The following is a 55,790-nucleotide window of genomic DNA, read 5'->3' on the forward strand; positions in this document are numbered from 1 at the left end:
GCCCCCCCGCAATTTGCAGCCGTTGCCGACAGCCTAGCCCTACCCCGCCCGGCCAGTGATCGCATCAACCTTGAATTGGCCTGTAAGGCCAGTGTTCGGAGGCAAGACACTGTTTCACAATATTCATGCGATTTATGCGATAAACGGTTACCTGACAGAGATTCCACAGCCATGAACACACGCTCCGGCAAGGGCCTTTCATTCGCCAAGCGCATCTACCTGCCGCGTGTTTTTGGCATGGGCATCGGTTTATTGTGCGTGATGGCAGGCACGGCGCCGCTCTCGCCCCCTCCATGGGTGTGGGCTTTCATGCTGTTCAATGGCCTGGTATGGCCCCACCTTGCCTACCAGTGGGCTGCACGCTCCGAGGCGCCCTACCAGGCAGAACAGCGCAACCTTGTGCTCGACTCGCTGATGGGCGGGTTCTGGGCCGCAGCCATGCATTTCAACCCACTGCCGACAGTTACCGTGCTGTCGATGATGACCATGAACAACGTGTCGGCCGGCGGGAAACGCCTGGTGCTGCGCGGCGCACTGGCGCAATTGGGCGGCATGGCCGTTGCTGTGCTATTGCTCGGCCCCGGGCTGCAGCTTGAGGCCACCACGCTGCAAGTCTACGCCAGCCTGCCCATGCTCACCCTCTATCCAATGGCGCTGGGCTGGGTCTGCTATCAGTTGGCAATCAAGCTTGCCGAGCACAAGCGAAGGCTTGGCGCGCTGAGCCTTACCGACAGCCTGACCGGGCTGCTCAACCATGGCGCCTGGAAGGACCTGCTGATGCTGAATTTTCAGAAATGCAGGAAACACCGCAGCGACGCAGTCATTGCACTGATCGACATCGACCACTTCAAGGCAATCAACGATACCTTTGGCCACGTCATCGGCGACTGCGTGCTGCGTCAATTGAGCGCCGAGCTGCGTCGCACCCTGCGCGAGGGCGACCAGGCCGGGCGTTACGGGGGCGATGAGTTCTGCGTGATCCTGCCAGACACCAGCGAGGCGCAGGCCTGCCAGGCGATGGAACGCTTGCGCGAGCGGGTTGGCAGCTACCGCAACCCGCAGCTGCCCACCTTGCGCATCAGCCTCAGCATTGGCCTGTGCCCGTTCGGCGCCCACCTCGATACCTCCGACACCTGGCTGGAACAGGCAGACCGGGCGCTGTATACGGCCAAAGGCGCCGGCCGCGATCAAGTCATGGTCGCGCACCGGTTGCATGCTGGCACGCAAGGGCTGCACGAAATGCCAGACCTCATGTCCCTTGCCCGCTGACCTGGGCAGCCGCCTGCAACTTGCGCTCAGCCACGATCTCGGGCAAGTCACTGCGGCGCAGGTAGGCCCGTAGCGGCTCACTGATATTCAGGCGGTCATCCACATGCTGCGCCAACAGCAAGGCAAGCCGTTCACGGCAAAGCGCCATGCGCTGCCCCTGCTCGTGGCGCCAGACGAACTCGTTGCACGGCGTGATACTGGCGTCGGCGACATCCATGCCGAACGAATCCTCGGAAAAGCGCACAATGTGGCAGCCGCGCTTGCCATGAAACCCGACAAAACCTTTGAGCTGTTCGGCAGCGCTGCAGATGTCCTGCGATGTGATGGCCATCACCTAACCTCCCGATGAAGTTGAAAGACACGTACGCCAAGCGACGCTGAGCGCGCACTCGCACTCTTGAATACAAAGCGTCCAGGCAAAAAAAATGGGCGACCGAAGTCGCCCTAAATGCCTTGCGTGCTCGTGTACCTGAAAGGTCAGCGCCCTTTGCGCTTGTTCGAGTCCTTCCAGATGAAAATGCCCAGACCGGCAAAGAAAGCCACCATCAACCCAACCGTTACCACGCCTGCGATAACCACGTTGTCGAAGAACATGCTGGCCTCCATTCGTGTGCCGTTGTCCGATGGGGCTAAGTTAACCAATCTGCGGGCGGGGAAAATTGACCGGTGTCAATGGGTATGGAGGGTGCCCGGGGGCGGGCACAGGAGGCAGGCGCAGGCTTGACCTGCGTCAAGTTTCAGCGCTTCTTGGGCTTGCGCTTGGGCTTCTTCTTGGAGGCATTCAACGGCAAGGCCTGCTCGAACGCGTTGCGCATCTCGTTCAGGCGCTTTTCCTTGAGGTCATGCACGCGCTTGGCGCGCTCGGCATCGAAATCGATGAGGTTGTCTTGGCTCATGCTCGGGCTCGACGATCTACGGGGATTGCATGATGACGCCAGGGGCAGGCGCTGACCAGCCCTGCCTCAGACTTCGATATCAACCAGCAGGCCCTGACGCACGGGCTCCCCCATCAACGGTGCTACAGGCACCGTGTTGTCGGCATTGACCTCGTCACCCGGCAGCGCACTGAAACGCTGCTGATCGCCCTGACGCTGGCGCTGTTGCTGCCGGCGCTGCTCTTCACGCAGCAGTAGCTCCTGCTCCTGGGGGTCGCGCTGCTGCTTGAGATCGATGGCGCTTTCGCCGGAAGCCGGCTGCGCCGGCACCACCGGCTTGATATCCGGGGTAGGTTTTACCGGGTCCTGTTGCGAGGTCACCGGTACGGCACTGAGCGGGATGATCGGTGGCAGCATGGACGTTCTCCTATGCTCCTGTATCGGCAGGCGCGAATTGACCTTGATGTCATGGACAACAATTATTCGGCTTCGTCATCCGGGTCGTCGTCGGCTGGCGGGCTGACTTCGCTCCAGGGCCGCTTGTACACCTGCTGCCACACCGCATCCATATGGGCTCGAACCTGCGCCGATGCGGCTTTGAGCGAAGCGCTGTCCACGCGTTCGCCGCCTATCGGCTCCTCGCCGGCCGGGGTAATCAGCGACTGCCCAGTGATGGTGTACACGGCCTGCCCCTCGCGCATCTCGATGGCGATGTCATGGGGGTCGATCCCCCCGCCGCAGTATGCATGGCTGGCGACGGTCACTTCGGCAACGCCATCGCCATTGAGGTCGCCGACATCGCTGACGTCGGCGTAGAAGTCCACATCCAGGTCGAGGCCTGGGCAGGTGGTTTCCTGTTCGATCTGCCAGCGGGGCTTGAATGCCTCACGCTCTGCACTGCGCCCGTACAGGGTGGCTTTCAGCACCACCTTGTCAACTTCCTGTTCGCTGTCCGGGTCGCTGGCCTGGCCATCGCTGCGGCTCAGCACCAGCAAGCCTTCGCCATCACGGTCGCGAAAGTGCACGCTCTTGATCGGCGCCTGCACCCCCAACACCTCCAACTGCTCGACGGGGATGGCAGGCAGTGTCTCGAAGTTCTTCTGCTGGCACGCGGCCAACAACAGGCAGCCAGCCACCAGGCCAGTGCTTGTCCAGTGATGCTTGGCAGACATGTTGATGAACGACCCTCGAGCAGCACGGCATGAGGCGATGAAACGGCTAGAATGACGCATTTGCCATCACCGTTCGGCGCCAGAAGGTGCACTCGGCACTTTGGTCTGGCCGGCCGATCCGTTAACATAATCGGCTTTTTCATCGCGGGAGTTCAGGCAGTATGGCGCAGCAGTATCAACCGGGGCAACGCTGGATCAGCGACAGCGAAGCAGAGCTCGGCCTGGGTACCATCCTGGCGCAGGATGGCCGCCTCTTGACCGTGCTCTACCCGGCCACTGGCGATACCCGTCAGTACTCCCTGCGCAACGCGCCGCTGACCCGCGTGCGCTTTTCCCCGGGCGACCAGATCACCCATTTCGAAGGCTGGAAGCTGACCGTACGGGAAGTGGAGGACATCGACGGCCTGATGGTCTACCACGGCCTGGACGGCCAGAACCAGCCGCGGACACTGCCAGAAACCCAGCTGTCCAACTTCATCCAGTTCCGCCTGGCCAGCGACCGCCTGTTCGCCGGGCAGATCGACCCGCTGCCCTGGTTCAGCCTGCGCTACAACACGCTGCACCACACCAGCAAGCAGATGCAGTCAGCGTTGTGGGGCCTGGGCGGTTGCCGCGCGCAGCCTATTGCGCACCAATTGCACATTGCCCGCGAGGTCGCCGACCGCAGCGCCCCTCGGGTACTGCTGGCCGACGAAGTGGGCTTGGGTAAAACCATCGAGGCCGGCCTGGTGATTCATCGCCAGTTGCTGTCTGGCCGTGCCAGCCGGGTGCTCATCTTGGTGCCGGAAAACCTCCAGCACCAGTGGCTGGTGGAAATGCGCCGCCGCTTCAACCTGCAGGTCGCCCTGTTCGATGCCGAGCGCTTCATTGAAAGCGATGCCAGCAACCCCTTCGAGGACGCGCAGCTGGCACTGGTTGCCTTGGAATGGCTGGTGGAGGATGAAAAGGCCCAGGATGCGATGTTCGCTGCCGGCTGGGACCTGATGGTAGTCGACGAGGCTCACCACCTGGTCTGGCACGAAGAACAGGCCAGTGCCGAATATGCCCTGGTCGAACAACTGTCCCAGGTGATCCCGGGTGTGTTGCTGCTCACTGCCACGCCGGAGCAGCTGGGCCAGGACAGCCACTTTGCCCGCCTGCGCCTGCTGGACCCTAACCGCTTCCATGACCTGGCCGCCTTCCGCGCCGAAAGCGAGCACTATCGGCCCGTGGCCGAGGCCGTGCAGGAATTGCTCGACGAAGGCCGCCTGTCGCCCAAGGCCCATGCCACCATCCAGGGCTTTCTCGGGGCCGAAGGCGAAGCGTTGCTGGCTGCCGTCAGCGATGGCGACACCCAGGCCAGCGCCCGCCTGATCCGCGAACTGCTGGACCGCCACGGCACCGGTCGTGTCCTGTTCCGCAACACCCGTGCGGCAATCCAGGGCTTCCCGGAGCGGCAGTTGCATGCCTACCCGCTGCCCGCCCCGGAACAGTACGGCAACCTGCCGGTCGGCGAGCATGCCGAGCTGTACCCCGAAGTGGCCTTCCAGGCCCAGGGAGAGGTGGCAGACGATGAGCGCTGGTGGCGCTTCGACCCGCGGGTCGACTGGCTGATCGACACCCTGAAAATGCTCAAGCGCACCAAGGTGCTGGTGATCTGCGCCCACGCCGAAACCGCGATGGACCTGGAAGACGCCCTGCGCGTGCGCTCTGGCATACCGGCATCGGTGTTCCACGAAGGCATGAGTATCCTTGAGCGTGACCGCGCCGCTGCGTACTTCGCCGACGAAGAGTTCGGCGCACAGGTGCTGGTATGTTCGGAAATCGGCAGCGAGGGGCGCAACTTCCAGTTTGCCCATCACCTGGTGATGTTCGACCTGCCAGCGCACCCCGACTTGCTGGAGCAGCGCATCGGGCGCCTGGACCGGATCGGCCAGAAACACACCATTGAGCTGCATATTCCCTACCTGCTGGGCACGCCGCAGGAGCGCCTGTTCCAGTGGTACCACGAAGGCCTCAATGCCTTCCTCAACACCTGCCCCACTGGCAACGCCCTGCAACACCAGTTTGGCCCGCGGCTGTTGCCGTTGCTGCAAGGCCAGGACAACAAGCCCTGGGATGCCCTGGTGGCAGAAGCGAGCGCAGAGCGCCAGCGCCTGGAAGCCGAACTGCACACCGGGCGTGACCGCCTGCTGGAACTCAACTCCGGGGGTGCCGGCGAAGGCGAAGCACTGGTCGAAGCAATTCTGGAACAGGACGACCAGTTCGCCCTGCCTATCTACATGGAAACCTTGTTCGATGCGTTCGGCATCGACAGCGAAGACCACTCCGAGAACGCACTGATCCTCAAGCCGAGCGAAAAAATGCTCGACGCCAGCTTCCCGCTGGGGGACGACGAGGGTGTCACCATCACCTACGACCGCGCCCAGGCCCTGTCGCGCGAAGACATGCAGTTCCTTACCTGGGAGCACCCGATGGTACAGGGCGGCATGGACCTGGTGCTGTCCGGCTCGATGGGCAACACCGCCGTGGCGCTGATCAAGAACAAGGCCCTCAAGCCCGGCACGGTGCTGCTCGAACTGCTGTTCGTCAGCGAAGTGGTGGCCCCGCGCAGCCTGCAGTTGGGCCGCTACCTGCCACCCGCCGCCCTGCGCTGCCTGCTGGACGCCAATGGCAACGACCTGGCCACCCGCGTGGCCTTCGAAACCCTGAACGATCAGCTCGAGAGCGTGCCGCGCGCCAGCGCCAACAAGTTCGTGCAAGCGCAACGTGACGTACTGGCCAAACGCATCAGCAGCGGTGAAGAGAAAGTGGTGCCTACCCACGTTGAGCGCGTGGCCGAGGCCCAACGCCGTCTGGCGGCTGAGGCAGACGAGGAACTGGCGCGCCTGGTAGCACTGCAGGCGGTCAACCCGAGCGTGCGTGAAAGCGAAGTCGAAGCCCTTCGCAAGCAACGTGAACAAGGCCTGGCCATGCTGGAAAAGGCGGCCTTGCGTCTTGAAGCAATTCGCGTACTGGTAGCCGGCTAGCCTAAGTTGAAACAGGAGCGGCCCTTGGCTGGCCGCTCCTGAACCTTCCCCACCCCGCATATTCCCGCCTGCTATACCTCCGATATCCAAATCGTTGAAGTCAATGTGCCATTACCCGATGATGGCCTGAGCCCCATTCCCTATACTCCCCCGGATGGTCTGCACCGATCGTGCGTGCGGATACACGATAACGGGGCGTTCCATGGAGTGGATTGAGCTACGACTGTTCGCTGACCTTCCAGCCACTGGCCATGTGGTGATGGACTGCCGACACGAACCCGTTCTGGTGCTACTGGCATACCTGGTGGCCTGGGCCGGCTGCTTTGCCACCCTACACATGGCCGAACGCCAGTGCAGCAGCGAAAACACCGCAGCCTATCGACGTTGGGCGTTACTGGGCGCCTGTTGCCTGGCAGGCGGTATCTGGGCCATGCACTTCATCAGCATGCTCGCCTTCCAGGTGCCGCTGGAAGTTCATTACGACGTGACCCTCACCGCGCTTTCGTTGCTGATTGCGCTGATAGTTGCCTGCTGGGCGATGTACAGCTTTGGCCGGCACCAAATGCACACCCGGCACTACCTGCAAAGCGCAGCGCTGATCGGCCTGGGCATCGTGATCATGCATTTTGTAGGCATGGCGGCCATGCAAACCGGCGCAGTTCAGTATTACCGCACCGACCTGCTGCTGGTATGCGCCGTGATCGCGTTGTTCACAAGCCTGTCGGCCTTGTGGCTGGCCCGCTACTTCCGCAAAGGCAGCGGCAGGCTGCACCAGTCGATGAAATACGCTGCCAGCCTGGTGATGGCGGGGGGCATCGTTGCCACCCATTTCACCGCCATGTCGGCCATGACACTGGTGATCCCAACGGACATGGCAATCCGCCTGCCGTCTGCTGACAACAGCCTGCAACTGGGGCTGGGCGTGGGCTTCATTACCCTGCTGATCAGCGGCGCCAGCATCAGTGCGGCGCTGGCTGACAAAAAGCTGCAGAGCAAGGAGCATGACCTGCGCCGGGTCAGTGTGCTACTTGGCCAACTGGACCAGGCCCGTGCCTCCCTGCAACAGGCTGCGCACTACGACGCACTGACCAGCCTGGTCAACCGACGAGGCTTCAACCAGGTCTTTGCCGAGCGCCTTGCCGAGCATCAGGCTTGCGAAGGCCGCATGGCGGTCATGTGCCTGGATGTCGACCATTTCAAACGTATCAATGACAGCTTAGGTCACCCGGCCGGCGACCGGTTGCTGACCGTGATCGCCAGCCACATCAAGGCCGCCACCCGTAGCCAGGACCTGGTCGCGCGCCTGGGGGGCGACGAGTTCTGCGTGGTCACCAGCCTGAGCGGGCGCGAGGAGGCACAACACCTGGCACAGCGTATCCTGCAGCGCATGAAGGACCCCATTGACCTCGGTGGCCGGCGCATGGTGATGACCACCAGCATTGGCATCAGCCTGTTTCCAGACGATGGCACCAGCGCCGAAGAACTGATGAAAAATGCCGACCTGGCCCTTTACCAGTGCAAGGCCAATGGCCGCAACGGCTGGCATTTTTTCGACGACAGCCTCAAGACCCAGGCCACCCTCGCGCTGCAGCTGGAAGAGGAACTGCGCCTGGCGTTGCTCGAAGAGCACGGGCTGACTGTGCACTACCAACCCATTTTTGATGCCCGTACTGGCCTGGTGGCCAAACTTGAAGCCCTGGTTCGCTGGCAACACCCGCAACACGGGTGGCTGGGGCCTGACCGTTTCATCGGCATTGCCGAAACCAACGGCCTGATCATCGACCTGGACCTGTGGGTACTGCGCCGTGCCTGCACCGACCTTGCCCTGCTGCAGCGCCAGGGGGTTGGTGGCTTAAGGGTCACGGTCAACTGCTCGGCCGTGACCCTCAGCCACGATGCCCTGCCCAATGAGGTGGAGCGGGTGCTGGCCGAAACGGGCCTTGCTGCCACACTGCTCGAGCTGGAAGTGACCGAAAACGCCCTGATGGGCGACATGCAGCGCACCGTCAACGTGCTCAAGTGTATACGCGCACTGGGCGTGACGCTTTCCATTGACGACTTCGGCACCGGCTACTCGTCATTGGCTTACCTCAAGCGCCTGCCACTGGATGTGCTGAAGATCGACCGTACGTTCCTGCAAGACGTACCGCACAGCCTCAAAGATTGCCAGATCGTCCAGGCGATTATCGCGATGGCCCACACCCTGCACCTGCAGGTGGTAAGCGAGGGTGTGGAAAAGGCCGAACAGCAGGCGTTTCTACAGGATCACGGCTGTGACTGCCTACAGGGTTACCTGCTCGGCCGGCCGGCTGCACTGGCCGAGCTGCGCCCGCTGTTGCTACGCCTGCGCCCACCGGCGGTGACCCTTACGGCTTGCTCCGGTACTGCTCTACCAAGGTCGACGGATCCTGGTCCAGAAAACCCTGGCTTGCGTGCAGGCGCATCAACTGCGCGGCGAGGCCACTGATCGGGGTTGCAGCGCCCTGCTCGCGGGACAGCTTCACCGCGTTGTCCAGGTCCTTGAGCAATGTGCGAACGTGCCATTTGACCGGTTGGTAGGTGCTCGCTGCCATCTGCGGTGCGAGGATCTGCAGCGGCTTGGAGTCGGCGAAACCGCCCGCCAGTGCTTCAGCCAATAACCGGGTATCAACACCTGAACGTTCAGCCAGAGCAATCACCTCGGCAATCACCAGGGCGTTGCAGGCCACGATCATCTGGTTGCAGGCCTTGGTGACCTGCCCAGCCCCCACTGCGCCCATATGCGTGACCCGCTGCCCCAGTACCTGCAGCACCGGCTGGGCGCGGTGCAGGTCGTGCGCGTCACCGCCTACCATGATCGCCAACGAACCGGCTTCGGCGCCAGGGGTGCCGCCGGATACGGGAGCATCCAGCCAAGCCATGCCGCACAGCGCTGCCAGCTCGGCAGCCATCTCACGCGTGGCACCGGGTTCAAGGCTGGAAAGGTCGATCAGCAGTTGGCCACTGCGCCCGCCTAGCGCAATACCGGCCTCGCCAAACACCACCTCGCGTACCACCGCGGTGTCCGCCAGGCACAGCAGTACCATGTCGGCATCACGGCTCAGTTCGGCAGGGCTGGCGGCACGCCGTGCCCCGGCGGCGACCAGCGCGTCGCACTTGTCGGGACTGCGGTTCCACACCGTCAACGGGTACCCGGCAGCCAGCAGGCGCCGGCACATGGGCAGCCCCATCAAACCGATACCGGCAAAGGCCAACGAGGGAAGATCAGTGCTCATCATGACTCCTGGCAGTGGCTTACATTTCGGCAGCCTATCTCGAATGCACAATGACGGGCCAGCCACCGCCGCTTTACGCATGCCGTAAACTGTTACCGCCACGCCGAATTGTTACTTACCTCTACCCACCTTGAGCATAAACGAGCACTGCAACGGTGCGACTGCGAATTTTCGTGCACCAAAAACGATCACACCTACGCTGCGCCTTTGACCTGTATCACGATGAACGGCGACACCACCACCGCCCAGATCTCTGGGTCGCGGGTTTGCAGGTCAAGCGCCTGGTCGGCAGAGACTGGCCCTACAGTGCCATCACTGCGCCATTTGGCGAACAGATCGCTGCGGTTTTCAGCCATCGCTTCGGCCACAGTGATCAGGTCGAGAGCAGGGTCGACCCAAATCAGGTCACCCTTGGCCCAGAAGCGCTCCAGCGCTTTCCACTCAATGATTGCCGTCTCACCCAGCAATTTGGCATAGAGGGTGCTTGTTTCATCCGTCATGGGTGGTATCCGCAAAAATAGCCAATAACAAAGGCCGGCATTTTTGCAGAAAAACCCGGTTTCAAATATGCAATTTGGTCGATTGGCCCCGCATTGGTGGGGCCTGGCTGCAGAATCAGGCTTTGTAATGGCGCCTTTCTGTACTTTTGTGTCAACCAAGCGACAACCCGCGGAATAGGCACTTTTCGACCGCTTTTCAAGCGCTCGGGCAGCGCTCTACACTGTACCGGTACAGTTCCGGGACATGTTCCGGGGGAAGGTGGGCTTGCGCGTTGGCATGACCGCGCCGCAAATCCCGCCCGGTCTGTAGCCCTGGCCGCCAGGACTATAAGAATTACAACAGAATGAGTGGAGCACTATGATCAAGATTTCCAAGCTGTTCGCCGCAATGGTTCTGGCCGGGGTAGCCAGCCATTCGTTTGCCGCCGATACCATCAAGATCGGGATTGCCGGGCCCAAGACCGGCCCTGTGACCCAGTACGGCGACATGCAGTTCATCGGCGCGAAGCAGGCCATCAAGGACATCAACGCTGCAGGCGGTGTCGACGGCAAGATGCTAGAAGCCAAGGAATACGACGATGCGTGCGACCCTAAACAGGCCGTGGCGGTCGCCAACCGTGTGGTTAACGATGGTGTCAAGTTCGTCATCGGCCACCTGTGCTCCAGCTCCACCCAGCCAGCCTCCGACGTTTATGAAGACGAAGGCATCATCATGATCACCCCGGCCGCAACGTCGCCGGAAATTACCGCTCGCGGTTACAAGATGATTTTCCGCACCATCGGCCTGGACAGCGCTCAGGGCCCAGCGGCAGGCAACTACATCGCTGACCATGTCAAGCCCAAGGTCGTGGCCGTGCTGCACGACAAACAGCAATACGGTGAAGGCATCGCCACTGCGGTCAAGCAAACCCTGGAAGGCAAAGGCGTCAAAGTTGCCGTATTCGAGGGCCTGAACGCCGGTGACAAGGACTTCTCGTCCATCATCCAGAAGCTCAAGCAGAACAACGTCGACTTTGTCTACTACGGCGGCTACCACCCAGAGCTGGGCCTGATTCTGCGCCAGGCGCAGGAAAAAGGCCTGAAAGCCAAGTTCATGGGCCCGGAAGGCGTGGGCAACGACTCCATCTCGCAGATCGCCCAGAATGCCTCCGAAGGCCTGCTGGTCACCCTGCCGAAGTCGTTCGATGCCGACCCGGAGAACAAGAAGATCGTCGACGCCATCAAGGCTGACGGCAAGGACCCAAGCGGCCCGTTCGTGTTCCCGTCCTACTCCGCAGTTGAGCTGATCGCCCAGGGCATCAAGAAAGCCGGTTCCGAAGATACCGACAAGGTGGCAGCCGCCATCCACGCCGGCACCTTCAAGACCCCGACTGGCGAGCTGTCCTACGACGCCAAAGGCGACCTCAAAGACTTCAAGTTCGTGGTCTACGAATGGCACTTCGGCAAGCCGAAGACCGAAGTCTCCCCTCAGTAACACGCGTGACTAATAGCTGACCGTAGAAGCCCACTGTGCGAGCAGTGGGCTTTGTTTTACGAGGTTCATGGGCCCGCCCCCGCGATCCGGGGGCGGGCTCACCTGAAAATCTTAAAACCGTCACCCGCGGTTTCCTGGCCATACCCCGGCCAGCGAAATGCAAATCAGGTTTTTAGGAGCGCTGTAATGCCTGAGATCTACCATTTCTTCCAACAACTGGTTAATGGATTGACCATCGGCAGCACCTACGCCTTGATCGCCATCGGCTACACGATGGTGTACGGCATCATTGGCATGATCAACTTCGCCCACGGTGAGGTTTACATGATTGGTTCCTACGTGGCCTTCATGGCCCTGGCGGGCCTGGCCATGATGGGTATCCATTCGCTGCCGATCCTGATGACCGTGGCCTTCGTCGCGACGATCTGCGTCACCAGTGCCTATGGCTACAGCATCGAACGGGTTGCCTACCGCCCATTGCGCAACAGCAACCGGCTGATCCCGCTGATTTCTGCCATCGGTATGTCGATTTTCCTGCAGAACACCGTGTTGCTTTCGCAAGACTCCAAGGACAAGTCCATCCCCAACCTGATCCCCGGCAGCTTCTCGTTCGGGCCAGGGGGCGCGGAAGAAGTCCTGGTGTCGTACATGCAGATCCTGGTGTTCGTGGTTACCCTCGTGGCCATGACCTGCCTGACCCTGTTCATCTCCCGTTCCCGCCTGGGCCGTGCCTGCCGCGCCTGTGCCGAGGACATCAAGATGGCCAACTTGCTGGGCATCAACACCAACAACATCATCGCCCTCACCTTCGTCATTGGCGCCGCCCTGGCCGCCGTGGCGGCTGTACTGCTGAGCATGCAGTATGGGGTGATCAACCCCAACGCCGGTTTCCTGGTGGGCCTGAAGGCCTTCACGGCAGCGGTACTGGGCGGCATCGGCAGCATTCCGGGCGCCATGCTCGGTGGGCTGGTGCTGGGTGTGGCCGAAGCGTTCGGCGCCGACATCTTCGGCGACCAGTACAAGGACGTGGTTGCGTTCGGCCTGTTGGTTCTTGTCCTGTTGTTCCGGCCGACCGGCATTCTGGGCCGCCCGGAGGTTGAAAAAGTATGAGCAGAAATCTCAAACAGGCGTTCTTCAGCGCCTTGCTGGTGTGGGCCGTGGCCTTCCCGGTACTGGGCCTGAAACTGAGCATCGACGGCATCAGCCTGGCCGTGCACAGCCAGGGCTCGTTCACCCTCAGCATCATTGCCGTGTGTTCGGTGCTGATGTTCCTACGGGTGCTGTTCGACAAGCAGTGGAGCTCGGTGATGGGCCGCCGCTCGGATCGCAAGCTGATCCCGCCGGCCATGAGCAACTACCTGACGCTGCCCAAGACCCAACGCTGGGTGATCATGGGCCTGATCGTGGCTGCGCTGGTGTGGCCCTTCTTTGGCTCCCGCGGTGCGGTGGATATCGCCACGCTCATCCTCATCTACGTGTTGCTGGGCCTGGGCCTGAACATCGTGGTGGGCCTTGCCGGGCTGCTCGACCTGGGCTATGTCGGCTTCTATGCCGTAGGCGCCTACACCTATGCCATGCTGTCGCACTACATGGGCTGGGGCTTCTGGGTATGCCTGCCGATCGCCGGCCTGATGGCCGCCACGTTCGGTTTCCTGCTCGGATTCCCGGTGCTGCGCCTGCGCGGTGACTACCTGGCGATCGTGACCCTGGGCTTTGGCGAGATCATCCGCCTGTTCCTGCGTAACCTCACCGACTGGACAGGCGGCCCCAACGGCATCAGCAACATCCCCAAACCCGAGTTCTTCGGTTTGACCTTCGAACGCCGCGCGGCTGAAGGCATGCAGACCTTCCACGAATTCTTCGGGTTGCAATACAACTCCATCAACAAGGTGATTTTCCTGTACCTGGTGGCGCTGTTGCTTGCCTTGCTGGCACTGTTCGTCATCAACCGCCTGCTGCGCATGCCCATCGGCCGTGCGTGGGAAGCGCTGCGCGAAGACGAGATTGCCTGCCGCGCACTGGGGCTCAACCCAACCGTGATCAAACTCTCGGCCTTCACCCTGGGCGCCTGCTTCGCGGGCTTTGCCGGCAGCTTCTTCGCCGCCCGCCAAGGCCTGGTCACCCCGGAATCCTTCACCTTCATCGAGTCGGCGATCATCCTCGCCATCGTGGTGCTGGGCGGCATGGGCTCGCAACTGGGTGTGATCCTGGCGGCCATCGTGATGATCCTGCTGCCCGAGCTGATGCGTGAGTTCAGTGAGTACCGCATGCTGATGTTCGGTGCCCTGATGGTGTTGATGATGATCTGGCGTCCGCAAGGCTTGTTGCCGATGCAACGCCCCCACATGGAGCTGCGTCGATGAGCCGCGAAATTCTGCAAGTCAGCGGCCTGAGCATGCGCTTCGGCGGCTTGTTGGCGGTGAACGGCGTAGCCCTGACCGTCAAGGAAAAACAAGTGGTGGCGCTGATCGGCCCGAACGGTGCCGGCAAGACCACGGTATTCAACTGCCTCACCGGTTTCTACCGGCCCAGTGGCGGTAGCATCCTGCTCGACGGCGAGCCGATCCAGGGCCTTGCCGGTCACCAGATCGCCCGCAGGGGCGTGGTGCGCACGTTCCAGAACGTGCGCCTGTTCAAGGAAATGACCGCGCTCGAAAACCTGCTGATCGCCCAGCACCGGCACTTGAACACCAACTTTTTTGCGGGGTTGTTCAAAACGCCGGGCTTCCGCCGCAGCGAAAAGGAAGCGATGGAGCGCGCGCAGTACTGGCTGGAGAAGGTCAACCTGACCGAGTTCGCCAACCGTACCGCCGGCACCCTCGCCTATGGCCAGCAACGCCGCCTGGAAATCGCCCGCTGCATGATGACCCGCCCGCGCATCATCATGCTCGACGAACCGGCCGCAGGGCTCAACCCTAAGGAAACCGAAGACCTCAAAGCGCTGATCGCCTACCTGCGCGAGTCGCACAACGTGACCGTGCTGTTGATCGAGCACGACATGAAGCTGGTGATGAGCATTTCCGACCATATCGTGGTGATCAACCAGGGCACCCCCCTGGCCCACGGCACCCCCCAGGAAATCCGCGACAACCCTGAAGTGATCAAAGCCTACCTGGGGGAAGCGTAAATGCTGAAGTTTGAAAACGTCTCCACCTTCTACGGCAAGATCCAGGCCCTGCACAGCGTGAACGTAGAGATCAACCAGGGCGAAATCGTGACCTTGATCGGCGCCAACGGGGCTGGCAAGTCGACCCTGCTGATGACCCTCTGCGGCTCGCCCCAGGCGCACAGCGGCAGCATCAAGTACCTGGGAGAGGAACTGGTCGGTCAGCCCTCTTCGCAGATCATGCGCAAGAGCATTGCGGTGGTGCCGGAAGGCCGCCGCGTGTTCGCGCGCCTGACTGTCGAAGAAAACCTGGCGATGGGCGGCTTTTTCACCGACAAGGGCGATTACCAGGCGCAGCTGGACAAGGTGCTGCAGCTGTTCCCGCGCCTGAAAGAACGCTATACCCAGCGCGGTGGCACCATGTCCGGTGGCGAGCAGCAGATGCTGGCCATCGGCAGGGCCTTGATGAGCAAGCCCAAGCTGTTGTTGCTGGACGAACCCTCGCTGGGCCTGGCACCGATCATCATCCAGCAGATTTTCGACATCATCGAACAGTTGCGCCGCGATGGCGTCACCGTGTTCCTGGTAGAGCAGAACGCCAACCAGGCGCTGAAGATCGCTGACCGCGCCTACGTGCTGGAAAACGGCCGGGTGGTGATGCAAGGCACCGGCGAAGGCCTGTTGACCGACCCGAAAGTGCGCGACGCCTACCTGGGCGGTTGAGTGAACGTTGGGGGCTGCGCTGCGGCCCCCAATCCCCTGACACCCAACCATTAACTTGAGATCCACCACCAGCCTGAGTAACGTGACCGGCTCTTTGGCCACGATTCTGCGGAGCCCGCCCCATGCGCCTCACCCCCACCCTGCTCATCACGGCACTGCTGCCCCTGTTCGCCGGCTGCCAACTCATGGGTGAAACCCCTGCCGACCCCAATGTAGGCACCACTCGCATGCAAGGTGAACTGCGCGCCGCCGGCGGCCACCTGCTGTTCAAGCCGTGCAACGAAAGCCGTTCGTTCATCGTCAACGACGCCGCTGCTACCGGCATCCTGCAAGAAGCCGCCAACCTTGCCAAAAGCGCCAACGACACGCTGTTCGCCGACGTGCGCGGGCGCCTGACCGGCAGCAAGCAGGCCAATACCGATGGCCAACTGGATGTACGACGCCTGTACCGAGTGGAGGCCACTGCCGGCGCCTGTGCAGACCCGAATTTCAAGCAACTCACCTTGCGCGCCAGCGGGCACACACCTGACTGGGACCTTAAAGCCAGCGGCCGTGGCATGGTGCTGAACCGCGCCGGCCAGCCTCCCCTGCCCTTGCCCTTTCTGGAAGAACAGGTACCCGGCGGCGGCCTGACCCTGACCAGCGAGGCCAATGGGCAACAGGTAGAACTGTGGGTTGCGCCACAGCGCTGCGTAGACCCGGCCACCGGCACCGTCAACCATCTGCGGGCCGAACTGCGTATCGATGGCACCACCCTGCAAGGCTGCGGTTACTATGGCGGCGCGCGCGACGACTGATGACCGGGGGCTTTAAACCTGCCAGTCAGGGCGGCTAACAGCTTATACTTGGCGGTTTGTGTTAAGCCGCCGGCCGCCCAATGGCCGGGATACTGGACCCTGCCATGCTACGAATCACCGAACTGAAGCTGCCCCTGGATCACCCCGACGAAGCGCTGCGCGAGGCCATCGTCCAGCGCCTGGGCATTGCCGACGCGCAGTTGCTCAGCTTCAACCTGTTCAAGCGCAGCTACGATGCACGCAAGAAGAACAGCGAGCTGCTGTTCATCTACACCATCGACCTGCACGCCAGCAACGAAGACGAATTGCTGGCCAGGTTCGCTGACGATCGCAACATCACTGTCGCACCCGACGTCACCTACAAGTACGTGGGCCAGGCGCCGGCCAACCTGCCGCAACGCCCAATCGTGGTCGGGTTTGGCCCCTGCGGCATTTTCGCGGGCCTGCTGCTGGCACAGATGGGCTTCAAGCCGATCATTCTCGAGCGTGGCAAGGAAGTGCGCCAGCGCACCAAGGACACCTGGGGCCTGTGGCGTAGAAGTGTGCTCAACCCGGAGTCCAACGTGCAATTCGGCGAAGGCGGCGCCGGTACCTTCTCCGACGGCAAGCTGTACAGCCAGATCAAAGACCCGCAGCACCACGGCCGCAAGGTGCTGGAAGAGTTCGTGAAAGCCGGTGCACCGGACGAGATCCTGTACATCAACAAGCCCCACATCGGCACGTTCCGGCTCACCGGCATGGTCGAGCAGATGCGTCAGGAAATGATCGCGCTGGGTGCCGAAGTACGCTTCGAACAGAAGGTCACCGACCTGCTTAGCGAAGGCGACCAGCTGACCGGCGTGGTACTGGAAAGCGGTGAGCAGCTGCACGCCCGCCATGTCGTTCTGGCACTGGGCCATAGTGCGCGCGATACGTTCCGCATGCTGCACGCAAAGGGCGTGTTCATGGAAGCCAAGCCGTTCTCAGTAGGCTTTCGTATCGAGCACCCGCAAACCCTGATCGACAAGGCTCGGCTGGGCAAGTATGCCGGCCACCCGAAGCTGGGCGCAGCTGACTACAAACTGGTGTACCACGCCAAGAATGGCCGTTCTGTCTACAGCTTCTGCATGTGCCCGGGGGGCACCGTGGTAGCGGCCACCAGCGAACCGGGCCGCGTGGTCACCAACGGCATGAGCCAGTACTCGCGTAACGAGCGCAATGCCAACTCGGGTATCGTCGTGGGCATCGACCCCGAGCGCGATTACCCGGGCGGCCCCCTGGCCGGTATCGAACTGCAGGAGCGCCTGGAAGCCCACGCCTACGTGATGGGCGGCAGCAACTACCAGGCCCCGGCGCAGCTGGTGGGGGACTTTGTCGCAGGCCGCCCATCGACCGCGCTGGGCAGCGTAGAGCCGTCCTATAAGCCGGGTGTCACATTGGGCGACCTTGCCCCCAGCCTGCCAGCGTTCGCCATCGAGGCTATCCGCGAGGCGTTGCCGGCGTTCGACCGGCAGATCAAGGGCTACAACCTGCACGACGCCGTGCTCACCGGTATCGAGACGCGGACCTCGTCACCGCTGCGCATCACCCGTGACGAACGCTTCCAGAGCCTGAACATGAAGGGGCTGTTCCCGGCAGGTGAAGGCGCAGGTTATGCAGGCGGCATTCTGTCGGCAGGCGTCGACGGGATTCGTATCGCCGAGGCAGTTGCCCGGGATATGCTTGGCCTCTAACGAGGTTTCGCGCGCGGCTGCCCTTTAGCAGGCAGAAAAAAACCCCGACTGGCTCATACCAGCTCGGGGTTTTTATTGCGTGCCGCTCGTCAGTGGGATACGCGGCTGGTGCCATCAACGGTCATGATGCGTACCCGGTCACCCACACGGAAGATTTCGTTTTCCTGCACGGCCTGTACATAGGCACGCATGCTGCCGTCGTCTTCACGCACGGTGATTTCTACACCCTGGGTGCGCGTAATGCCTTCTTCGGCGGCAGAGCCAGCAAGGCCACCCGCCACAGCACCGATAACGGCCGCTACGATACTGCCGCGCCCACCGCCCACGGCGCTACCGGCCAGGCCACCGACAACGGCGCCGGCGCCGCCGCCGATTGGGGTCTTGGTGCCTTCGATCTTGACGGGGCGCAGCGATTCGATGGTGCCCATACGCACGGTTTGAACACGGCGGGCTTCGTCGCGTGAATAGCTGTCACCGCTCAGGCTTGAGGCACAGCCACCCAGCAGCAACGACATGGTGGTAAAGGTCGCCAACAGCAAAGCGGATTTACGCATGGGTACAATCTCCAGAGGTCAGGTGTTCATTAGACGCTGCACGTTGACGGCTGTCACGACGCAAACGTTATAAAATTGTTTTCATTCAGCTGGCGTACAGACGCACCGCTGAATGCAGCCATTCAATTCAGACCAAGGATAGCCATGGATTACTTCATCGTCGTGGTCGCCACCGTTGCGGGGCTGTATTTCCATGGGTGGCTGTACGTGCGCATGCGCCGCTGGATGGACCGCGACCTGGCGTTGTCGCTGGCCGGCACGGACCCGCAAAAGCAGGCGTACATGCTGCAAAGGTTGCAGCAGGCACGCGTGGAGAAGGTGAAGCGCAAGCAGCTGGCCGGGTGGCTGCAACGTGAGGCGGCCGCCTACCCCGGCTGAGCTGACGAGGGGCCGCCATGCAGCCCTGTGCATCAGGGGGCCAGGCGCTCCCGCAGCCATTGCCCGTCGACACTGCGGTAGTTCAAGCGGTCGTGCAACCGGCTTGCACGCCCTTGCCAGAACTCGATTCGCTCCGGCAGAAGGCGGTACCCGCCCCAGTGTTCCGGGCAATGGGGCTGGGTGTCGGAAAAGCGCGCTTCGGTGGCCTTGACCAGGGCCTCCAGAGCCTCACGGCCAGCAATGACCTGGCTTTGAGGCGAGGCCCAGGCCCCCAGGCGACTACCCAGGGGGCGCACCTGGTAATAGTCGTCGGACTCCTTGACCGTTACCTTCTCCACCCGGCCTTCAATACGCACCTGGCGCTCCAGCGCCGGCCAGAAGAAGGTCATCGCGGCAAACGGGTTTTGCCGCAGTTGCTGCCCCTTGGCACTGTCGTAGTTGGTGAAGAAGGTGAAACCGCGCTCGTCCAGCCCTTTCAACAGCAACACCCGGCAATGCGGGCGCCCCTCACCGTCCACCGTGGCCAGGGTCATGGCATTGGCCTCGACAGGCGCCTGTTCGGTTTTTACCGCGTCGCCGAACCATTGGTGAAACAAGGCAAAAGGCTCCGCGGGGGCCTGGGCCTCGGCCAGGCCATCACGGGTGTAGTCGCGGCGCATATCGGCCAGGGTTTGGGTCATTGCTGCGTTCCTTGACGATCAGTTGGTCTTCGCAGGGCTGTTGGCAGCTACTTTCTTGTCGGTGGTAGCTTTTTTGGCCACCGGCTTGGCCGGGGCGGCTTTTTTCTTGGCGGGTGCTTTGGCAGACGCCTTGGCCTTGGCTGCTGGCTTCTTGGCCGCGGCCTTGGTTGCGCTCTTGGCCGCAGGCTTGCTCTCGGCCGCCTTGCTAACCGGGGCCTTGGCATCCTGCGCCGCGACCATGGACGCCGGCGCCGGTGCCGGGGTTGCCTGCTGATATTTGGTCAGCAGTGCGACCATGGTGTTTTGCGGGGTAAGCAGCATTTCCACACGGCGGTTGAGGGCGCGGCCCTCTGCACTGTCGTTGGCGGCACGCGGCATCACCGACCCCATGCCCTTGAGGATCAACCGATCACGCTGCAACCCGCTGAGGCGGAAGATGGCAGACACGGAAGCAGCGCGTTCCAGGCTAAGCTTCTGGTTGGCTACTGGCACACCGCTGGTATCGGCATGGCCCAGGACCAGCACGGCTGTCTTGGGGTCACCTTCCACCGTCTTGGCCACGCGGGTGATCGGCCCCAGGGTCATAGGCAGCAGCATGTTCGGGCGGTCCGGGTTGTAGGAGCCGTCCACCGGCAGCGTCACGGCCAGCACGTTGTCGCGCCGCTCCAGCTCCAGCTTGCTGTCCTTGATCGCCTCGCGCAGTTTGGGCTCGTACTCGTCCAGCCAGGCCTGGGTGGCCTTCTGGTCGATCTTCGGCACCACCGGGCCCTCTGCCTGTTTTTCTTCGTTGCCAAACGGCCACCACCAACGGCTGCCGCTGCTGGACTTGGCGTCAGCCTTGGCCACATTCTCGGTGACCGCCTGCTTCACTTCCTGGTCGGCGACCTTGTCCGAACCGAACGGCCACCAGCTCGAACTGGCACTTTTGGCGGTGCCCTGGGATTGGCTGGCGCAACCGGTAACAGCGGCCAGGCACAGGGCGAGTGCTAAGGTTTTATGTGAAGACATCAGCGATACACCATGAATTAGAAAGAAATTTTGCCCACACTCTTCAGGCATTGGCATTGAGGATAGTCAAAGAGCCTGGGCAATACTCGCATTACCCGATCAAAGGCATTGCGCAAGTACCCGCACCAGTTTCTGCGCCCGCGGGTCCATCAACACGTAGGGCCCCAGGGTGTTGACGACGAACCCGAAGGCTACATCATGTTCAGGGTCGGCAAACCCCACCGAGCCGCCGGCACCCGGGTGGCCAAAGGCGCGGGCACCCAGGCCGAAGGTGGCGTTGGCCACCTGGGGCTGATCGAGCATGCAGCCCAGGCCAAAGCGCGTCTGGGTCAGCAGGGTGCGGTCCTGGCCCAGGCTGTGCTGGCGGGTAAGCTCGTCAAGCAACTCGGACTCCAGCAGGCTGCCGTCCAGCAAGCCCGCATAGAACCCGGCAAGGCTTCGTGCGTTACCGTGGCCATTGGCGGCCGGCTGCTGCATGCGCCGCCATTCCGGCTTGTTGGGACTGGTAAGGATGGCCGGGGGGTTGGTGAAGGCGCGGGTCGACAACGCGTGTGGTTCGCGCAGGGTTACCTGCAGCAGCCGCTGCGCCGCTTCGTCGCCCGGGTTGCCCTTGCCTCGGGCGATGTGGGCCACCCGCTCGAACTCCTGGTCATCCAGGCCAACATGGAAATCCAGGCCCAGGGGGCGAGCCGTGCGCGCCACGATCGAATCACCCGGTGCGCGCCCGTCTGCGCGGCGGATCAGCTCACCGATCAGCCACCCGTAGGTGATGGCCGCATAGCCGTGCTCGGTACCCGGCACCCACCAGGGCTCCTCTCTGGCCAGCACATCGACCATGGCCTGCCAGTCGTACAGCGCCTCGGCAGGCAGCACCTCACGGATAGCAGGCAGCCCGGCCCGGTGGCTGAGCAATTGGCGCAGGGTAATCGCCTGCTTGCCAGCCTGGGCAAATTCAGGCCAGTAATTGGCGACCGGCGCATCCAGGTCGAGCTTGCCCTCGCCCACCAATTGCAAGGCCGTGACAGCGGTGAAGGTCTTGGTGCATGAAAACAGGTTGGCGATGGTGTCACTGTGCCAGGCCTGCTGCCCGTCCCGGTCGGCAGTGCCCGACCACAGGTCCACAACCGTATCGCCACCCACCTGGATGCACAGCGCGGCGCCCCGCTCCTGGGGGTCGTCGAACAGGGCGGCGAACGCCTCGCGTACCGCTTCGAACTTCAGCTCATAGTGACCCTGAATCTGCACCCGCTGTTCTCCGTACGGCACATTGCGAAAATGGCGTGCATTGTTTCAGTAGTTGGGCGTTTTGCAAACCGGTCACTGCGCCTTGGGTTTCTCCAGGTACCCACGCAACTGGGCCAAGGCCTCCAGGTTGCTCCTGCGCGCCGCCTCGACAAAGCCCGGGTAGGCCACGTCGGTAATGGCGACCAGCCCCAGATGACCGTTTTCACCATCAAGCAGCCGCCCGCTGGCGGGCTGGTCCAGGTACTGGAACCAGTGTGCGCCCACGATCATCGGCTGGCTGAGGGCGGCCTTGAGGAAACGACCGTAGGCGGGGCCACGGTCCTCTTCGCGCACCACTTCCAGCGGGCCTGGCCAGAACGGGCCGCGATCACGCGAGCCGAACTGGAATTCCGAGACCAGTACCGGCTTGTCCAGCTCGGCCAGGCGGGCGAAGTCGTAACCATCCTGCGGCTGGAGCGTATAGAAATTGAAGCTGAGCACGTCGCAGAACTCGGCACAGGCTTTCACCGCCTCTGGTGTACTCACCGCAAAACGGCCGCCCAGCAACAGGTGGTTGGGCGCGTGCCATTTCAACGAGTCGGAAATGGTCTTGAAGTAGGTTTCGGCAAATACCTGCTGGAAGTACTGGTAGTCACGCTCGATTTCCGGGTGCTCCGGGCTGGGCAATGGCCCCTCGAAACCCGGGTCTTCCATCAGTTCCCAGGCGCTCAACTCAATGCCCCACGCCTTGGACAGGCCCTCCTGGTTGCGGTACTTGTCGCGCAACTGCTTGAGAAACGCACGCTTGGCCGGCACGTCGGTGGTCAGGCGCAAGGTGCCGTAGGCCAGCCCATAGCGTGCTTTGGGGTCGGCGCCGGGGGCTGCCCAGGCCAGCTCGTTGTCGGCGAAGTAGCCGACCAGCCAAGGGTCGTCGCGGTGATCCCGCGCAGCGATGGCGACCGCACGCTCGGTGGCCATGGCGAAACGGGGGTCGAACGGGTCCGGCATGCTGCCCCACCAGTCCATGCCGGTGCTGATGCTGGCGTAATCCCCAACGATCGACAGCGGCAGGGTGTAAGGCATGCGCTCGGCCTCGATCAACGCCGGGTCGCTCCAGTTGCCCAGGGTGTTGAAGCCCCATGCCTGGAGCCGATCCAGTGCATGGCCCTGCCAGCGGGCAGCATCCAGTGCGGCGGGTGGGCAGTTGGCCGGTTGCTCAGGCCCGGTGGGCGGGCACGGCTTGCCGTAAGTGCGTTGCAGGTTGGCCGCGTAAAAGTCGAACCAGCGCCCTTTCTTGAAGTTGCGCCCCGCTGAAGATGCATTGCCATCGTCGTTGTTGCCTTCGCCATAGAAGGCAGCAAGCATGCTGCCGGCCTCAGGCAAGCCCTTGAACATGCCCTCACGGCCCTGCACATAGGTTCGCCCGCCGTCCGCAGCCACGGCGTTGACACCCAGCGAATAGAACGGGTGGCCTTGCGGCGTTACCAGGTACCAGCGCCCATCGCGTTTTTCAGTGCGGAAAAACCCTTTGGCCTCGAATGCCTGCCCCGCCATCAGCCCGCCGAAATCATCCAGTGGCTGCTTGCCACGCTCTGCCAGCCAGGCCTTCAACTGCTGCTGTTCACGGCCATCGGCTGCCTTGAGCTGGTCGTCGTTGGCGACCTTTTCTGGCCAGTTGGCGCGGGTGGACTGCCCATAGCTGTCGATCAGGTCACGGTAGGCTGCCTGATACGCCTGGTCGTCATCCTGAATGCCGACGCGCTCGATCAACAGGCTCTGGGCCACCTTGGGGCCGGGAATGCTCAGGCTGACCGACGCCACCTGCTTGAGGTCGAGTGCGCCAGCACTGCTGGCCAGCAGCAGGCGCTGGCCGCCAAAGCTCCACGGCATGGGCGGGCCGGCGCGCATACCCTGGCTCGATGGCGAGCTGGCGGCCAGCGGCACCATCACGGTTTGCGCAGGCCCTGCGGGCAGGTCAACCCTGCTCGTGAGCGTACGGCCATCGCTGCCCTGCACGGTCACATCCACAGTCAGCGCCCAATCCATGCCACTTTGCAGGCGCAACGTCAGCCAGCGCCCGGCGGACCAGTCCCACACGCCGCTCTGCGGGCTCAAGCGCAGGGTCGGCCGCTCGGCCGGGTTGAATACCACCCGCCGCAACACCTCACCGCCCGCCGTCTGCTCGGCGTTGTACTGCGGCAGGCCGGCGTCCACCGTCGCAACATTCACCACCGAGGCCGGGCGCACGAAACTGAACAGCGTCTGCTGCCCCGCCAGTAAAGGCGAACTGAACAACAGGGCGAAAACAGCAGGCAGGGTGCGGCGGACCATAGGGATGGGGCTCTCCTTCAGGGCCCTCATGGCCCACGACTGAGTAAATGGACAACGTGCCGGCGCAAGTGCTCCAGCTGTCAGCAAATCTCCCGCCTGAACGGCGGCAGCGCATTGAGAATAGCCTTGCCATAGCGCTGGGTAACCAGGCGCCGGTCAAGCAAGGTGATGATGCCGCGGTCCTGTTCAGTGCGCAGCAAACGGCCGCAGGCCTGGATCAGGCGCAACGACGCATCGGGTACGGCGATTTCCATGAACGGGTTGCCGCCACGGGCCTCGATCCACTCCGCCAGGGCAGCCTCTACCGGGTCATCCGGTACAGCGAACGGGATCTTGGCAATAACCACGTGCTCGCAATAGGCGCCCGGCAAGTCCACCCCTTCGGCGAAGCTGGCCAGGCCGAACAGCACACTGTGCTGGCCGTCGTCGACCCGCGCCTTGTGCTTGTTGAGGGTTTCCTGCTTGGACAGGTTGCCCTGGATGAGCACCAGCTTGCGCCAGTCCCGGTCCAGGCCATCGAACACATCCTGCATCTGTTTGCGGGAAGAGAACAGCACCAGCGCGCCGCGCGCGTCTTCGACGATGTTGGGCAGTTCACGGATGATGGCGGCGGTGTGGGCCGCGGCATCCCGGGGGTCGGCCTTGAGGTCCGGCACCCGCAGCAGGCCGGCATCGCCATGCACGAACGGGCTGGGCACCACGCAACTGACGGCGTCGCGTGGCAACCCGGAACGCATGCGGAAGCGGTCGAACTTGCCCAGCGCAGTCAGCGTCGCCGAAGTGACCAGTGCGCCATGGGCGACGTTCCACAGGTTGCGGCGCAGCATCTCGGCCGCCAGGATGGGGCTGGCGTTGACCTCGATATCGAACAGCGCACCGGTTTCGGCCAGGGTCAGCCAGCGCGCCATCGGCGGGCTGTCCTCCGGGTCTTCGGCGGTGAACGCCGTCCACAGTTCCCAGTTGCCCTGGGCACGGGTTTGCAGGCTGCCGAACAGCGGGTACCACTCTTCGGCCTGGTGACTGGCAATGCCGATGCTCACCTCCCCCCCCATGCCTTCCTTGAGCAGGTCAGTCAGGCGAGTGAACAGGTCGTTGAGGCGGCTGAAGCCCTTTTTCAGCTCCACCCCCACCTCACGGATCTGCTCCGGCACCACCCCACCCGGGAACCGATAACGCGGGCGCTCGCGCCCTTCGTTATCTTCGCCTGGGCGGAAGTCGGCAACCTGTTCGCACAGGGTGAACATGAACTGCTGCTGGGTGCGGATTTCCCGGGCAAGCTCGGGCACCTGCTCGATCAACTTGCCCAGGTCGCCCGGCAGCGGGTGCTGGGCCAGCAGCTTGGTCAGGTTCTTGGCCGTCTGTTCCAGCCAGTCGGCGGTGGAGCGCAGGCGCGAATAATGGGCAAAGTGGCCAATGGCCTTGTCGGGCAGGTGGTGGCCTTCGTCGAACACGTACAGGGTGTCGCGCGGGGCAGGTAGCACCGCGCCGCCACCCAGCGCCAGGTCGGCCAGGACCATGTCATGGTTGGTGACGATGACATCCACCTTGCCCATGCCCTCGCGGGCCTTGTAGAAGACGCACTGCTGGAAGTTGGGGCAGTGGCGGCCGGTGCACTGGCTGTGGTCGGTGGTAAGCCGCGCCCAGTCTTCGTCTTCCAGGGTTTCGGGCCAGCTGTCGCGGTCGCCATCCCAGCGGTTGCCGGCCAGCTTCTCGATCATGCTGTTGAACAGCTTCAGGCTGCGCTCATCAACGTCGATACGAAAGCCTTCTTCTTCAAGCAACTGGGCCTGGGATGTCTGTGCGTGGCCCTCTTGCACCAGGATGTCCAGCTTGGACAGGCACAGGTAGCGACCACGCCCCTTGGCCAGGGCGAAGCTGAAGTTCAGCCCGCTGTTGCGCATGAGGTCGGGCAGGTCCTTGAAGACGATCTGCTCCTGCAGCGCCACGGTGGCGGTAGCGATGACCAGGCGCTTGCCGGCCGCCTTGGCTGCCGGAATGGCCGCGAGGCTATAGGCAACTGTTTTGCCGGTACCTGTACCCGCTTCCACGGCCACGACGGCAGGCTCGCCGGCACGGCGGCCTTCATCGTCGCAGGCGATGTCGCCGAGGACCTTGGCCACTTCGGCGATCATCAGGCGCTGACCGTAGCGTGGCTTGAGGCTCTTGGCTTCGAGAAAACGCGTATAGGCGCCCTGGATGGTGGCTTTGAGTTCGTTGCTGATCATGGTCTGCAGGCGCCCGGAGGGCTGGATATATTTTCAGTGTTGCGCATTGGGCGGCTATCATACCCCGCTCTTGCCCTTTATGCCGCATGGAGATCCGGATGGCCGCCTTTGCCCTGCCCTACACATTGCATGTTCTGGCTGCCCTGATATGGGTCGGCGGCATGTTCTTCGCCTGGCTGGTGCTGCGCCCTGCAACGGTTGCAGCCCTGGAAGGGCCTGCGCGGCTGCGCCTGTGGGTGGAAGTTTTCCGACGCTTCTTCGGCTGGGTCTGGGTGGCTGTGGTGGTTTTGGCGATAACAGGTGTCGGCATGTTGCACATGCGCTTCAACGGCTTCGAAACTGCCCCTCGCTACATTCAAGCGATGATGGGCGGCGGCATCGTCATGTTCGCCCTGTTTCTGCGTATACAGGCCCTGCTGCTGCCGGAGCTCAAAACCGCTGTGCAGGCCCAAGACTGGGCCGCCGGTGCAGCGGTGCTGGGGCGGATCAGGCGGATGATGGGCGTGAACCTGTTGCTGGGCCTCGCCGTTGTGGCAGTGGCCAGCGCCCGCCTGATGCCCTGAGCGCGGCGCCGGTTACAGACGCTGCAGGATCAGCTCCCCGGCGGCGCCAGCCAGGCCCGGCTGGCCCGCTTGCCCAGCACGCCCGCTGGCGCCCGCTGCGGTGCGGTAGACCAGGCAACCTTTGCTGGCACCGCCTTTGCCCGCCTTGCCCGCGTCGCCGGCCTTGCCCGGTGCACCGCCATCGAGCCGCACCACGATGCGCTCCTGGGGGAAACTTTGCGGCACGCTCAGGCGCACACGCCCGCCAGGCGCCCCGTCATGCCCGTTACCGCCATCGTCGCCGTTGAAACCGCGGCTGGCCTGCCCCCACGTGCAACCACCCGCTTGCCCATTGGCACCATCGAGCCCCGCATAACCAGGCGCACCTGCGCCACCGCGGGCGTCGATGGCCAACTGCTCCGCTTCCACCTCGGCCAGTTTCAGGTCCAGGCCACGGCCAGAACGTGCCGCACGCTGGTAGCTGCCCGCAGCCCCCGGCGCACTGAACTCGCTGCCGGCCCCAAGGCTTGCATTGGCAGCCTCGATCAGCAACGGGCTGTCTGACGGCGCAATGGCGATGCGTGCGTCACGCCCAAGCTCCAGCCTGTCCACTTTCAACTCGGCCAGGGTCGCGGGCAACATCAGGGTAGCGCCGTCGCCCACCCGTAGCTGGTCCAGGTGAACGCTGGCCGATTTGGTCGGCAGGCGCAGCATGGAATTGGCGCCCACCTCCAGGCTCTGGGCCTGCGCCAAAGGGGTAGCCAGCAGGGCAAGCAACATCAGATTACGCATTTCGTGGCGTCTCCTGCGCACGGGGGATGGACATGACATGGAATATACCGGTCAACAGGATTTGCAGGCGGTCGAACCAGCGGTGGCTGCGCCCGCGCAGGCTACCGTTGAAAAAGAGGACCTCAAGCACGTGCAGGCACAGCAGCAGGCCGCCCGCCGCGTTGATCAAGAGGTTCAGCGGCAAGGGCTGCGGTGCCATCTGATTGAACAGCACCACACCCCAGAAGGCGATTGTGAGGACCTTGCCCAGGCCCAGGAAGAACTTCATGCCTTGCCCCCATCGATGAGCGTCAGCCCCGGATGGCTGACTCGACCGCGCCAGGGCTCTACCTTAACTGCAACCCCCAATGCCGCGCCAGCAGGCGCAACACCGGGCACCCATGCCACGGAATGCGGCACGGGTGCCTACGGGCTAGCGCTCGATCTTGATTTCGGTACGGCGGTTCATGGCACGCCCTTCGGCAGTGGCGTTGTCCGCAACCGGCTGCGACTCACCGGCCCCCACGATCGACACGAAGCTGCTGCGCGGTATGCCGCTTTCAACCAGGTAGTCGGTCACCGAATGGGCCCGGCGCTCCGACAGTTTCTGGTTGTAGCTGTCCCTGCCCACGCTGTCGGTGTGGCCGCTGACGCTCAGGCGAGCGGAAGGCGCTTCCTGCTTCAGGCGGGTGGCGATGGTGTTGAGGCGTTGCTTGTCGGCCGGCGTCAGGCGCGCAGAATCAAATTCGAAGTGCACGTCGCGGATGACGATGACCTCTTCCTTGGCCACCACCACCTCTTCCACCACCACCGCCTCAGGCTGCGGCGGCGGTGGGGGGCAGCCGTTGGCGTCCACCTGCACGCCACGCGGTGTGCCTGGGCACTTGTCGCGGCTGTCAGGCACACCATCACCGTCTTCGTCACCGTCACCATGAGCCCAGCAATAGCCGGCTGCCAGGCCACCGCCCAGCAGTGCCCCCCAGCCGGCCCAGCTGGAGCTTTCGATGGCGCCCAGCGCTGCGCCGCCCACGCCTCCGACGGCCGCACACTTGGGCCAGTCGGTCTTCTGCAAGCCTGCGCAACCCGTCAGCACGCTGGTGAGCAGGATCAAGGGTACCGCTGTGCGTACTATGCTCATCTCATCGCCTCTCCTTAGTGGGAACCGGCATAACGCCGACCTGTGGGAGTAAAGACGGTGCATGCCAACCCTGCCAGCAATCGGCCATCTCGCTTGCATGCAGCCCTTTGCCGACGCGCCCTGGCCCGCTAGTCTTGGCCAACATGAAAGAGGATTGGCTATGACCGACGGTTTCTCGCAACGTACGCCGCAACAGGCCCTGGCCGCACTGCTCGAGCGCTTTACCCCGCAACGCCTGCTGCTGGTGGGCACCCGGTTCCCTGCCCTGGACGCCTTTCTTCAGGCGCACCCGCAGGTCACCCTGGCCACGGCCACGCCCGGCCAACTGCCTGCCGCACTGGCCGCCCAGCGTTTCGACCTGGCGCTGCTGGTGGATTGCCTGGAGCACCTACCCAAGCGAACCGGGCTGGAACTGCTGGGCGGCATCCGCAATCTCAATGCCAGCCGTGTGGCAGTGTTGGCGGACCTTGCCGCCTGCGGTTGGCAAGATACCGACTTCTTCGCCCTGGCCCTGTCGGCCAGCGAGAAATTCTGCCGCGAGCAACAGGTGCTGAGCCTGTTCACCTATGATCTACACGATTACAAGCAGGTACCGGACTGGCTCAATGCACGGTTCTGGGCCAACCCTGAAAATTTCGGCAAGTACTGGTGGTGATAATGAGTGTTTCGGTCTGCCCATGCGGCAGTGGCAACCTGCTTGATGCCTGCTGCGGTCATTACCATGCTGGCACGCCGGCACCGGATGCCCAGGCGCTGATGCGCTCGCGTTATAGCGCTTATGTGCTGGGCCTGGTCGAGTACCTGGTGGCCACCACCCTGCCCGCCCAGCAGGCCGGGCTGGACCGTGCGGCCATGGCAGCCTGGAGCGCACAAAGCACCTGGCTGGGGCTGGAAGTGGAAAGTGCCGAGGTGCTGGGTGGCCAACCCGAACACGCATTCGTCACCTTCACCGCGCGTTGGCACGACCAGGCCGGCGACCACCAGCACCGTGAATGCTCCGCCTTCGTTCAGCACGACGGCCGCTGGTACTTCATCGACCCCACGGTGGGGCTCAAGGCCGGGCGCAACGACCCCTGCCCCTGCGCCAGCGGGCAGAAGTTCAAGAAGTGCTGCGCCAGTTACGTGGGTAGCTGAGCATGATGACGCGCATCCGCTTCATGCTGCTCTGCGGCCTGCTCTTGCTCGTGGGGGGCTGCGCCAGCTGGGGCGGTGCAGACTGGCGCGAACCTCAGGTGCACCTGGTCAGGGTGGAAACGGTGAAAGCCCGCCTGCTGCAACAGGAATTCGTGTTGCATGTGCGGGTGGAAAACCCCAACGACAGCCGCCTGTTCATCCGCTCCGTCGACTACGCACTGCGCCTGAACGATGTTGTGCTCGCCCAGGATGAAGCCAGCCTATGGCGCAGCGTGGGCCCCCATGAACGGCGTACATTCAAGATCACTGCCCGGACCAACCTGTGGCAGCACCTCAAGCCCCTGGCGAAAATGCTGAAAAGCGGGCGGCCCCTGCACTACAGCCTGCAGGCAGAACTGGCCACCGGCCTGCTCATCCATCGGGACCTGCACTTGTCGCGCAGTGGTGAGATAATGCCCGGCGATCACTACCCGGAGTAACCCAGCAATGTCCCAACAACCCCACGTTCATGGCCCCGACTGCAACCACGATCATGACCATCATCACGATCACGGCCATGTGCACGGCCCGCACTGCAACCACGGCCACCAGGAGCCGGTGCGCAACGCGCTGAAGGACGTCGGCCGCAACGACCCATGCCCCTGCGGCAGCGAGAAGAAATTCAAGAAGTGCCACGGCGCCTGATCCAAGGCGCCGCGCAGGGCTTCGCTAGCGGTAGTGAAGCCCGGCCACCTTGCGCGGCAACAGCAGTGCAGTTGCCAGCAGCAACCCCAGGCACAGTGCCATGCACAGCACGTTCGTGCCCCCCCAACCCACCAAGTCCAGCAGCAACGATGGGCTGAAGGCACCTACGGTCGCGCACACCGCTATCGCCAAATCGTTCTTGCCCTGCATCTGCATGGCACCCGGGCTGTTCTGCAGCGTCTGCGCCAGCAGCGCCCCGCCCCCCACATAGGTCAGGTTCCAGCCAAGGCCCAGGGCAATCAGTGAAACCGTCATCACCGCATAGCTGCTTGAACCCATGTTCAGAGCAGTGCACGCGATCAGCAGCATCAACCCCCCACAGATCGTGGCCCTGATACCCAGCCGCTGGATGATCGCCCCGGTGAAAAACGACGGCGCGAACATGGCGACCACATGCCACTGGATGGCCAGGCGAACGTCGGAAAAGTCTTCATGCATATGCTTCATGTGCAGGGATGCCTGGATCATCAGCAGGTTCATGATGCCGTACCCCAAGGCCGCAACTCCCATCGCCACTGCAATGCCCGGCGTGATGCCATGCCCGGGAGGGCTCAGCGGTGACCGGGGCGCGGTAGCGGGCGCAACCTGGCCATCAACTGGCAAGCACATGGCGATCACCAGCGACACCAGGGCCAGGGCGGTGAAGGCGGCGTAGCACAATGAAAACAGCGGGAACCCACCGGCATCGCGCAGCCATTCGGTAAGGGCAGGCCCGACAACGGCGGCAATCACCCCACCCGCCACCACCAGTGAAAGCGCCTTGGGTTTGAGGTGCTGCGCCAGGTTGTCAGTGGCAGCAAAGCGGTTGAAGTTGGCAAAGGCGATGTACACGCCCAACGCCGAGTGGCTGGCCACCAACGCGCCAAACTGCTGATGCTCCACCGCCAGGAAGCCGCAGACGCCGGACACGGCCAGCGGCAATGCCCCCAACATGAACGCGCGTTTGCGGCCAATACGCGCCATGAGCCGGGACACCGGGTAGGTCGCCAGCATCACGAACAGAAACTGGAACCCGTACGGCACAGTCGACCAGGCCGCTGCCGGGGCCAGCGCAGCCCCCACAATGGCAGCCATGGTCACCGACATCACGGCAGTGGTGAGGTTGACCGACTGGGCCAGAAAATACAGGTACGTGCGTGCGGGAAGGGTTGTGCTCATGGTGGCTCGCTGAGGGTAAAAGGGGTGACAGCAACAGCGTCGCACCGTTGACGACGTTTTCGGCAAACAGTCGACGCGCTTTACAGCTAACTGTTAGGGTGTTTTTTCTAACACCCGCAGGAAAGCCCCCGTGCCGCAATACGACCTATTCGAGCAGTTGAAGCAGCGCCTGACAGCCGGTGAATGGCTACCCGGGCAACGCATGCCGTCCATTCGCAAACTCACCATGGCAACGGGTGGCACCTACCACGAGGTGGTTTCCAGCTATGCCCGCCTGGTCAGCGAAGGGCTGCTCACGGCGGTGCCCGGGCGTGGCTACTTTGTGGCCACTGGCACCCGACCCGCCGAAACGGGCGAGCCCACTGGCGACATGGCGCAAGATCCGCTTTTCAAGCTGTTGCAAGGTGGGCAGCACTTCACCAAGCTGGGCAGCGGCTGGCTGCCCCCTGCCTGGCGTGATACCGAACTGCTGGCCAAGGCGATCCGCCGTACCGCCCGGCTGGAACAAAGCTCGCTGGCTGAATACGGGGATATCCAGGGTTACCTGCCCATGCGCAAGCAGCTGTGCATGCACCTCGGTCGGCTGACCCGCATCGAGGCACACCCTCATCAGCTGCTGACTACCCTGGGGGCCACCCAGGCGCTGGACCTGGTGGCACGCCTGCTGATCAGCCCAGGCGACCACGTGTTCGTGGACGAGCCGGGCAATGGCAACCTGATCAAGCTGATCCAGCTGGCCGGCGGCCACGTGGTAGGCATCCGCCGCACAGCCGACGGGCCAGACCTGGAAGACATGAAACAGCACCTGGCCAGGCACAAGGTGAAGGCGTTCTTCTGCAACAGCACCTTCCACAACCCGACCGGCGGCACCATCAGCCCCCACAATGCGTTCGGCGTGCTGCGCCTGGCCGTGGAACACGATTTCTTCGTGGTCGAAGACGATGTGTACGGCGACTTCAGCCCGGGGGTGCGCCAAACCTTCGCCGAGCTGGACAACCTGCAGCGGGTCATCTATATCGGCAGTTTTTCCAAATGCCTTTCGGCATCGCTGCGGGTGGGTTACATCGCCTGCCCGCCGCACCTGGTAGCGCCGCTGATGCGCCTGAAGCTGTTGACGTGCGTCGCAGTGCCGGCGTTTTGCGAACGCTTCGTCAACACCATTCTCAGCGACGGTACCTACGCCCGACACATGAATGATGTGCAGCAGCGCCTGATCCACCAGCAGGCGCACACCCAACGCGTGCTGCTCAAACACGGCTGGCATTTCGACATAAGCGCCCAAGGCGGCATGTTCCTCTGGGTATCGCACCCTGACCTTGCCGACCTGCAACCCTTCATGCGCCGGCTGGAACAGCAACGGGTACTGCTGATGCCAGGCAAGGCATTTGCGGTGACACGTGACTACCAGCGTCATACGCGCATCAACTGCACGCACTTTTCAGACGGCGTAGCCGAGCTTTTCAGGGTGTAAGTGGACGCCGGCAAATAAACCGCCCGCTGACCTTGCACGACGCCTGCGCGCTCACTACCTTTAGCGCCTTTCCAAACCCGCAATGCCTTGCAGGAGCCCTTGCCATGGCCGCCCCCGCCTTCCCCCCTTTCCGCCTGCGCTTCGCAACGGCTTTGACGCTGCTCGGCACCCTGGGCCTGGCCGGTTGCCAGACTGGCGCCCAGCAAGGCAGCGTGCCATCGGCCACGGGCGTGCAACCGCTCAAAGGCCTGGCGCAAAACGTCTCGGTACGGCGCAACCCCATGGGCGCGGCGCTGATTGAAAGCAGCAGCTTCCACGACGCCTTGTTCAGCCTGGGTTACGTGCATGCCGGTGACCGGATCGAGCAGATGGTTGCCATGCGCCTGTTGGCCCAGGGGCGGCTGGCTGAACTTGCCGGTGCCGATGCGCTGGACATCGACCGCCTGATGCGGGCGGCCAACCTCAAGCAGAGCGCGGCCCAGCAATACGCCGACGCTTCGCCGCGCCTCAAGCGGTTTTTCGAGGTGTATGCGCGGGGGGTAAACGCTTACCTGTTCCGCTATCGCGACAAGCTGCCCGCTGGTCTGGCCGACAGTGGCTACCGCCCGGAGTACTGGAAGCCTGAGGATTCGGCGCTGATTTTCAGCCTGTACGCATTCAGCCAGTCGGTGAACCTGCAAGAAGAACTCAGCGCCCTGACGTTGGCGCAAAAAGTGGGCAGCGACAACGTGGCCTGGCTGCTGCCCGGCGCACCCGACGAGCCCCTGGCCACCGGGGAAACCGACAAGCTCAAGGGCCTCAACCTGGCCAGCCAGTTGCCCGGCCTGCAAGCCCTGGCGGCGGCCAGCCAGAAACTGGCGGACCTGGACCTGCTCGGCAGCCCAGGTTCGGCCAACCTGGCCATCGGCCCGCAACACAGCCGCAGCGGCAAGAGCCTGCTGGCCAGTGACAGCCGTGCCATCTGGGCCCTGAGCCCGGTCCAGATCCACACCCGCAAGTACCAGGTGGCAGGCTTGTCGCTGCCCGGCCTGCCCATCGTGCTGTCGGGTTACAACGGCCAACTGGCCTGGAGCAGCAGCGCGGTGATGGCTGACAACCAGGACCTGTTCCTCGAGCAATTGCGCCGCCAGGGCAACCAGCTCAGCTACCTGGCCGATGGCAAGTGGCTGCCCGCCCGCGCCCGCACCGAGACATTCCTGGTGCGCGGCCAGCGCCCTCAACGTGAAGTGATGTACGAAACCCGCCACGGCACCCTGCTGGCCCAACCGCCCGGCGCCGGCCTTGGTCTTGCCCTGAACCTGCCGCAATCCAAGGGTGATCGCAGCCTGGATGCGCTGTTCGACCTGACCCGTGCCAAGAATGTGGAGCGTGCCTTCGACAGTACACGCGAGGTCACGGCGGCTGCGCTGAACTTCGTGTTCGCCGAGCCCGGCCATATCGCCTGGCAAGTCAGCGGGCGTTACCCCAACCGCCGCGAAGGCCAGGGCCTGCTGCCCTCGCCGGGCTGGGACGGGCGCTACGACTGGGACGGCTATGCCGATACCATGCTGCACCCCTACGACCAGGACCCGACCGCCGGCTGGATCGGCCATGCCAACCAGCGCAGCCTGCCCAAAGGCTACGGCATGCAGCTGTCCAGCACCTGGTACTACCCGGAACGGGCCGAGCGCCTGGGCCAACTGGCGGGCAACGGCCGCCACGACAGCCGCAGCCTGATGGCCCTGCAGAACGACCAGGTGACCTTGTTGGCCGGCAAACTCAAGCAGATGTTCGAAGCCCCCGGCATGGCCCAGCCCCTGAAACAGGCCATCGACGCCCTGCCCGCCGCACAGCGTGACAAGGCACGCGACGCGCTGGCCCGGCTCAAGGCCTTCGACGGGCGCATGAGCCCGGTGTCCGCCGATGCGGCGCTGTATGCGCTGTTTCTGCAGGCATTTGCCCGGGAAACCTTCCTGGACGAACTGGGGCCAGAGTCCGGCGCTGCCTGGCAAGCCTTTGTCAGCAATGCCCGCCTGTCGTACTCGGCCCAGGCCGACCACTTGCTTGGCCGCGATGACAGCCCATTCTGGGACGACCGCACCACGCCACAGAAAGAAGACAAACCCGCCATCCTTGCCCGCAGCCTCGCGGCGGCGGTGGATGCAGGCACCGCGCAACTGGGCGCAGACCGCCGCGCCTGGCAGTGGGGCAAGCTGCACCAGTGCCGCTGGCCTGCGCCTGCCTACCATGGCCTGGGGGATGCCATCAGCCGCCCACCACAAGCCGCCGGTGGCGACTTCAGCACCCTGGCGCTGACCCCGTACGCTTGGGGCAGCGGTTTCGACACCCACCTGCCCGCTTCAGCGCGCATGGTGGTCGACTTCGGCCAGGCCGAACCCCTCCAGGTACTGACCAGCAGCGGGCAGTCTGGCAACCCGGCCAGCGCCCATTACAGTGACGGCCTGGACGCCTGGTTCAAGGGGCGCTTCATGGTGTTGCCGCTGCAGCCGCAGAACTTCGCCCGGGCCTACGGCAACCAGCGCCTCACCTTGGTGCCGGGCAAATAAGCGGTACGGCGCGCGTGCGGGCTGTGCAGCGGGGGCGGTGATACCACCGGTCGAACTTCCCTTCGCTGCCGTGGCTCCTAACTGGTAACTCCCAACCAGCGTACGTGCCATGGACCTTGTCATTGCCCGCCCAGAAGGCCTGTATTGCCCGCCCGGTGATTTCTATATCGACCCGTGGCGGCCGGTGGACAGGGCCGTCATCACCCATGGCCATGGCGACCATTCCCGCTCCGGCAACCTCCACTACCTTACCGCCGAACCTGGCGCCGGCATTCTGCGAAGCCGCCTGGGCAAGGACATCAACCTGCAGACCCTGCCCTACGGCGAACGCCTGCAACACCACGGTGTAACCCTGAGCCTGCACCCGGCAGGGCATGTGCTGGGGTCGGCGCAGGTACGCCTGGAGTACCAGGGCGAGGTGTGGGTAGCGTCCGGGGACTACAAGGTCGAGCCCGACGGCACCTGCACGCCGTTCGAGCCAGTGCGTTGCCATACCTTCATCACCGAGTCCACCTTTGGCCTGCCCATCTACCGCTGGCCCACCCAGGCCGATATCTTTGCCGGCATCAATACCTGGTGGCGGGCCAACAGCGAACAGGGCAAGGCCAGTGTGTTGTTCTGCTATGCCTTCGGCAAAGCCCAACGGATTCTCCATGGGCTAGACCCCAGCATCGGCCCTATCCTGGTGCACGGCGCCGTCGAGCCGCTCAACCGCGTGTACCGCGAAGCCGGGGTGTACCTGCCCGAAACCCGCTACGCCGGTGACATTGCGCGCAACGACCCGTTGCTGCGCAAGGCGCTGGTGCTGGCCCCCCCATCAGCCGGGGGCAGCAGCTGGATGCGCCGCTTCGGCGACTACAGCGATGCCTTTGCCAGTGGCTGGATGCTGCTGCGGGGCACACGGCGCCGGCGCGGCGTCGACCGCGGCTTCGTGTTGTCTGACCACGCCGACTGGCCAGGGCTGCTGTGGGCCATCGGGCAGACAGGGGCCGAGCGGGTGATGGTGACCCACGGCTCGGTCAGCGTGCTGGTGCGCTACCTGATGGAACAGGGCCTGGACGCCCGCGCCTTCGTCACCGAGTACGGCGAAGAAGACGATGCAGCCACCACGGAGACCGGCACATGAAAGCGTTCGCCGAACTGTATCTGCGCCTGGACAGCACCACCTCCAGCAATGCCAAGCTCGAGGCCTTGCGGGGCTATTTCGCCAGCGCACCCGCCGAGGATGCCGCCTGGGCTGTGTATTTTCTGGCAGGCGGCCGGCCGCGTCAGCTGGTGCCCACCCGGGTGCTGCGCGAGCTGGCCGGGGCCTTGGCCGGGTTGCCTGACTGGCTGTTCGAAGAAAGCTACCAGGCAGTGGGCGACCTTGCCGAAACCATCTCCCTGCTATTGCCAGAAAGCCACCAGCAAGACCAGGAAGGCCTGGCTCACTGGGTTGAAAACCACCTGCTGCCATTGCGCGGCCTGCCACCTGAAGACATCCAGCAGCGCCTGCCACCGCTCTGGGCACGCCTGGACCGCCCCAGCCTGATGCTGTGCCTGAAACTCATCACGGGCAGTTTTCGTGTGGGCGTCTCGAAGCTGCTGGTCACCCGTGCCCTGGCGCAACTGGCGGAGCTGGATGCCAAACGGGTGGCGCAGCGGCTGGTAGGCTACACCGACATCAGCCACCGCCCGACCGCTGCCAGCTACCAGCAGTTGATTGCCCCCGAGTCTGCCGACGAGCACAGCCAGCGCGGTGGCCAGCCGTATCCGTTCTTCCTCGCTCACCCGCTGCAAGCCCCTACCGAGCAGTTCGAGGCGCTGCTCGGGCCGCCAGGCGACTGGCAGATCGAGTGGAAGTGGGACGGTATCCGCGCCCAAGTGGTCAAGCGTGACGGCCAGCTGTGGGTGTGGTCGCGGGGCGAGGAACTGGTCACCGAGCGCTTCCCCGAACTGCAAAGCCTGGCACAGACCCTGCCCGACGGTGTGGTGCTCGATGGCGAGATTCTGGTGTGGAAGCCCGGCACTACCGATGCCGACCTGGCGGTGCAACCCTTCGCCCTGTTGCAACAGCGGCTGGGCCGCAAGACGCTGGGCAAGAAGCTGCTGAGCGAGGCCCCGGTAGTGCTACAGGCCTACGACCTGCTGGAATGGCAAGGCGAAGACTGGCGCAGCCGCCCGCAGCATGAACGGCGCAAGCAGCTGGAAAACGTGCTGGAGGCCTGCCCACTGGCCCCGGTGCTGCTTTCGCCACTGCTTGAGGGCCCTGACTGGGCCGACCTCGCCCGCCAGCGCGAGCAGTCGCGCAGCCTGGGGGTCGAGGGGCTGATGCTCAAGCAGCGTGAAGCCCTGTATGGCGTGGGCCGCACCAAGGACATGGGCACCTGGTGGAAATGGAAGATCGACCCTTTCAGCGTGGATGCCGTGCTGATCTATGCCCAGCGCGGCCATGGCCGCCGGGCAAGCCTTTACAGCGACTACACCTTCGCCGTCTGGGATGCCCCGGCCGGCACACCCGGGCGCAGCCTGATCCCCTTCGCCAAGGCCTACTCGGGCCTTACCGACGAAGAAATGCGCAAGGTCGACGCGATCGTGCGCAAGACTACCCAGGAAACCTTCGGCCCGGTGCGCAGCGTCACCCCAACCCTGGTATTCGAGTTGGGTTTTGAGGGGATCGCCTTGTCCAAGCGCCATAAAAGCGGTATTGCCGTGCGCTTCCCGCGCATGCTGCGCTGGCGCCAGGACAAGCCCGTGGACGAAGCGGATGACCTGGCCACCCTGCAGGCCTTGTTGGTCTGAACCGCCGCGTCTGCGCTAAGCGTCGCGTAAACCGATAAGCACATGCCGTGAAACTGTGCTTCTATCTGTAAGCCGACCCGTGTCGCAGCACGTTCTCGCCATGCACTCAGGACCAACATGCACCACTCTACCCACGACTTGCTCTCACCCGTTCCGGGTATCACTCGCCAGATCCACAGCTTCCATTTCGGCCCCCGCGGTGGGCGCAAAGTGTATATCCAGGCCTCGCTGCACGCCGATGAATTACCCGGCATGCTGGTAGCGTGGCACCTCAAGCAGCGCCTGGTGGAACTGGAACAGCAAGGCCGCCTGCAGTGCGAAATCATCCTTGTTCCGGTGGCCAACCCGGTAGGCCTCGAACAGGTGCTGCTGGACGCACCCTTGGGGCGCTTCGAGCTGCAGAGCGGGCAGAACTTCAACCGCAATTTCGTCGACCTGTCCGACAGCATCGGTGACCAGATCGAAGCGCACCTGAACCAGGACCCGGCGCACAACACTGCACTGATACGCGAGTACCTGCGCCGTGGCCTGGACGCTCACCCCGCGCGTACGCCTCTGCAGGCCCAGCGGCTTATCCTGCAGCGCCTAGCCTGCGATGCCGAGCTGGTCATAGACTTGCACTGCGATTTTGAAGCAGTCGAACACCTGTACACCACGCCGGATGCCTGGCCGCAGATTGAGCCGCTGGCCCGCTACCTGGGCACCCAGGCCAGCTTGCTGGCCACCGACTCGGGCGGGCAGTCGTTCGACGAGTGCTTCAGCCTGGTGTGGTGGCAACTGCAGCAACGCTTCGGCAAGCGCTTCCCAATCGCGCTGGGGTGTTGCGCAGTGACCGTAGAGCTGCGCGGCCAGGCCGACGTCAGCCACGACCTGGCGCGTCAGGATGCCCAGGCGATCCTTAACTACCTCACCCATGCAGCCGTGATCGAAGGGGCCGCTCCCGCCCTGCCTGCCCTGCCCAGGCCTGCCACGCCGCTGGCAGCGGTGGAGCCAGTTACCGCTGCACTGGGCGGGTTGCTGGTGTACCACGCCAAACCTGGCGATTACCTGGCAGCTGGCCAGTTGATTGCCGAGGTGATCGACCCGCTCAGCGACCGGGTAACCGCGCTGCGTAATACCCAGCCGGGGCTGATGTATGCGCGCAGCACTCGGCGCATGGCTACCGCCGGTATGGTCATCGCCCATGTGGCCGGTGAGCAGGTATGCCGCAGCGGCTACCTGCTGGGTAACTGACCGGGTAAAACCAATGCAGCTTGCGGGTGGTCTGTAGAAGCACAGCCTTCGAGGGGCCACCTGTACGATGCCCGCCACTACCGATCTTGCCAACGCCTGGTTTGCCCAACGCGGCTGGAAGCCGTTCGCGTTCCAGCGGCGGGTCTGGGCCGCCGTCGAGCGGGGCGAGTCGGGGCTGCTCCATGCCAACACGGGCGCGGGCAAGACGTACGCCGTGTGGCTGGCCGCACTGCGGGCGTTCAAAGCCCAGGGCCAGGGGCGCCATGCTGCGCCGCTGCAGGTGATCTGGGTCACCCCCATGCGGGCCCTGGCGGCAGACACCGCCCGCGCCCTGCAGGCGCCCCTGGATGAAATGGGCCTGCCTTGGAGCGTAGGCGTGCGCAGCGGCGACACCGGCAGTGCCGAGCGCGCCCGACAAGCCCGGCGGATGCCCAGTGTGCTGGTGACCACCCCCGAGAGCCTGACATTGCTGCTGACCCGCGCGCAGGCCAGTGCCGACTTCGCCACCCTGCGCATGGTGGTGGTGGACGAATGGCATGAGCTGCTGGGCAACAAGCGCGGTGTGCAGTTGCAACTGGCCTTGGCGCGCCTGCGTCACTGGCACCCTGGGCTGCCCACCTGGGGGCTGTCGGCCACCCTGGGCAACCTGCAGCACGCGCTGGATGTGCTGCTGCCCCAGGGTGGGCAGCTGGTACGCGGGCGCCAGGACAAGGCCTTGCTGGTCGATACCCTGCTGCCCGCCTCGATCGAGCGCTTTCCGTGGGCCGGGCACATGGGCCTGAAGATGCTCGGCCAAGTGGCCGAGGAGATCGACACCAGCAGCAGTTGCCTGGTGTTCACCAATACCCGTGCACAGGCCGAAATCTGGTACCAGGCCCTGCTCGAATTGCGCCCCGACTGGGCCGGCCTGATCGCCCTGCACCACGCCAGCATGGCCCGTGAAACCCGCGACTGGGTAGAACGCAGCCTCAAGCAGGGTGGCCTGAAAGCGGTGATCTGCACGTCCAGCCTGGACCTGGGGGTGGATTTTCTGCCGGTCGAGCGGGTGCTGCAAATCGGCTCGGCCAAAGGCATTGCCCGTCTCATGCAACGGGCCGGGCGCTCGGGGCATGCGCCAGGGCGCCGTTCACGGATTACCCTGGTGCCCACCCATAGCCTGGAGCTGGTCGAAGCTGCCGCCGCTCGCCAGGCATTGGCCGAAGGCCATATCGAAGCCCGCCGTTCGCCGCGGTTGTGCATGGACGTTCTGGTGCAGCATTTGGTCAGCATGGCCCTGGGCAGTGGCTTCGATGCCCAGGCACTGTTGGCGGAAGTACGCAGTACCTGGGCGTTTGCCGAACTGCGTGACAGCCAGTGGCAGTGGGCACTGGACTTCGTCTGCCATGGCGGCAGCTCGCTCACGGCCTACCCCGATTATCAGCGGGTCGAAGCACAGCCAGACGGTGTGTACAAGGTTGCCAGCGAACGGCTGGCGCGTCGCCATCGCATGAGTATCGGCACCATCGTCAGCGATGCCAGCCTGCACCTCAAATACTGGAGCAAAGGCGGCGGTGGCAAGGGGCTGGGCAGCGTCGAGGAAGCCTTCATTGCACGCTTGCGGCCAGGTGACACCTTCGTGTTCGCCGGGCGCGTGCTGGAACTGGTGCGCGTCGAGAACATGACAGCGTATGTACGGCGCAGCACGGCGCGCAAGGCTGCAGTGGCACGCTGGAATGGCGGGCGCATGCCGCTTTCGAGCGAGCTGGCCGACGCACTGGTGCAACAGCTGGATGCCGCCGCCCATGGCCGCTACGACGGCCCAGAGATGCGCGCAGTACGGCCATTGCTGGCGCTGCAAGCCCATTGGTCGTCATTGCCGACGTGTACAACGCTGCTGGCCGAGACGTTCAAATCCCGCCAGGGCTGGCACCTGTTCATGTACCCGTTCGCCGGTCGCATGGCCAACATGGGGCTGGCCAACCTGATCGCCTGGCGCGTGAGCCGTGAGCAGCCCTTGTCGGTGTCCATCGCCGTGAATGACTATGGCTTCGAACTGCTCAGCCCCGGCCAGGTGGACTGGGCAACCTACCTGCCCCGCGCGCTCAGCCCGGAGCATCTGCTGGATGACGTACTGGCCAGCCTCAATGCCGGCGAAATGGCGCTGCGCCGCTTCCGCGAAATTGCCCAGATCTCTGGGCTGGTCTTCGGCGGGTACCCAGCAGCGCAGAAGAGCATGCGCCAGATACAGGCCTCCAGTGGGTTGTTTTACGAAGTATTTCGCAAGCACGACGCGGGCAACCTGCTGCTGGGGCAAGCGCGTGACGAGGTGCTCAATGAGGAACTGGAAATCGAGCGGCTGCATCGGCAGTTGTTGAAGATGGCAGGCCTGAAGCTGGACCTGCAGGTACTGGAACGCACCGGGCCGCTGGCCTTCGCGTTGCTGGTGGAAGGCATGCGCGAAACCCTTTCTACCGAAAAGCTGGCGGACCGCATCGCGCGGATGGTCGCCGAACTGGAGAGTGCAGCAGGTTGAGGCAATTGACGAATACCACGCGGTGTCGGGTTCTACGGTCTGTAACGTGCACGGGCCAGCGGCCAAGGGGGCGGCCATGACCACCCATTGCGCAATCGAGTTGTGCGGCCAGAAACTTTGGTTGCTGCCGGACAAGGCGATTTACTGGCCCGCCCGCCGGGCGCTGTTGGTAGCCGACGTGCATATCGGCAAGGCCGCCAGTTATCGCGCCCTGCACCAACCCGTGCCACGGGGCACCACCCAGGCCACCCTGGCCAGGCTCGATACCTTGCTGGCTGAGCATGAATGCGAGCTGCTCATCGTGCTAGGGGACTTTCTACATGCGCGTACGGCGCGCGCGCCTGCCACGCTGGCGCTGGTGCAGGCGTGGCGAGAACGCCTTCCACAGCTAAGCATCGTGCTGATCCGCGGCAACCACGACCGCCATGCTGGGGACCCACCCGTTTCACTGGGGATCGATGTGGTTGATGAGCCTTGGATAATGGGGCCCTTTGCGCTGCAACACGAGCCCGAAGCGCACCCTACGCATACCGTGCTGGCAGGCCACGTGCACCCCGCATTCGTACTGCGTGGCAAAGCGCGTCAGCGCCTGCGCCTGCCCTGTTTCGTGATCGACAACAACGTGTGCCTGCTGCCGGCCTTCGGCGAGTTCACCGGCGGCTGGGAAATTGAGCCCACCCAGGCCAGCCGCATTTATCTGGCTGGCGCAGGGCGCGTGTGGCCGCTGTAGCAGCCGTCAGGCTACGGGGGCGGGTGGCGGCTCATCCGGCAAGGTTGGCTCGCCGGGTTCCATCGGCGGCGTATCGCCAGGCTGACCCGGCTGTGGTGTATCCGGGTCGGGCTGACCCGGCACGCCCCCCGCATGCATGGGCAAGGGCTGAGCCAGCAGCGACCACGACAGCAATCCGATGTGATTGGGCTGCAGGCCTGCCAGCTTTGCACTGATGGTGGGATGGAGTTTCATTGGCACCTCCTGACATCAGCCGATAAGCGTCATGCATACCGGCACGGTTACAGGTTGGAGTGCCAAAGGCGCGTGAAATTCCCCGCGCCGGTCGGGTCAGGTGCGCGGCAGGGTCACACCGCGCTGGCCCTGGTACTTGCCGCCGCGGTCTTTGTAGGACACTTCGCACTCTTCGTCCGACTGCAGGAACAGCATCTGGGCCACGCCTTCGTTGGCGTAGATCTTCGCCGGCAGCGTGGTGGTGTTGGAGAACTCCAGGGTCACGTGGCCTTCCCACTCGGGTTCGAGCGGCGTCACGTTGACGATGATGCCGCACCGGGCGTAGGTGCTCTTGCCCAGGCAGATGGTCAGCACGTCGCGGGGGATGCGGAAGTACTCCACGGTGCGGGCCAGGGCGAACGAGTTGGGGGGGATGATGCACACGTCGCTCTTGATGTCGACGAAGCTGCCCTCATCGAAATTCTTGGGGTCGACGGTGGCCGAGTTGATGTTGGTGAACACCTTGAATTCGTCGGCGCAGCGAACGTCGTAGCCGTAGCTGGACACGCCGAAGGAGATGACCCGGCTGTCTTGCTCACCGCGGACCTGGCGTTCGACGAACGGCTCGATCATGCCGTGTTCCTGCGCCATGCGGCGAATCCACTTGTCCGATTTGATGCTCATGGCGGGCTGTCCTGAAAGAAGGTGCAAGGTAAAAATACAGACGCGCATCTTACCGGTCCTGGCCCGGTCTTCAAAGTTTCATCCGTATCAGGGCTGCAATCCACGCAGGCCGGGGCTTGCAGCTGCCACCGATCTGAATTTGGGTAAAGCCGCTTCTGACCATTGGCAGGTTGCAGAAAGTGGGGTAAGGTGGCGCCACTGTGCTGCACGTGACACCGAGAATCTCTAGTTTGATGCACGATCCTGATCGGCCCATCGCTGAATTTTCTGCTCTCTTTGCGCTCAGTCCCGGGCAGGGTTTTTCCTGACCGTAATTAAATTGTCCAAGGAGACAGAAAAATGTCCAACCGTCAATCCGGTGTTGTCAAGTGGTTCAACGATGAGAAAGGCTACGGCTTCATCACCCCTCAGTCGGGCGACGACCTGTTCGTGCACTTCAAAGCCATCCAAGCTGACGGCTTCAAAACCCTGAAAGAAGGCCAGGCTGTTACTTTCGTCGCTACCCGCGGCCAGAAAGGCATGCAGGCTGAAGAAGTTCAGATCGCCTAAGTCGATCTAGCTTCCCGGCTTTCAAAAAAACCCGCCTCATGGCGGGTTTTTTCATGCCTGGCATTTGAGGGTGTGGCGCCGCTGGCGCGGCGCAGGTGGCTCAGTCGTCGCTAACGGTGATGCTCGGCATGGCAGGGGCTGTGGCTTCACGCAGCACGATGCGCGCACCCACCTGCCGGGCCAGTTCCTGGTAGATCATGGCGATCTGGCTGTCCGGCTCTGCAATCGCCGTCGGCTTGCCGTTGTCAGCCTGCTCGCGAATCAGCATCGACAAGGGCAACGAAGCCAGCAGGTCGACGCCGTACTGGGCTGCCAGTTTTTCACCGCCGCCCTCACCGAACAGGTGCTCGGCATGGCCACAGTTCGAGCAGATGTGCACAGCCATGTTCTCGACCACACCCAACACCGGGATGTTGACCTTGCGGAACATCTCCACACCTTTACGCGCATCCAGCAGTGCCAGGTCCTGCGGGGTGGTGACGATCACCGAACCTGCCACCGGCACCTTCTGCGCCAGCGTCAGCTGAATGTCGCCCGTGCCCGGTGGCATGTCGATGACCAAGTAGTCCAGGTCGTCCCAGGCGGTCTGCGTGACCAGTTGCAACAGCGCGCCCGATACCATCGGGCCACGCCACACCATGGGCGTGTTGTCATCGGTCAGGAAGGCCATGGACATCACTTCGACGCCATGGGCCTTGATCGGCACGAACCACTTCTGCTCGCGAATCTGCGGGCGGGTACCCTCGGCGATGCCGAACATCACACCCTGGCTGGGGCCGTAGATATCGGCATCCAGAATACCCACGCGCGCGCCTTCGCGGGCCAGCGCCAAGGCCAGGTTGGCCGCTGTGGTGGACTTGCCAACCCCCCCCTTGCCCGACGCAACGGCAATGATGTTCTTGACGTTGGCCATCGCTGGCACCTGGGCCTGGCCCTTGTGCGGGGCGATCACGCAATCGATGGCAACCTGGGCGCCGGCAACCCCCTCAAGGTTGCCGATGGCGGTCTGCAGCACCTGAGCCCAGCCCTGCTTGAACAGCCCGGCGGCGTAGCCCAGTTGCAACTGTACGTTGACCTGCCCGCCGTCGATCTCGATGGCACGCACACAGCCGGCGCTGACCGGGTCCTGGTTGAGGTAGGGGTCGGTGTACTGGCGAAGCACGCCTTCGACGGCGGCGCGGGTGACGGCACTCATGAACACTCCCATTGGCAAACTGAATGTAAAACAGGCGCCTATCCTAACCCGTCAATCGTCAACAGATGCGTGCGCGGGGTGAAATATCTTCGCCAGCCCTTTATAGTGGCCGATCATCCTCATTTTCACCCCGTCGCCAGGAAAGTAGCCGAGCCACCATGTCCGAGCCACGTCAGATTCTCGTCACCAGCGCCTTGCCCTATGCCAATGGATCGATCCACCTTGGCCATATGCTCGAGTACATCCAGACAGACATGTGGGTTCGCTTCCAGAAAATGCGCGGCAACCAGTGCATCTACGTCTGCGCTGACGATGCCCACGGCTCGGCAATCATGCTGCGTGCCGAAAAGGAAGGCATCACCCCGGAGCAGTTGATCGCCAATGTGCAGGCCGAGCACAGCGCCGATTTTGCCGACTTCCTGGTGGATTTCGACAACTTCCACTCGACCCACAGCGAAGAGAATCGCGAGCTGTCGAGCATGATCTACACCCGCCTGCGCGAAGCCGGTCACATTGCCACCCGTTCGGTGACCCAGTACTTCGACCCAGAAAAAGGCATGTTCCTGGCCGACCGCTTCATCAAGGGCACCTGCCCCAAATGTGCGGCCGAGGACCAGTACGGCGACAACTGTGAAAAGTGTGGCGCTACCTATGCGCCTACCGAACTGAAAGACCCGAAATCTGCTATTTCCGGGGCCACCCCGGTGCTGCGCGATTCCCAGCATTTCTTCTTCAAGCTGCCTGATTTCCAGGCCATGCTGCAGCAGTGGACCCGCAGCGGCACACTGCAGGACGCCGTCGCCAACAAACTGGCCGAGTGGCTGGATGCAGGCTTGCAGGAGTGGGATATCTCCCGTGACGCGCCGTATTTCGGCTTCGAGATCCCAGGGGAGCCAGGCAAGTACTTCTACGTGTGGCTGGACGCACCGATCGGTTACATGGCCAGCTTCAAGAACCTGTGCGCCCGCCGCCCGGAGCTGGATTTCGACGCGTTCTGGAGCCAAGGCTCCAAGGCCGAGCTGTACCACTTCATCGGCAAGGACATCGTCAACTTCCACGCCCTGTTCTGGCCCGCCATGCTTGAGGGTGCCGGCCTGCGCAAGCCCACGGCAGTGAACGTGCACGGCTACCTCACCGTCAACGGCGCCAAGATGTCCAAGTCGCGCGGTACCTTCATCAAGGCCCGTACCTACCTCGATCACCTGCAGCCCGAGTACCTGCGCTACTACTACGCAGCCAAGCTGGGCCGTGGCGTCGACGACCTGGACCTCAACCTCGAAGACTTCGTGCAGAAGGTGAACTCCGACCTGGTGGGCAAGGTGGTCAACATCGCCAGCCGCTGCGCCGGGTTCATTCACAAAGGCAACGGCGGTGTGATGGTGGCCGGTGATGCGGCGCCCGAGCTCACGCAGGCCTTCCTGGCGGCAGCCCCTTCCATCGCCGAAGCCTACGAGGGCCGCGACTTCGGCCGCGCCATGCGCGAAATCATGGCCCTGGCCGACCGCGCCAACGCCTGGATCGCCGACAAGGCCCCCTGGTCGCTGGCCAAGCAGGAAGGCAAGCAGGACGAAGTGCAGGCCATTTGCGCCCAGGGCGTGAACCTGTTCCGCCAGCTGGTGATTTTCCTGAAACCGGTACTGCCGGTGCTGGCGGCGGACGCCGAGGCTTTCCTCAACGTGCCACCTCTGGCCTGGGGCGACCATGCCACGCGCCTGGAGAACCACACGCTGAACCCGTTCAAGGCGTTGATGAGCCGCATCGAACCTGCCAAGGTCGAAGCCATGGTCGCAGCCAGCAAGGAAGACCTGCTGGCCGCCGAGGCCAAGGTTACGGTCGGTAATGGCGAACTGGCCAAGGACCCGTTGGCCGACGAGATCGAATTCGATACCTTTGCCGCCGTCGACCTGCGCGTGGCGCTGATCGTCAAAGCCGAGGCAGTTGCCGGCGCCGACAAGCTGCTGCAACTGACCCTAGATATCGGCGACGAACGCCGCAACGTGTTCTCGGGTATCAAGTCGGCCTACCCAGACCCGTCCAAGCTTGAAGGCCGCCTGACCATGATGGTGGCCAACCTCAAACCCCGCAAAATGCGCTTTGGGGTGTCTGAAGGCATGGTCATGGCTGCCGGCCCTGGCGGTGAAGAGATCTACCTGCTGAGCCCCGACAGCGGCGCCAAGCCAGGCCAGCGCATCAAGTAACTGTCGACCGGGGCCGCTGATGCGGCCCCACTCTCGAACAGCGGGCAGTGGCCAGGGGCGCCGGCCGCCCTCACGCATTACTTGGCTGATGCCTGGCTCGTCTGCCCATCAACGCCTTCCAGGAACACCTCGACACCATGAATGCCGCCAAACGCCTGGAAATCTTCCGCCGGCTGCACGAAGACAACCCCGACCCCAAGACCGAGCTCGCCTACACCACGCCGTTCGAACTGCTGGTCGCGGTAACCCTGTCGGCCCAGTCCACCGACGTGGGGGTTAACAAGGCCACCGCCCGCCTGTTTCCAGTAGCCAACACTCCCGAGGCCATCCATGCCCTCGGCGTAGAAGGCCTTAGCCAGTACATCAAGACCATCGGCCTGTACAACAGCAAGGCCAAGAATGTGATCGAGGCGTGCCGCCTGTTGATCGAGCGTCATGGCGGCCAGGTGCCAGAAACCCGCGAAGCCCTGGAGGCCCTGCCCGGTGTCGGGCGCAAGACGGCCAACGTGGTACTCAACACGGCCTTCCGCCAGCCGACGATGGCCGTGGACACCCACATCTTCCGGGTCAGCAACCGCACCGGCATCGCACCGGGCAAGACCGTACTGGAAGTGGAAAAGAAACTGGTCAAGTTCGTGCCCAAGGACTACCTGCTCGACGCCCACCACTGGTTGATCCTGCACGGGCGTTACGTATGCCAGGCCCGCAAGCCGCGCTGTGGAAGCTGCCGTATCGAGGACTTGTGCGAATACAAGCACAAAACCAGTGACGATTGAACCGATAGCTGAAAACAGCCCGTCCCGATTGAAAAAATCTTTTTTACCAGCGTGCGCTTTCTGGTTATAAGGTCGGCCATCGGCCCCTTGGCTTGGAGCGACGCATGAGTACCGACAAAGACGACCTGTCGATCGAAGATGATTTTGTTGCCACTGAGGAGGATGCAGAGCCTCAAGTGGAACCGGCAAAGACCAACCTGAGCAAACGTCGCACCATCGATAACCTGCTTGAGGAACGCCGCCTGCAGAAGCAGTTGGCTGATTTCGACTACGACTTCTAGCCTTGGCAAAGCCTCCCTGCAGGAGGCTTTACCCATGAGGATCAGTTCAGCCCCTGCCGCTGCGCCAGTTCGATAAGGTCCACCAGGGAACGTGCATTGAGCTTGAGCAGCAGCCGAGACTTGTAGGTACTGACCGTTTTGTTGCTCAGGTACATGCTGTCGGCTATTTCCTTGTTGGACCGCCCCCTTGCCAGTTGCTGCAACACCGTCATCTCACGCGCCGAGAGGCGGTTGACCATCTCTGTTTCGCTACCTCCGCCCCTGCCACGCGAGGCATGCAGTGCCTGGTTGGGGAAATAGCTGTAGCCCGACAGTACAGCCTTGATGGCGCTGAGCAACTCGGTGAGTTCCTGCTGCTTGCACACATAGCCTGCCGCCCCCGCCTGCATGCAGCGCATGGAGAAGTTACCCGGCGCCTGGGAGGTCAGCACCAGCACCTTGCTGCCCGGGCTGGAGCTGGCCATGCGCGCGATTACCTCAAGGCCATCGAGCTTGGGGATACCAATGTCCAGTACCACGATGTCCGGGAGATGCTGCCGGGTGAGCTGCAGGGCCGCCACCCCGTTGTCGGTCTCTGCGACTACGTCATACCCATGTCGCTCCATCAGCATGCGTACGGCCAGACGTATCACCGGATGATCGTCCACGATAAGCACTTTGTTCATGCGATATCCATTCATTGCTGTTGCGTTAGTGCGCCACGATAACCGACAGAAGTAAGGATGGCGCGGGGTTTTATCTTGGAAATAGATGAACAGAAGGGCCTTACAGCACTTACAGAAATTTCCTACAACTAATAATTATAGTTGTAACAAGACTATTATCTAGACCTGCAAGTAAGCGTAACAGCGCCACCCACTCGATACGATTGGAATAAGTAACAATAGCTTGGGCGATAGTGGAAACTATAAAGCCGAAAATGAGGTTCATCGGGCAAATCAGGGGATATTTCCCAGCCGGGGAAACAGTGCAGGCTTCTACGTGAGCAGCCGTGTAGGGTAATCATGGGTCCACTCCGCAGGAGACGGCCCCATGCCACAAGTACAACCAGTTGCCCCGCTGACCATCATCGCCATCTTCGCCGGCATTATCGAAGCCTCCGCGCTCGCCACATTGCCGTTCTTGAGCGAGGCCAGCCAGAAGCTCTACACGTGGTTCCTGGTCGGCTTCCCGTTTTTTCTAACGGCATTGTTCTTCTTGACGCTGAACTTCAATTACAAGTCGTTCTACAGCCCCGCCCTTCCCCGGGCGGCCTCGGCTGATGGGGCACCCACACGCGATACGGATTCAAAAACGGCAGCATTGAACAATGAACCGATAAACGCCGAGCAGGTGACCTTCATGTTTTCCGGGCCAGATGCCTGCCAATTACTCGAAAAGCAACTGCTGCTCACGTTGGCCGAGCCCGCGGAACCGGCACGCACCTGGCAATTCTGCAACCTGCAAACATGCCAACGCATTCGCCTTTCCATCAGCCCGATGAACACGCCGAGCCCCGCTGTGGCGAGCTGAGCGCGCTTTCACGCATAAAAAACCCCCGCACAGGGCGAGGGTTCTTCAGGCAGCCGTTGACGCTTAGAGCATCGAGCGACCTTTGTTCGCCGCAATGCGCATGCGCAGCGCATTGAGCTTGATGAAGCCGGCAGCGTCCTCCTGGTTGTAGGCGCCCCCGTCTTCTTCAAACGTTGCGATGTTGGCATCGAACAGCGAGTCGTCCGATTTGCGGCCAACCACGGTCACGTTGCCCTTGTACAGCTTCAGGCGAACCACGCCATTCACGTTCACCTGCGAAGCATCGATCATTTTCTGCAGCATCAGGCGCTCTGGGCTCCACCAGTAGCCGGTGTAGATCAGGCTGGCGTACTTGGGCATCAGCTCATCCTTGAGGTGAGCCACTTCACGGTCCAAGGTGATCGACTCGATGGCACGGTGTGCCTTGAGCATGATGGTGCCGCCAGGGGTCTCGTAGCAGCCGCGCGACTTCATGCCCACATAACGGTTCTCGACGATATCCAGACGGCCGATACCGTTGGCGCCGCCGATGCGGTTGAGGTCGGCCAGCACGGTCGCAGGGGTTTTCTCTACACCGTCGATGGCGACGATGTCACCGTTGCGGTAGGTGAGTTCGATGTAAGTCGCCTGGTCTGGGGCACTTTCCGGGGACACGCTCCAACGCCACATGTCTTCTTCGTGCTCGGTCCAGGTGTCTTCCAGCACACCGCCCTCATAGGAAATGTGCAGCAGGTTGGCGTCCATCGAGTAAGGCGACTTCTTCTTGCCATGGCGCTCGATCGGGATGCCGTGCTTTTCGGCGTAGTCCATCAGCTTCTCGCGGGACAGCAGGTCCCACTCACGCCATGGCGCAATCACCTTCACGCCTGGCTTGAGAGCATAGGCACCCAGTTCGAAGCGAACCTGGTCGTTGCCTTTGCCAGTAGCACCGTGGGAAATGGCATCGGCGCCGGTTTCGTTGGCGATCTCGATCAGGCGCTTGGCGATCAGCGGACGGGCGATGGAAGTACCCAGCAGGTACTCACCCTCGTAGACGGTGTTGGCACGGAACATCGGGAACACGAAGTCGCGAACGAATTCTTCGCGCAGGTCGTCGATGTAGATCTCCTTGACGCCCATCGCCTGAGCTTTGGCGCGCGCCGGCTCGACCTCTTCGCCCTGCCCCAGGTCAGCGGTGAAGGTCACCACTTCGCAGTTGTAGGTATCTTGCAGCCACTTGAGAATCACCGAAGTATCAAGGCCGCCGGAATACGCCAGTACGACCTTTTTTACGTCCGCCATGCCATCACTCCACGGGGTTGTACGGAAAAGGCCCGATTCTAACGGCGTTGCGTGCGGATTTACAGTGGCGCGACAGCTTCTGACGACAAAGCGACAAGAAATTATGGCGGCGCGACGGAGTTTCAGGCCTCAGGGTGCCTTGGCAGCCGGTGCCTGGGCCGGTGCTGCAGCGCCAGCGCCCGTCGCAGCAGGTGCCACGGCAGGTGCCGCCTGCTGCGCGGGTTTCTCAGCCGGCTTTTCTGCCACGGCAACGCGCTCCAGTTCAATACTGACGCGTCGATTGCGTGCTCGGTTCGCGGCCGTGGAGTTCTTCGCCAGCGGATAACGTTCGCCGTGGAAGCGCACCGTGATGTGTTCCTCCGGCACGCCGTGAGCAATCAGGTAATCTGCCACGGCCAAGGCACGACGGCGCGACAGGTCGCGGTTGGTCAGGCGGTTGCCGCTGTTGTCCGAGTGGCCATTGAGTTCCACCTGGTTGACCGTGGGGTCGGCCTTCATATAGTCCAGGATCACGTCCAGGCGCGCCTTGGCGTTCTGGTCCAGGTCGATACCCCCGCCTGGGAAGCCGACCTGGGTCTGGCGCACCTGGTCGTAATTGACCGGCAGCAGCTTGGCCGCACACACCTGGTAATCGCCATAGGCCTTGGCGAAACTGACCGGTAACACGCGCACCTCCATCGGCCTGCCGCCCTCGCCGGTAAAGTTGCGCACCACGGTGCTGCGTCCGTCCAGCAGGCCGTTTATCAAGCGGCTGGCCTGGCCTTGGGACGAGCTGAACAACAGCCCCGTGCGCGCCAGCCGCACATTGCCCAGGTTGATGTCACCCCGCCCGGGCTGCCACGGCGCCGCCGCTGCCAGCAGGCTGGCGCCGCCGGCGCCCAATGCGTTGCTGTCCGAGCGCAACTGGAAGACCGGTTGTTCGCCGGCACGGCGCACGAACTCGCCACTGCCGAAACCCTCGATGGGCTGGATGAGCCGGCATTCGAACAGGTCACCTTCGACCTTCCAGGCGATATTCTCCATGCGCGTCTGGAATGTCAGCGCGCCGGCCGGCAGGCTGGCGCACAAGGTGAACAGGGCTAGGTAACGCTGGCGCACAGGTGGCTCCACAGAGTTCGACAACTTACTTTCAGGCTATCGGACAGCACGCGGAAAACTTGATACCCGTGCTCGCCCGGGGGTTTTCCGGTAGCATTGCGCCTTGAGTTCGACCCGCCTGGAATCCTCAATGTCCGATCGCCTGACCCTCCTGCGCCCCGACGACTGGCACATCCATCTGCGTGATGGTGCCGTCTTGCCCCACACCGTTGGTGATGTGGCGCGTACCTTCGCCCGCGCCATCATCATGCCCAACCTGGTACCACCGGTGCGCAATGCCGCTGAAGCCCAAGCCTACCGTGAACGCATCCTGGCGGCGCGGCCGGCCGGCAGCCGGTTCGAGCCTTTGATGGTGCTGTACCTCACCGACCGCACCAGCCCCGAGGACATCCGGGCCGCCAAGGCCAGCGGCTTCGTGCATGCGGCCAAGCTGTACCCGGCAGGCGCCACCACCAACTCCGATTCGGGCGTGACCAGCATCGACAACATCTTCCCGGCCATCGAGGCGCTGGCAGAAGTCGGCATGCCGCTGCTGGTGCACGGTGAAGTCACCCGCAGCGAAATTGACGTGTTCGACCGCGAGAAGCGTTTCATCGACGAGCACATGCGCCGTCTGGTCGAGCGCTTCCCTACCTTGAAGGTCGTGTTCGAGCACATCACCACCGCGGATGCCGCCCAGTTCGTCACCGAGGCCTCGGCCAACGTCGGCGCCACCATCACCGCGCAGCATTTGCTGTACAACCGCAACCACATGCTGGTTGGCGGTATCCGCCCGCACTTCTACTGCCTGCCCATCCTCAAGCGCAACACCCACCAGGTGGCGTTGCTGGATGCTGCAACCAGCGGCAACCCAAAGTTCTTCCTGGGTACCGACTCGGCGCCCCATGCCCGCCACGCCAAGGAAGCCGCCTGCGGTTGTGCTGGCTGCTACACCGCTTATGCCGCCATCGAGCTGTATGCCGAGGCGTTCGAGCAGCGCAACGCACTGGACAAGCTGGAAGGCTTTGCCAGCCTTCATGGCCCGGCGTTCTATGGCCTGCCGGCGAACACCGACACCATCACCCTGGTGCGTGACGAATGGACCGCCCCTGACAGCCTGCCGTTTGGCGAGCAGACCGTGATTCCGCTGCGCGCTGGAGAAAAGCTGCGCTGGCGCCTGCTGGAGGAACGCGCGTGAGCGAAGACCTGTACGAAGACGACCTGGACACCCAGGGCAACACGGGCTCACGCCACCCCATGGCCGAGCGCTTCCGCGGTTACCTGCCCGTGGTGGTGGATGTGGAAACAGGCGGCTTCAACAGCGCCACCGACGCCCTGCTGGAAATTGCAGCCGTCACCATCGGCATGGATGAAAAAGGCTTCCTGTTCCCGGAGCACACCTACTTCCACCGCGTGGAACCGTTTGAGGGTGCCAACATCGAGGCAGCGGCCCTCGAGTTCACCGGTATCAAGCTGGACCACCCATTGCGCATGGCGGTCAGCGAAGAAGCGGCACTCACCGACATCTTCCGCGGCATCCGCAAGGCGCTGAAGGCCAACGGTTGCAAGCGTGCCATTCTGGTCGGCCACAACAGCAGCTTCGACCTGGGCTTCCTTAACGCTGCAGTAGCGCGCAACGACCTCAAGCGCAACCCGTTCCACCCCTTCTCCAGCTTCGATACCGCCACACTGGCGGGCCTGGCCTACGGTCAAACGGTGCTGGCCCGTGCCTGCCAAAGCGCCGACATCGATTTCGACGGTCGCGAGGCCCACTCGGCCCGCTACGACACGGAGAAAACTGCCGAACTGTTCTGCGGCATCGTCAACCGCTGGAAGGACATGGGCGGCTGGCGCCAGGGTTGATCCCCAGTACCGCCGACCCTGCGGCAAAAAAAAACCGATGCCCGTTCGCGAGCATCGGTTTTTTTATGCCCCCAGGGCAGGTTCAAGCTCTTGGGCAAATGGCTGGCATTACAGCTTGCCGGCGTTCTCGCTCAGGTAGGCAGCAACGCCTTCTGGCGAAGCGTTCATGCCCTTGTCGCCTTTTTTCCAGTTGGCAGGGCAGACTTCGCCGTGCTCTTCGTGGAACTGCAGGGCATCGACCAGACGCAGCAGCTCGTCCATGTTACGGCCCAGCGGCAGGTCGTTGATGATCTGCGAGCGAACCACACCGTTGGTGTCGATCAGGAACGCGCCACGGAACGCCACGCCGCCTTCGGACTCAACGTCGTAGGCCTTGCAGATTTCGTGGGTCATGTCGGCAGCCAGGGTGTACTTCACCTGGCCGATACCGCCATTGTTGACCGGGGTGTTACGCCAGGCATTGTGGGTGAAGTGCGAGTCGATCGAGACGCCGATCACTTCCACGTTGCGGGCCTGGAAGTCTGGGATGCGGTTGTCCAGCGCGATCAGCTCGGACGGGCAGACAAAGGTGAAGTCCAGCGGGTAGAAGAACACCAGGCCGTACTTGCCCTTGATGGCCGAGGCCAGGTTGAAGCTGTCGACGATCTCGCCATTGCCCAGCACGGCCGGTACAGTGAAATCGGGGGCTTTCTTGCCAACGAGTACGCTCATTGTAATCTCCTGATGAGGGTGAATAACCTGTTGCCGGGCCCTGCCCGACATCCAGCAAAGGTTGACCATCATACACGGCTTCTCATGACAGGCCGACTCCGGTGATGAGCGACCGTCGGTCGCCTTCGGTAAATGCCTTCTGAAACCACTTTGACAAGCATTCTCATTCACATTAAGCTCCACCCCATCGATCCCGCCAGCGATGGTCAGCCCTTATGTATGTGTGTCTTTGTGTCGGCGTCACCGACGGACAGATCCGCGATGCGATCTATGAAGGATGCTGCAGCTACAAGGAAGTCCGTGCCACGACCAATGTCGCCAGCCAATGTGGCAAATGTGCGTGCCTGGCCAAGCAGGTGGTGCGCGAAACGCTGACCGACCTCCAGGTCAGCCAGGCGGC

The 55,790-nt window shown here is 63.1% G+C and carries 55 protein-coding genes (1 of these 55 running past the window's edge); 31 read left to right on the top strand and 24 right to left on the bottom strand.

The window, feature by feature from the left end; translation table 11 throughout:
• Positions 1-171 precede the first annotated feature (171 nt).
• On the top strand, positions 172-1,269 hold the full coding sequence (locus IAE36_RS16295; protein WP_201213469.1) for a diguanylate cyclase: 1,098 nt from the start codon (positions 172-174) through the stop codon (positions 1,267-1,269).
• Here the strand turns inward: IAE36_RS16295 and IAE36_RS16300 are convergent.
• The 5 genes from IAE36_RS16300 to IAE36_RS16315 all read right to left on the bottom strand — a co-directional run bounded on the left by IAE36_RS16300 (position 1,250) and on the right by IAE36_RS16315 (position 3,316).
• A complete protein-coding gene (locus IAE36_RS16300) occupies positions 1,250-1,600 on the bottom strand; it encodes a DUF2025 family protein (RefSeq protein ID WP_201164405.1) in 351 nt (116 codons plus the stop codon). The genes IAE36_RS16295 and IAE36_RS16300 overlap by 20 nt on opposite strands.
• A 146-nt stretch (positions 1,601-1,746) precedes the next feature.
• Positions 1,747-1,863, bottom strand: a complete 117-nt coding sequence (gene ccoM, locus IAE36_RS23930) for a cytochrome c oxidase subunit CcoM (protein WP_028633197.1) — start codon at positions 1,861-1,863, stop codon at positions 1,747-1,749.
• Between the two features lie 143 nt (positions 1,864-2,006).
• Positions 2,007-2,165 carry a hypothetical protein gene (locus IAE36_RS16305; protein ID WP_169338811.1) on the bottom strand — a complete coding sequence of 53 codons (159 nt, stop codon included), beginning with the start codon at positions 2,163-2,165 and terminating at the stop codon, positions 2,007-2,009.
• A gap of 66 nt (positions 2,166-2,231) precedes the next feature.
• Complete coding sequence (locus tag IAE36_RS16310; protein ID WP_060482792.1) at positions 2,232-2,561, bottom strand: hypothetical protein; 330 nt, start codon at positions 2,559-2,561, stop codon at positions 2,232-2,234.
• 62 nt (positions 2,562-2,623) lie between these two features.
• Complete coding sequence (locus IAE36_RS16315; protein ID WP_028633199.1) at positions 2,624-3,316, bottom strand: M949_RS01915 family surface polysaccharide biosynthesis protein; 693 nt, start codon at positions 3,314-3,316, stop codon at positions 2,624-2,626.
• Between the two features lie 161 nt (positions 3,317-3,477).
• On the opposite strand from IAE36_RS16315, the gene rapA reads away from it, so the two are divergent.
• Entirely contained in the window at positions 3,478-6,324 is a 2,847-nt protein-coding gene (rapA, locus tag IAE36_RS16320; protein WP_201213470.1) for an RNA polymerase-associated protein RapA, read from the top strand.
• Between the two features lie 202 nt (positions 6,325-6,526).
• Positions 6,527-8,791, top strand: a complete 2,265-nt coding sequence (locus tag IAE36_RS16325) for a putative bifunctional diguanylate cyclase/phosphodiesterase (protein ID WP_201213471.1) — start codon at positions 6,527-6,529, stop codon at positions 8,789-8,791.
• Here the strand turns inward: IAE36_RS16325 and IAE36_RS16330 are convergent.
• Both IAE36_RS16330 and IAE36_RS16335 read right to left on the bottom strand, forming a co-directional pair.
• Positions 8,691-9,578, bottom strand: coding sequence for an NAD(P)-dependent oxidoreductase (locus tag IAE36_RS16330; RefSeq protein ID WP_201213472.1), 888 nt, complete (start codon positions 9,576-9,578; stop codon positions 8,691-8,693). The genes IAE36_RS16325 and IAE36_RS16330 overlap by 101 nt on opposite strands.
• 194 nt (positions 9,579-9,772) lie before the next feature.
• Complete coding sequence (locus IAE36_RS16335) at positions 9,773-10,078, bottom strand: DUF2288 domain-containing protein (protein ID WP_201164410.1); 306 nt, start codon at positions 10,076-10,078, stop codon at positions 9,773-9,775.
• 358 nt (positions 10,079-10,436) lie between these two features.
• On the opposite strand from IAE36_RS16335, the gene IAE36_RS16340 reads away from it, so the two are divergent.
• The 7 genes from IAE36_RS16340 to IAE36_RS16370 all read left to right on the top strand — a co-directional run bounded on the left by IAE36_RS16340 (position 10,437) and on the right by IAE36_RS16370 (position 17,890).
• On the top strand, positions 10,437-11,552 hold the full coding sequence (locus tag IAE36_RS16340) for a branched-chain amino acid ABC transporter substrate-binding protein (RefSeq protein WP_028633203.1): 1,116 nt from the start codon (positions 10,437-10,439) through the stop codon (positions 11,550-11,552).
• A 186-nt stretch (positions 11,553-11,738) separates the two neighbouring features.
• Positions 11,739-12,662 (top strand): high-affinity branched-chain amino acid ABC transporter permease LivH, encoded by a 924-nt coding sequence (gene livH / locus IAE36_RS16345; protein WP_028633204.1) that lies wholly within the window; start codon positions 11,739-11,741, stop codon positions 12,660-12,662.
• On the top strand, positions 12,659-13,915 hold the full coding sequence (locus IAE36_RS16350; RefSeq protein ID WP_201213473.1) for a high-affinity branched-chain amino acid ABC transporter permease LivM: 1,257 nt from the start codon (positions 12,659-12,661) through the stop codon (positions 13,913-13,915). The genes livH and IAE36_RS16350 overlap by 4 nt, the downstream gene beginning before the upstream one ends.
• Positions 13,912-14,679 (top strand): high-affinity branched-chain amino acid ABC transporter ATP-binding protein LivG, encoded by a 768-nt coding sequence (gene livG, locus IAE36_RS16355; protein WP_201213474.1) that lies wholly within the window; start codon positions 13,912-13,914, stop codon positions 14,677-14,679. Before IAE36_RS16350 ends, livG begins: the two co-directional genes overlap by 4 nt.
• Complete coding sequence (locus tag IAE36_RS16360) at positions 14,680-15,381, top strand: ABC transporter ATP-binding protein (protein ID WP_028633207.1); 702 nt, start codon at positions 14,680-14,682, stop codon at positions 15,379-15,381. It begins immediately after the preceding gene.
• A 122-nt stretch (positions 15,382-15,503) separates the two neighbouring features.
• Positions 15,504-16,178 (top strand): COG3650 family protein, encoded by a 675-nt coding sequence (locus IAE36_RS16365; protein ID WP_201213475.1) that lies wholly within the window; start codon positions 15,504-15,506, stop codon positions 16,176-16,178.
• Positions 16,179-16,282: 104 nt separating this feature from the next.
• On the top strand, positions 16,283-17,890 hold the full coding sequence (locus IAE36_RS16370) for an NAD(P)/FAD-dependent oxidoreductase (protein WP_201213477.1): 1,608 nt from the start codon (positions 16,283-16,285) through the stop codon (positions 17,888-17,890).
• 89 nt (positions 17,891-17,979) lie between these two features.
• Here the strand turns inward: IAE36_RS16370 and IAE36_RS16375 are convergent, their stop codons facing one another.
• A complete protein-coding gene (locus tag IAE36_RS16375; RefSeq protein WP_028633210.1) occupies positions 17,980-18,444 on the bottom strand; it encodes a glycine zipper 2TM domain-containing protein in 465 nt (154 codons plus the stop codon).
• A 144-nt stretch (positions 18,445-18,588) separates the two neighbouring features.
• Here IAE36_RS16375 and IAE36_RS16380 point away from each other — a divergent pair, with 144 nt between their 5' ends.
• A complete protein-coding gene (locus IAE36_RS16380; protein ID WP_028633211.1) occupies positions 18,589-18,822 on the top strand; it encodes a hypothetical protein in 234 nt (77 codons plus the stop codon).
• Positions 18,823-18,854: 32 nt separating this feature from the next.
• Here the strand turns inward: IAE36_RS16380 and pdxH are convergent, their stop codons facing one another.
• From pdxH to dinG, 5 genes are all read right to left on the bottom strand, one after another.
• Positions 18,855-19,502 (bottom strand): pyridoxamine 5'-phosphate oxidase, encoded by a 648-nt coding sequence (pdxH, locus tag IAE36_RS16385; RefSeq protein WP_201213479.1) that lies wholly within the window; start codon positions 19,500-19,502, stop codon positions 18,855-18,857.
• Positions 19,503-19,520: 18 nt separating this feature from the next.
• Entirely contained in the window at positions 19,521-20,510 is a 990-nt protein-coding gene (locus IAE36_RS16390; protein ID WP_060482783.1) for an OmpA family protein, read from the bottom strand.
• Between the two features lie 99 nt (positions 20,511-20,609).
• A complete protein-coding gene (locus IAE36_RS16395; protein ID WP_201213481.1) occupies positions 20,610-21,755 on the bottom strand; it encodes a serine hydrolase domain-containing protein in 1,146 nt (381 codons plus the stop codon).
• A 72-nt stretch (positions 21,756-21,827) separates the two neighbouring features.
• Complete coding sequence (locus IAE36_RS16400) at positions 21,828-24,065, bottom strand: beta-galactosidase (protein ID WP_060482781.1); 2,238 nt, start codon at positions 24,063-24,065, stop codon at positions 21,828-21,830.
• 80 nt (positions 24,066-24,145) lie between these two features.
• Positions 24,146-26,290 carry an ATP-dependent DNA helicase DinG gene (dinG, locus tag IAE36_RS16405; RefSeq protein ID WP_028633216.1) on the bottom strand — a complete coding sequence of 715 codons (2,145 nt, stop codon included), beginning with the start codon at positions 26,288-26,290 and terminating at the stop codon, positions 24,146-24,148.
• Positions 26,291-26,388: 98 nt separating this feature from the next.
• Here dinG and IAE36_RS16410 point away from each other — a divergent pair, with 98 nt between their 5' ends.
• Complete coding sequence (locus tag IAE36_RS16410; RefSeq protein WP_201213483.1) at positions 26,389-26,853, top strand: CopD family protein; 465 nt, start codon at positions 26,389-26,391, stop codon at positions 26,851-26,853.
• 12 nt (positions 26,854-26,865) lie between these two features.
• Here the strand turns inward: IAE36_RS16410 and IAE36_RS16415 are convergent, their stop codons facing one another.
• The 3 genes from IAE36_RS16415 to IAE36_RS16425 all read right to left on the bottom strand — a co-directional run bounded on the left by IAE36_RS16415 (position 26,866) and on the right by IAE36_RS16425 (position 28,741).
• A complete protein-coding gene (locus IAE36_RS16415) occupies positions 26,866-27,624 on the bottom strand; it encodes a hypothetical protein (RefSeq protein WP_028633218.1) in 759 nt (252 codons plus the stop codon).
• Positions 27,617-27,892, bottom strand: a complete 276-nt coding sequence (locus IAE36_RS16420; RefSeq protein ID WP_028633219.1) for a DUF1145 domain-containing protein — start codon at positions 27,890-27,892, stop codon at positions 27,617-27,619. Before IAE36_RS16420 ends, IAE36_RS16415 begins: the two co-directional genes overlap by 8 nt.
• Positions 27,893-28,036: 144 nt before the next feature.
• Complete coding sequence (locus tag IAE36_RS16425) at positions 28,037-28,741, bottom strand: OmpA family protein (RefSeq protein WP_028633220.1); 705 nt, start codon at positions 28,739-28,741, stop codon at positions 28,037-28,039.
• A 160-nt stretch (positions 28,742-28,901) separates the two neighbouring features.
• Here IAE36_RS16425 and IAE36_RS16430 point away from each other — a divergent pair, with 160 nt between their 5' ends.
• From IAE36_RS16430 to IAE36_RS16445, 4 genes are read left to right on the top strand one after another with little or no spacing between them, the layout of a single operon-like run.
• A complete protein-coding gene (locus tag IAE36_RS16430; protein ID WP_201213485.1) occupies positions 28,902-29,396 on the top strand; it encodes a DUF6231 family protein in 495 nt (164 codons plus the stop codon).
• Positions 29,397-29,398: 2 nt separating this feature from the next.
• Positions 29,399-29,875, top strand: coding sequence for a YchJ family protein (locus IAE36_RS16435; protein ID WP_028633222.1), 477 nt, complete (start codon positions 29,399-29,401; stop codon positions 29,873-29,875).
• A gap of 2 nt (positions 29,876-29,877) precedes the next feature.
• A complete protein-coding gene (locus tag IAE36_RS16440; RefSeq protein ID WP_201213487.1) occupies positions 29,878-30,354 on the top strand; it encodes an LEA type 2 family protein in 477 nt (158 codons plus the stop codon).
• A gap of 7 nt (positions 30,355-30,361) precedes the next feature.
• Positions 30,362-30,559 (top strand): SEC-C metal-binding domain-containing protein, encoded by a 198-nt coding sequence (locus IAE36_RS16445; RefSeq protein WP_009684590.1) that lies wholly within the window; start codon positions 30,362-30,364, stop codon positions 30,557-30,559.
• A gap of 24 nt (positions 30,560-30,583) precedes the next feature.
• Here the strand turns inward: IAE36_RS16445 and IAE36_RS16450 are convergent, their stop codons facing one another.
• Positions 30,584-31,777 (bottom strand): MFS transporter, encoded by a 1,194-nt coding sequence (locus IAE36_RS16450; protein WP_201213489.1) that lies wholly within the window; start codon positions 31,775-31,777, stop codon positions 30,584-30,586.
• A 130-nt stretch (positions 31,778-31,907) separates the two neighbouring features.
• On the opposite strand from IAE36_RS16450, the gene IAE36_RS16455 reads away from it, so the two are divergent.
• The 7 genes from IAE36_RS16455 (at position 31,908) to pdeM (ending at position 43,050) form a co-directional block, all read left to right on the top strand.
• On the top strand, positions 31,908-33,248 hold the full coding sequence (locus tag IAE36_RS16455; protein ID WP_201213490.1) for an aminotransferase-like domain-containing protein: 1,341 nt from the start codon (positions 31,908-31,910) through the stop codon (positions 33,246-33,248).
• 104 nt (positions 33,249-33,352) lie between these two features.
• Positions 33,353-35,794, top strand: a complete 2,442-nt coding sequence (locus IAE36_RS16460; RefSeq protein ID WP_201213491.1) for a penicillin acylase family protein — start codon at positions 33,353-33,355, stop codon at positions 35,792-35,794.
• 109 nt (positions 35,795-35,903) lie between these two features.
• Positions 35,904-36,920 carry a ligase-associated DNA damage response exonuclease gene (locus IAE36_RS16465; RefSeq protein WP_028633227.1) on the top strand — a complete coding sequence of 339 codons (1,017 nt, stop codon included), beginning with the start codon at positions 35,904-35,906 and terminating at the stop codon, positions 36,918-36,920.
• Positions 36,917-38,575: an ATP-dependent DNA ligase gene (locus IAE36_RS16470; protein WP_028633228.1), complete on the top strand. Its 1,659-nt coding sequence runs from the start codon at positions 36,917-36,919 to the stop codon at positions 38,573-38,575. Before IAE36_RS16465 ends, IAE36_RS16470 begins: the two co-directional genes overlap by 4 nt.
• A gap of 117 nt (positions 38,576-38,692) precedes the next feature.
• A complete protein-coding gene (locus IAE36_RS16475) occupies positions 38,693-39,808 on the top strand; it encodes a succinylglutamate desuccinylase/aspartoacylase family protein (protein ID WP_201213492.1) in 1,116 nt (371 codons plus the stop codon).
• 67 nt (positions 39,809-39,875) lie between these two features.
• The gene (locus tag IAE36_RS16480; protein ID WP_201213493.1) at positions 39,876-42,320 is read left to right on the top strand and encodes a ligase-associated DNA damage response DEXH box helicase; all 2,445 of its coding nucleotides are present in this window, start codon (positions 39,876-39,878) and stop codon (positions 42,318-42,320) included.
• A 76-nt stretch (positions 42,321-42,396) separates the two neighbouring features.
• Positions 42,397-43,050, top strand: coding sequence for a ligase-associated DNA damage response endonuclease PdeM (pdeM, locus tag IAE36_RS16485; protein WP_201213494.1), 654 nt, complete (start codon positions 42,397-42,399; stop codon positions 43,048-43,050).
• Between the two features lie 6 nt (positions 43,051-43,056).
• On the opposite strand, the gene IAE36_RS16490 is transcribed toward pdeM, so the two are convergent.
• Together IAE36_RS16490 and dcd are read right to left on the bottom strand one after the other, a co-directional pair.
• Complete coding sequence (locus tag IAE36_RS16490) at positions 43,057-43,284, bottom strand: hypothetical protein (RefSeq protein ID WP_201213496.1); 228 nt, start codon at positions 43,282-43,284, stop codon at positions 43,057-43,059.
• Positions 43,285-43,380: 96 nt separating this feature from the next.
• On the bottom strand, positions 43,381-43,947 hold the full coding sequence (dcd, locus tag IAE36_RS16495; protein WP_028633233.1) for a dCTP deaminase: 567 nt from the start codon (positions 43,945-43,947) through the stop codon (positions 43,381-43,383).
• A gap of 339 nt (positions 43,948-44,286) precedes the next feature.
• Here dcd and IAE36_RS16500 point away from each other — a divergent pair, with 339 nt between their 5' ends.
• Positions 44,287-44,496, top strand: coding sequence for a cold-shock protein (locus tag IAE36_RS16500; RefSeq protein WP_003254922.1), 210 nt, complete (start codon positions 44,287-44,289; stop codon positions 44,494-44,496).
• 100 nt (positions 44,497-44,596) lie between these two features.
• On the opposite strand, the gene apbC is transcribed toward IAE36_RS16500, so the two are convergent.
• Complete coding sequence (apbC, locus tag IAE36_RS16505; RefSeq protein WP_060482771.1) at positions 44,597-45,691, bottom strand: iron-sulfur cluster carrier protein ApbC; 1,095 nt, start codon at positions 45,689-45,691, stop codon at positions 44,597-44,599.
• 158 nt (positions 45,692-45,849) lie between these two features.
• Here apbC and metG point away from each other — a divergent pair, with 158 nt between their 5' ends.
• The 3 genes from metG to IAE36_RS16520 all read left to right on the top strand — a co-directional run bounded on the left by metG (position 45,850) and on the right by IAE36_RS16520 (position 48,946).
• Positions 45,850-47,889, top strand: coding sequence for a methionine--tRNA ligase (metG, locus tag IAE36_RS16510; protein WP_201213498.1), 2,040 nt, complete (start codon positions 45,850-45,852; stop codon positions 47,887-47,889).
• A gap of 137 nt (positions 47,890-48,026) precedes the next feature.
• Entirely contained in the window at positions 48,027-48,665 is a 639-nt protein-coding gene (gene nth, locus IAE36_RS16515; RefSeq protein ID WP_201213501.1) for an endonuclease III, read from the top strand.
• Between the two features lie 104 nt (positions 48,666-48,769).
• Positions 48,770-48,946 (top strand): PA3496 family putative envelope integrity protein, encoded by a 177-nt coding sequence (locus IAE36_RS16520; protein WP_028633237.1) that lies wholly within the window; start codon positions 48,770-48,772, stop codon positions 48,944-48,946.
• Between the two features lie 41 nt (positions 48,947-48,987).
• Here the strand turns inward: IAE36_RS16520 and IAE36_RS16525 are convergent, their stop codons facing one another.
• Complete coding sequence (locus IAE36_RS16525) at positions 48,988-49,611, bottom strand: response regulator transcription factor (RefSeq protein ID WP_060482769.1); 624 nt, start codon at positions 49,609-49,611, stop codon at positions 48,988-48,990.
• 367 nt (positions 49,612-49,978) lie between these two features.
• Between IAE36_RS16525 and IAE36_RS16530 the strand changes: the two genes are divergently transcribed.
• Positions 49,979-50,458: a hypothetical protein gene (locus tag IAE36_RS16530; RefSeq protein WP_201213503.1), complete on the top strand. Its 480-nt coding sequence runs from the start codon at positions 49,979-49,981 to the stop codon at positions 50,456-50,458.
• A gap of 63 nt (positions 50,459-50,521) precedes the next feature.
• Here IAE36_RS16530 and IAE36_RS16535 read toward each other — a convergent pair whose 3' ends face one another.
• Together IAE36_RS16535 and IAE36_RS16540 are read right to left on the bottom strand one after the other, a co-directional pair.
• The gene (locus IAE36_RS16535; protein ID WP_028633240.1) at positions 50,522-51,739 is read right to left on the bottom strand and encodes an argininosuccinate synthase; all 1,218 of its coding nucleotides are present in this window, start codon (positions 51,737-51,739) and stop codon (positions 50,522-50,524) included.
• Positions 51,740-51,868: 129 nt separating this feature from the next.
• Entirely contained in the window at positions 51,869-52,837 is a 969-nt protein-coding gene (locus IAE36_RS16540; protein WP_201213505.1) for a flagellar protein MotY, read from the bottom strand.
• Positions 52,838-52,967: 130 nt separating this feature from the next.
• Between IAE36_RS16540 and pyrC the strand changes: the two genes are divergently transcribed.
• Together pyrC and rnt are read left to right on the top strand one after the other, a co-directional pair.
• Positions 52,968-54,014, top strand: a complete 1,047-nt coding sequence (gene pyrC, locus IAE36_RS16545; RefSeq protein ID WP_201164435.1) for a dihydroorotase — start codon at positions 52,968-52,970, stop codon at positions 54,012-54,014.
• 59 nt (positions 54,015-54,073) lie between these two features.
• Entirely contained in the window at positions 54,074-54,679 is a 606-nt protein-coding gene (rnt, locus tag IAE36_RS16550) for a ribonuclease T (protein WP_236403960.1), read from the top strand.
• Between the two features lie 108 nt (positions 54,680-54,787).
• Here rnt and IAE36_RS16555 read toward each other — a convergent pair whose 3' ends face one another.
• Positions 54,788-55,390 (bottom strand): peroxiredoxin, encoded by a 603-nt coding sequence (locus IAE36_RS16555; protein WP_012273884.1) that lies wholly within the window; start codon positions 55,388-55,390, stop codon positions 54,788-54,790.
• A gap of 215 nt (positions 55,391-55,605) precedes the next feature.
• On the opposite strand from IAE36_RS16555, the gene IAE36_RS16560 reads away from it, so the two are divergent.
• Positions 55,606-55,790: the 5' portion of a bacterioferritin-associated ferredoxin gene (locus IAE36_RS16560; protein WP_201213506.1), read on the top strand. The gene runs 34 nt beyond the window's last position; the window shows 185 of its 219 coding nt (coding positions 1-185); its start codon is at positions 55,606-55,608; its stop codon lies beyond the right edge, outside the window.

The sequence above is a fragment of the Pseudomonas sp. S36 genome (assembly GCF_016647875.1).
In the GTDB taxonomy this organism is placed as follows: Bacteria; Pseudomonadota; Gammaproteobacteria; order Pseudomonadales; family Pseudomonadaceae; genus Aquipseudomonas; species Aquipseudomonas parafulva.

Coding starts and splice junctions, on each gene's coding strand:
- IAE36_RS16295 (WP_201213469.1), top strand. CDS start 172: ATGAACACACGCTCCGGCAAGGGCCTTTCATTCGCCAAGCGCATCTAC.
- IAE36_RS16300 (WP_201164405.1), bottom strand. CDS start 1,600: ATGGCCATCACATCGCAGGACATCTGCAGCGCTGCCGAACAGCTCAAA.
- ccoM (WP_028633197.1), bottom strand. CDS start 1,863: ATGTTCTTCGACAACGTGGTTATCGCAGGCGTGGTAACGGTTGGGTTG.
- IAE36_RS16305 (WP_169338811.1), bottom strand. CDS start 2,165: ATGAGCCAAGACAACCTCATCGATTTCGATGCCGAGCGCGCCAAGCGC.
- IAE36_RS16310 (WP_060482792.1), bottom strand. CDS start 2,561: ATGCTGCCACCGATCATCCCGCTCAGTGCCGTACCGGTGACCTCGCAA.
- IAE36_RS16315 (WP_028633199.1), bottom strand. CDS start 3,316: ATGTCTGCCAAGCATCACTGGACAAGCACTGGCCTGGTGGCTGGCTGC.
- rapA (WP_201213470.1), top strand. CDS start 3,478: ATGGCGCAGCAGTATCAACCGGGGCAACGCTGGATCAGCGACAGCGAA.
- IAE36_RS16325 (WP_201213471.1), top strand. CDS start 6,527: ATGGAGTGGATTGAGCTACGACTGTTCGCTGACCTTCCAGCCACTGGC.
- IAE36_RS16330 (WP_201213472.1), bottom strand. CDS start 9,578: ATGAGCACTGATCTTCCCTCGTTGGCCTTTGCCGGTATCGGTTTGATG.
- IAE36_RS16335 (WP_201164410.1), bottom strand. CDS start 10,078: ATGACGGATGAAACAAGCACCCTCTATGCCAAATTGCTGGGTGAGACG.
- IAE36_RS16340 (WP_028633203.1), top strand. CDS start 10,437: ATGATCAAGATTTCCAAGCTGTTCGCCGCAATGGTTCTGGCCGGGGTA.
- livH (WP_028633204.1), top strand. CDS start 11,739: ATGCCTGAGATCTACCATTTCTTCCAACAACTGGTTAATGGATTGACC.
- IAE36_RS16350 (WP_201213473.1), top strand. CDS start 12,659: ATGAGCAGAAATCTCAAACAGGCGTTCTTCAGCGCCTTGCTGGTGTGG.
- livG (WP_201213474.1), top strand. CDS start 13,912: ATGAGCCGCGAAATTCTGCAAGTCAGCGGCCTGAGCATGCGCTTCGGC.
- IAE36_RS16360 (WP_028633207.1), top strand. CDS start 14,680: ATGCTGAAGTTTGAAAACGTCTCCACCTTCTACGGCAAGATCCAGGCC.
- IAE36_RS16365 (WP_201213475.1), top strand. CDS start 15,504: ATGCGCCTCACCCCCACCCTGCTCATCACGGCACTGCTGCCCCTGTTC.
- IAE36_RS16370 (WP_201213477.1), top strand. CDS start 16,283: ATGCTACGAATCACCGAACTGAAGCTGCCCCTGGATCACCCCGACGAA.
- IAE36_RS16375 (WP_028633210.1), bottom strand. CDS start 18,444: ATGCGTAAATCCGCTTTGCTGTTGGCGACCTTTACCACCATGTCGTTG.
- IAE36_RS16380 (WP_028633211.1), top strand. CDS start 18,589: ATGGATTACTTCATCGTCGTGGTCGCCACCGTTGCGGGGCTGTATTTC.
- pdxH (WP_201213479.1), bottom strand. CDS start 19,502: ATGACCCAAACCCTGGCCGATATGCGCCGCGACTACACCCGTGATGGC.
- IAE36_RS16390 (WP_060482783.1), bottom strand. CDS start 20,510: ATGTCTTCACATAAAACCTTAGCACTCGCCCTGTGCCTGGCCGCTGTT.
- IAE36_RS16400 (WP_060482781.1), bottom strand. CDS start 24,065: ATGGTCCGCCGCACCCTGCCTGCTGTTTTCGCCCTGTTGTTCAGTTCG.
- dinG (WP_028633216.1), bottom strand. CDS start 26,290: ATGATCAGCAACGAACTCAAAGCCACCATCCAGGGCGCCTATACGCGT.
- IAE36_RS16410 (WP_201213483.1), top strand. CDS start 26,389: ATGGCCGCCTTTGCCCTGCCCTACACATTGCATGTTCTGGCTGCCCTG.
- IAE36_RS16415 (WP_028633218.1), bottom strand. CDS start 27,624: ATGCGTAATCTGATGTTGCTTGCCCTGCTGGCTACCCCTTTGGCGCAG.
- IAE36_RS16420 (WP_028633219.1), bottom strand. CDS start 27,892: ATGAAGTTCTTCCTGGGCCTGGGCAAGGTCCTCACAATCGCCTTCTGG.
- IAE36_RS16425 (WP_028633220.1), bottom strand. CDS start 28,741: ATGAGCATAGTACGCACAGCGGTACCCTTGATCCTGCTCACCAGCGTG.
- IAE36_RS16430 (WP_201213485.1), top strand. CDS start 28,902: ATGACCGACGGTTTCTCGCAACGTACGCCGCAACAGGCCCTGGCCGCA.
- IAE36_RS16435 (WP_028633222.1), top strand. CDS start 29,399: ATGAGTGTTTCGGTCTGCCCATGCGGCAGTGGCAACCTGCTTGATGCC.
- IAE36_RS16440 (WP_201213487.1), top strand. CDS start 29,878: ATGATGACGCGCATCCGCTTCATGCTGCTCTGCGGCCTGCTCTTGCTC.
- IAE36_RS16445 (WP_009684590.1), top strand. CDS start 30,362: ATGTCCCAACAACCCCACGTTCATGGCCCCGACTGCAACCACGATCAT.
- IAE36_RS16450 (WP_201213489.1), bottom strand. CDS start 31,777: ATGAGCACAACCCTTCCCGCACGCACGTACCTGTATTTTCTGGCCCAG.
- IAE36_RS16460 (WP_201213491.1), top strand. CDS start 33,353: ATGGCCGCCCCCGCCTTCCCCCCTTTCCGCCTGCGCTTCGCAACGGCT.
- IAE36_RS16465 (WP_028633227.1), top strand. CDS start 35,904: ATGGACCTTGTCATTGCCCGCCCAGAAGGCCTGTATTGCCCGCCCGGT.
- IAE36_RS16470 (WP_028633228.1), top strand. CDS start 36,917: ATGAAAGCGTTCGCCGAACTGTATCTGCGCCTGGACAGCACCACCTCC.
- IAE36_RS16475 (WP_201213492.1), top strand. CDS start 38,693: ATGCACCACTCTACCCACGACTTGCTCTCACCCGTTCCGGGTATCACT.
- IAE36_RS16480 (WP_201213493.1), top strand. CDS start 39,876: ATGCCCGCCACTACCGATCTTGCCAACGCCTGGTTTGCCCAACGCGGC.
- pdeM (WP_201213494.1), top strand. CDS start 42,397: ATGACCACCCATTGCGCAATCGAGTTGTGCGGCCAGAAACTTTGGTTG.
- IAE36_RS16490 (WP_201213496.1), bottom strand. CDS start 43,284: ATGAAACTCCATCCCACCATCAGTGCAAAGCTGGCAGGCCTGCAGCCC.
- dcd (WP_028633233.1), bottom strand. CDS start 43,947: ATGAGCATCAAATCGGACAAGTGGATTCGCCGCATGGCGCAGGAACAC.
- IAE36_RS16500 (WP_003254922.1), top strand. CDS start 44,287: ATGTCCAACCGTCAATCCGGTGTTGTCAAGTGGTTCAACGATGAGAAA.
- apbC (WP_060482771.1), bottom strand. CDS start 45,691: ATGAGTGCCGTCACCCGCGCCGCCGTCGAAGGCGTGCTTCGCCAGTAC.
- metG (WP_201213498.1), top strand. CDS start 45,850: ATGTCCGAGCCACGTCAGATTCTCGTCACCAGCGCCTTGCCCTATGCC.
- nth (WP_201213501.1), top strand. CDS start 48,027: ATGAATGCCGCCAAACGCCTGGAAATCTTCCGCCGGCTGCACGAAGAC.
- IAE36_RS16520 (WP_028633237.1), top strand. CDS start 48,770: ATGAGTACCGACAAAGACGACCTGTCGATCGAAGATGATTTTGTTGCC.
- IAE36_RS16525 (WP_060482769.1), bottom strand. CDS start 49,611: ATGAACAAAGTGCTTATCGTGGACGATCATCCGGTGATACGTCTGGCC.
- IAE36_RS16530 (WP_201213503.1), top strand. CDS start 49,979: ATGCCACAAGTACAACCAGTTGCCCCGCTGACCATCATCGCCATCTTC.
- IAE36_RS16535 (WP_028633240.1), bottom strand. CDS start 51,739: ATGGCGGACGTAAAAAAGGTCGTACTGGCGTATTCCGGCGGCCTTGAT.
- pyrC (WP_201164435.1), top strand. CDS start 52,968: ATGTCCGATCGCCTGACCCTCCTGCGCCCCGACGACTGGCACATCCAT.
- rnt (WP_236403960.1), top strand. CDS start 54,074: ATGGCCGAGCGCTTCCGCGGTTACCTGCCCGTGGTGGTGGATGTGGAA.
- IAE36_RS16555 (WP_012273884.1), bottom strand. CDS start 55,390: ATGAGCGTACTCGTTGGCAAGAAAGCCCCCGATTTCACTGTACCGGCC.